Genomic DNA, 56,438 nt, shown 5'->3' with positions numbered 1-56,438 from the left:
GCTCACGTCCATGAGCTGGGCCGTGCCCTTGGGCTCCCACTGGTGTTCCTGCTCGCGCGTGAGCTGAACGCGCACGGGCGCACCCACGGCCATGGACAGCAGGGCGGCGTCGGCGCAGACATCGTCGGCACAGTTGCGGCCGTAGCAGCCGGCCGCCTCCAGGCGCACGATCTCGATGCGATCTTCGCCCAGCTGCAACAGGCGGTCCAGATCGGTGCGCAGCATGTGGGGGTTCTGCGTGCCGGCCCAGAGCTTGAGGCGGCCCTCGCTGAAATCGGCAACGGCGCAGGACGGGCCGATAGAGGCATGCATCTGGTAGGGCCAGACATAGCTGCGGCGCAGCATGGTGGCTGCACCCGTGCCGACGCCCGTGCCCGTGCCCGTGCCCGCGCCCGCGAAGGCGTCATCCACGGGGCCTTGATCGACCAGGGCGCGGTGTTGGGCGGGATTGGCGCGTATCGCCGCAGCCAGATCGGATAGGTCCGGCGCAGGCGGCACGGCCTGCCATTGCACGCGCAGCGCGCGCATGGCGGCAATGGCCTGTTCTTCGCGGTCGGCGACCACGCCGACGAAATCGCCTTCGGTGACCACCTGCACGTTGCCGGGCAGGTGGGCCACGGAGTCGCGCTCCACGGCCACCAGGCAGCGGCCGATGAAGCTGCCGCCGTCGCGGCCCGGATGCGGCGGGCGGATGACACGGCCATGGCGCATGCCGGGCACGCGCACATCGTGGACAAAGCTGAGTTCGCCCGTGGCCTTGGCGGGAATGTCCACGCGCGCCGCGCCACGGCCGACCAGCCGGTAGTCGCTGGCGGGCTTGAGCTTCACTTCCTGCTCGGGTGGGGCCAGGGTCAGCTGCAGTTGCTGGCCGCGCAGCAGCTCGCCATAGCCGAGTTGGCGGGCATCGCTGCCATCGGCAAAGCACACCACGCCTTCGCGTGCCTGTAGCCGGTCCGCCGCCACGCTCCATCGCTGCGCGGCCAGCGCCAGCAGCTGCTCGCGCGCCTGGGCGGCAGCTCGGCGCAGCGGCACGGCCGAGATCTGGATGCTGGCGCTGGCAATGGTCGGACCCTGGTTGGGGGCGGCGGCCGTGTGGCCCAGCACCATGTCCAGGCGCTCCAGTGGCACTTCCAGTTCTTCGGCCACGATCTGTGCCAGGGCCGTGCGTATGCCCGTGCCCAGGTCCACATGGCCGTTGAAGGCCAGGGCGCGCCAGCCCTGTGGTGCGGCTTCGTCGGCCAGCACGGCCACGAAGACCTCGGGCGTGGACTGCACATAGTCGGTGGCCGTGCCGGGCTGGCCGGGCGCAGGGCGCGGCGGCGCCACGGGCTGGCGCACCACGAGCAGGGTGTCGGCGCGCGTGAGCAGCTGTGCGTGCAGGGCTTGGGGCTGGGGCAGGTTCATGGGGCGGTGTTCTTCGCGGACACGCTTTCAGGCGTGCCCTGTGCATGTTATGCACTCCGGGGCCGGCTGCGCAGGGCCGGCCCCATAGGCGCGTTGGCGCGGTGGGATCAACCTGCGGCGAGGGCGTCGGTGTCGGCGATGGCCTGGCCCAGCGGCATCACCGCCGCGTACTTCTGGGCCATGTCGAACAGGTTGGCCTCGTGCGGGCCCAGGGCGCGGTCGCCGCAGCAGTCGGCCACCACCAGCGGGCGAAAGCCCGACTGCATGGCATCGACCACGCTGGCGCGCACGCAGCCGCTGGTCACGCAGCCGGCCACCAGCAGGGTCTGCACGCCGCGCTGGGCCAGCCAGGGTGCGAGCATGGTGCCGAAGAAGGCCGAGGGCGTGCTCTTGCGCACCACGTATTCGCCAGCGGCCGGGGCCAGCTGGGGCACGATGGCGCTGTTGGGGCTGTCTTCCTTCAGGGTCAGCATGCCGGGCACCTTCAGGCAGAAGATGTTGTGGTCGGCATCGTCGTCCGAGAACACGATGCGGCTGTGCGCCACGGGCCAGCCGCGCTCGCGCGCATGGGCCAGCAGGTGCTGCGTCTGCGCGATGGCTTCGGGGATGTTGCCGCCGCCGAAGACGGCCGGGTCGGCAAAGCCGTTGACGAAGTCGATGATGAGCAGGCCGAACGGGGCCTTGAGCGGCAGCGGCGTGCCGAAGCCCTGGCGTGCATAAACCGAGATGTCAGCAGAGATGTCGCCCTGCACGCCCTCGGTGGGAACGCTTTGCGTGCTGGTGGTGGCGGTGGCGGTTGTCATGCGATGTCCTTTCCTGGCTTGGACCTTTTGGCGGCGCGCGCCAGTCCTTCCTTGTCCTGCACCACGCCGTTGATGACCGTGGGCTTGCCATCCAGTGCCACCGAGCAGTGGCGCATGGGGATGTCGATGTGGCAGGCCGTGGTGCGGCTGCCGCCGGCCTCGTTGTTGGGTCCCATGGACCACAGGAAGTTGCCCTCGAAGGCACGCGCATCCATGCCGATGTGGGTTTCCTTGTCGTAGTGGGCCAGCATGGACCAGTGAGCGCGTGGCTGCAGCCCCCAGCCGATGTGGGAGACGGCGTAGGCTTCGGGGTCCTCGTAGGAGGCCATGTATTCCTTGAGGATGTCGGCCTGCAGGCCGCCGCTGATGCGCGTGACGTAGCCCTTTTCGATGACGAGTTCGATGGGCTCGGTCACGTAGTCCTTCATGGGCAGCAGGATGTCGCCCCGGTCCAGCACCACGCGGCCGTTGCTCTCGCCTTCGTCGGGCCAGGTCAGCACGAAGCCGCTGGGCCAGTGGTCCCAGCGGCCGGGCTGGTCCACGAAGCCGTATTCGCAGATGGCGGGGAAGCTGCCCAGGCGGCAGCGCAGGTCGGTGCCCGCGGCCGAGGTGATGTGCATCTGGCTGGCGGCTTCGATGAGCCGGGATGCCGCCTGCACGCGCGCACGGTCACCCTCGGTGGGCACCAGGCGGCACAGCACCTCGGGCGGCTCCACGGCCAGCAGGATCTTGGTGCCGGTCTGCAGGATCTCGTGCTGCTCGGGCGAGAACAGCAGGGTCATCAGATCCAGCACCAGATCGCTGGCTTTGAGCGCGGCGATGGCGGCGGGGTTGCCGGTCAGCGGCGTCGTGCCCAGGTAGGCCAGCGAGTCGCGGCTCAGTGATTTTTCGGCGTTGACGGGCGGCAGGTCCAGGCGATTGACGCGCGCCCCCATGTCGCTGGAGGCAGCAATGGCGCAGCGCAGTGTCTGTGGGTGCGTGTCGGCGCCCGTGAGCACGGTGACGGTCTGGCCGGCTTCGAGCCGGGACAGCGTGAGCACCTGCTTCCAGGCGTGGATCAGATCGATATCGCTGACGGACATGGTCGGCTCCTTGGTGTCGCGATGAAAGGAAAAAGGCGGCTGGCGGGCATTCAGTCCACCCGCTCTCCGAGGAAATCGCCCAGGGCGGCGTAGAAGCCGGCCTCGTTGTCCCAGGGAATCATGTGGCCGGCATTGGGTACGCGCACATGCGCGGTCTGTGGGGCCAGGCTTTGCCACTCGGCCACGTCCTCGCTGCGCACCACGTCGCCGCGCTCGGCCGTGACCAGCAGCAGCGGGTGCTGGATGCGGGGCAGGTCGGCATGGATGTCGTCACGGCCGAAGTCCTCGAAGCTTTGCACGATGGCCGGCTCGTGGCAGGTGTGCAGCCACTGGGCGCGCAACTGGCGCTGCTCTTCGGTCCAGGTGGGGCAGAAGGCGCGCATGGCTTCGGCGTCCATGCCCAGCGTGGCCTGGCGGATGGAGTCCACATACCAGGGCAGGGCGGCCGGGTAGGCGCGGCGGCCCGGGCCGGAGACCGGTGGATCGACGATGACCAGGCGGGTGAGTCCCGCCGGCTGGCTGCGCGCGGCGCGCACGGCAATGCGTGCGCCCATGGAGTGGCCGACCAGCGCCCAGCGCGAAAGGCCCAGTGCCTGGGCGAAGGCGGTCACGTCGGCCGCCTGGGCATCGAGTCCATAGTCCAGGCCCGGGCCCGAGGACGACAGGCCGCGCCCGCGCACGTCCAGCACATAGGTGTCGAACTGACGGCCCAGGTGTTCGGCCACAAAGCCCCAGGTCACGGCCGGGCTGGTGATGCCGGGGATCAGGATGACGGCGTCGCGCTGCGCGCGCTCGCCTTTGGTGCCGCCGTAGCGCAGATAGTGCTGGCGTATGCCGTTGGCGTGGACGTTGCCGCCGTAGAGAAAAGTGCTGGTCATGCGGTTTCTCCTCAGGCCTTGGCCGCCGTGTCGTAGGGATAGGCGCCCGACAGCAGCGCACCTGCGCCCGGCACCACGGGGTCCAGGCCCAGCTCCTTGAGGATGGCGTAGGTGGTGGCGATGGAGGCGGTCAGCACGGGCTTGCCGGTTTCGGCCTCGACCTGGGCCACGGCCGGCAGCGAGGGCATCTGCACGCAGGCCGACAGCACGATCACGTCGGCGTCGGCGTAGTTCATGCCGGCCACGATGCCGGGCAGCTTGGCAGGATCGTGGCGGCCCACATCCAGGTTGTCGGGGATCTCCAGCGCGCGCCAGTCCACGATCTCGAAGCCTTCGGCAGCCACGTAGTCCATGACCAGCTGGGTCAGCGGAATCATGTAGGGCGCCACCAGGGCAATCTTCTTGGCACCCATGACCTTGAGCGCTTCCACCAGCGCGCCGGCGCTGGTGATCACGGGGGCGGTGGCGCCATTGCTGGCCGTGCGCTCGGTCAGGCGCTGCTGCGAGACGCGGTGGTAGCCCTTGCCCATGGCCATGATGGCCACCAGGCAGGCATAGCCCAGCACATCCACCCGCGCGTCGCTCAGCTCCAGCGCGCAGCGGTCGCTTTCGGCGTCCATGGCGGCCAGCTCTTCCTTTTGCACCTTCTTCATGCGCATGCGGCTGGAGTGGAAGGTGAAGCGATCTTGCGGGCGCAGTGTGGAGTGGGCCTGCAGCATGGCCGGCACTTCGGTCTCCATGGTGGTGTTGGAGCTGGGGACGATCTGGCCGATGCGGAACGTTGGGGTCATGACTTGCCTTTGCAGAGTTTTGAGGGTTTCTGATCAGAATCAACTGAGTGTGTACGCTTTATTCTTGCAAAAGATATGCCGTCTTGCAAATGACGTTTTACTCGGTGTTTGTACTTATTTGGTGCGGAAATTGCACCAAAAATGGGGAATTTCAATTTATTCTGCCGCCACATGGTGCATGCGTAATTTTAAAAAATTAAGTGCATACACCTGAATTAGGCGTTTTGTTGCCTGGCACGCTTCCTGCTCTCAAGCATTCATGGACGCGCCGAAGCAACGGTTGCCCCGTCTGGCTTTCAACATTCCTGCAAGGAGAAAAACTGTGTCTCAATCCCCTCGAATCGCCGTTGTCGGTGCCGGTCTCGGCGGGGCCGCTGCTGCCAAGCTGCTGCTCCAGGAAGGCTTCAATGTCCGTGTCTATGAGCAGGCGCCCAGCTTCTCTCGCCTGGGGGCAGGCATCCACGTCGGTCCCAATGTGATGAAGATCCTGCGCCGCATCGGCATCGAGGACGCGCTCAATGAGCAGGGTTCGCATCCCGACTACTGGTACAGCCGCCACTGGCAGACGGGCGACGTGCTGGCCCAGATCCCGCTGGGCGACTACGCCGTCAAGGAATACGGTGCCAGCTATCTCACCGTGCACCGCGGCGACTTTCATGCGCTGCTGATCGAGGCCCTGCCCGACAGCGTGATGGCCTATGGCAAGTTCCTGACCAGGGTGGAGGATCGGGGCAACGTGGTGCTCATGCACTTCGCGGACGGCACGACCGAAGAGGCCGACATCGTCATCGGTGCCGATGGCGTGAACTCCCGCATTCGCGAAGAGTTGCTGGGCCCCGAGCTGCCCAAGTACGCCGGCTACCTGGCCCACCGCGCCGTATTCCCCACGCCCGAGGTCAAGGCCGGCATGCTGCCCTTCGATGCCTGCGTGAAGTGGTGGAGCGATGACCGCCACATGATGACCTACTTCGTCACCGGCAAGGCCGACGAGCTGTACTACGTGACCGGCGTGCCCGTCGAGAAGTGGGACCTCGACGACCGCTGGCTGCCCAGCAGCAAGGAAGAGATGCGCGAGGCCTTCTCGGGCTGGCACCCTACGGTGCAGGCGCTGATCGACGCCACCGTGGAAGTGACCAAGTGGTCGCTGCTGGAGCGCGATCCGCTGCCGCTGTGGAGCCGTGGCCGCCTGGTGCTGCTGGGGGATGCCTGCCATCCCATGAAGCCCCACATGGCCCAGGGCGCGGCCATGGCCATCGAGGACGGCGCCATGCTGGCGCGCTGCCTCAAGGAAGTTGGCGCGCACAACCATGAGCTGGCCTTCGCGCTGTACGAGGCCAACCGTGCCGAGCGCGCCAGCAAGGTGCAGCGCATCTCGCACGACAACACCTGGCTGCGCACCAACGAGGATCCGTCCTGGTGCTTCGGCTACGACGTGTTCAACGTGCCCCTGGTCGAGCCCAGGGTCAAGGCCGCTGCCTGATACTCGCTGCCCTGCCGGACAGGGGAGCAATACTCCTCTCCCGTCCGGCAGCAGAACGCCGACATCCTGAACCGCAGTTGCAAGAGCCTCGCCCCATGGGAATCCCAGTTCATTCAAGTAGCCACTCCCACCTCATAGTCCTGCAGGTCAATGCACACGCATGCGAGGTGCCGGCCGCGCCAGGGACGGCGCTGCTGCATGTGCTGCGCAATGACCTGGAGCTGAACGGGCCCAAATACGGCTGCGGCCTGGGTGAGTGCGGTGCCTGCACGGTGCTGATCGATGGCGTGGCCGCGCGTTCCTGCGTGATCCCCGTGAAGGCGGCTGTGGGCCGAGAAGTGACGACGCTGGAAGGCCTGGGATCGCGCCAGTGCCCGGGCCCCACACAGCAGGCCTTCATTGACTGCCAGGCGGCCCAGTGCGGCTACTGTCTCAACGGCATGATCATGACGGTGGAGGCCCTGCTGCGTCGCAACCCGAACCCCACGGAGCAGGAGCTGCGCAACGAGCTGCACCACAACCTGTGCCGCTGCGGCACGCATGTGGAAATCATGCAGGCGGCCCTGCGCGCCGTGCAGCTGCGTGCGCAACGCGCCACGCTGCAAGCACCCTCCGGCGTTCCATCTTCCAGCACGGGCGAGGTCCAGCCATGAGCACGGCCGACAACATCCCCGCTCTGCCTTCCGAGCTGCTGCACGGCCTGGCGCTGCGCCCACCCGTCGCGGCCTGGGACGGGCTGTGCTACCGGGGCAGCGTGCCCGCCCATGCGCGGCTGGACCAGGCGCAGGCTATGGCCGGCGTGGTGGCAGCCGTGCAGCGCGAACATTTTCTGGGCGTGGTGGCCGTGGCGCCCGTCCATGCGCGGCAGGCGCTTGCCAGTCTGGTGCCTGTCTGGCAGGACGGGCAGGCGGCCTTGCCGCATCGCCCAGTCTCTCACTCCCCCGGATCACAGGAATCCCACGAGTCGATCGATACCGGCCGCTATGTCTGGCGCATGGCCGGTGCGGGTGCCGGTTGCGGCACGGCACGCGTGGCCGCGTGGTGCCTGGACGGCCATGCAAGCCTCTGGCTGCCGCCTTGCGAAGTCGACGTACGCCAGATGATCGGCCGTGAACTGGCCGCGCTGCTGCAGTGCCAGGAATCCGCGCTGCGGCTGTTCAGTGTGCCGGCCATGGGCTCTGGCGGCGTGCATCCACTGGACCTCATGGATGCGGCCGCTGATGCGGCACTGCTGTCCCATGCCGTGGGCCGGCCCGTCAGCGTGGCCTGCGAGGCCGGGACTGCGGGCATCGGCGACAGCTGCGAGCTGGTGCTGCGCGTGGATGCGCAGCCTTCGCAGGCGCTTGAAGCGGGTACGACGGTGCAGGCCCATGCAGGCAAGGCATCGCTGCGGCCCGAGCTGCTGTCTGACACCCCCTGGGCCGTGCGTCCCAGCATGGCGCGCCTGCTGAGTCAGCCCGGCCTGACGCGCGCTGCGGCCCTGGCCACGGTGCTCGGTGCCGGCGAAGTGCGCGAGTGCAAAGTTGTGGCCAGCCTGCGGCATGCCGGTGTCGACGATCTGAATGCCGCCCAGGTCTTTGCCCGTGAAAGCCACTGGCATGAGCAGGCCCTGGGCCTGGGGCAAGACCCTCTCCAATGGCGCCTGCAGCACCTGCCCGAAGGCCCGGTGCGCGATCTCGCGCAGCAGGTGGCCGAGCGTGCGCAGACGTCGCCGCAAGACTCCATTCCGCAAGACGCCGATGGCCGCCTGCTGGGCCGGGGCTTTGCCACTGCCCAGTTGCAGACTCTGGATGCACAGGGCACCGACCTGCATGCCTGGAGCGCCTGGGTGGCCGAGGTGGCCGTGCATCCGCTCACCGGCGAGATCGAGGTCACCCGTGTTGTGGCTGGGCATGACAGTCGCAGTCTGCAAGCGGCCCGGGCTGCCAGTACGCGGCCCGAGATCTTGCAGCAGGATTCGCCGTTGCTGGCCGATGCGCGCCGGCTGCTGGGCACGGCCCCCGCTTTTGACGACTGGGCTGGCTCCGTCGCTTCCGCTGCCGGTTTCGATGTGATCGCCAGGCCTGGTTCCGATCTGGCGCAGCATGCACGCGGCGATGTAGGGCCCATCCGCCAGGGCGATCTGGCGCTGGACGGCGTGGCCACGCTGCCCGCCGCCGCCGCCATTGCCAACGCCATTCACCATGCAACGGGCGTGCGCCTGCGCGAAGTGCCCTTCCAGCCCGAACAACTGCGCCTGGCCTTGGCCGGCGAGGGCGCGGGCAAGCCATCCATTGCCAAGTCCGGCCGTGGCTGGGGCTGGCTGGCTGCAGGCGCCGCGGGCCTTGCCGGCATGGCCGCCATGGCCTGGCCGCTGAAGCCGGCCCTGCCGCTGACTGATGGGCCGGACGTCTCACTGTACTCGCCGCAGGCCCTGGAGCGCGGCCGCCTGGTGGCGGCTGCGGGTGACTGTGTGGTCTGCCACACGGCATCGGGCGGTGCCTCCAATGCGGGAGGCTTGGGGCTGGAGACGCCGTTCGGCACCATCTACTCCACCAACATCACGCCCGACAAGGAAACCGGCATCGGGCGCTGGTCTTATGCGGCCTTCGAGCGCGCCATGCGCCACGGCATCCACCAGGATGGCCGCCAGCTGTATCCGGCGTTCCCGTACACGGCCTTCGCCAGGCTCAGCGATGGCGATCTGCAGGCCCTCTATGGCTACCTGATGTCCCAGCCCGCCGTGAAGGCCAAGGCCCCCGAGACGCAATTGGCCTTTCCCTACAACCTGCGCCCGGCCATGGCCGGCTGGAACCTGCTGTTCCACGATGCCACGCCCTTCAAGGCCGACCCCGCGCGCAGTGCCGAATGGAACCGGGGCGCCTATCTGGTCGAGGGCGCGGGCCACTGCGCGGCCTGCCACTCGCCGCGCAACGCACTGGGGGCCGAAAAGAGCGGCATCCACTATCTGGGCGGTGGCGAGGCCGAAGGCTGGAGCGCCCCCGCGCTCAACCAACTGGCCGGCGGCAAGCTGCCCTGGAGCCGCGAGGAGCTTTACCAGTACCTGCGCACGGGCTTCTCGGCCCGCCATGGCGTGGCGGCGGGGCCCATGGCGCCCGTCATCCATGGCCTGGCCCAGTTGCCTGAAGCCGATGTGCGCGCCATGGCCAGGTATCTGACGGAACTGCCGGGCCAGGATGCGCTGGAAGCGCAGCCGGCGCTAGCCCAGGCCGCGCCCCTGGCTCCTCTGACTGCGACTGCGGCCGCATCGGTGGCCATGCAGGCGCCGGCGGTGGAGCGCCAGGTCAACGGCGAGCGCATCTACCAGAACGCCTGCGCGGTCTGCCATGAGGCGGGCAGCGGGCCCACGCTGTTCGGCGTCAAGCCTCTGCTGGCCCTGAACACCAACCTGCATGCCGCAAGCCCGGACAACCTGGTCCAGGTCATCCTGAACGGCATCCAGACACCCGCTGACGATGCGCTGGGCTATATGCCCGGCTTCAGGGACAGCCTGGACGACAAACAGATTGCGGACCTGCTCGGATATTTGCGTCAACGATTTGCACCGGAGGAAAAAGCTTGGCCAGACGATACGAAGACGATTAAGCGGCTGCGCGCTCAGGTGCAGGCGCATGCGCCCTAGGGGCGGCAATGGGCGGCGGCACGGGCGATGCCGCGGATATGGATCTCTTGCCCTGGAATCTCTCCAGGGTCCGGGTCCGGACATCTGATGCTGGGGACAGGGGATGGACAGCCACGGACGGAGCTATCGATATGCCGACCGTATGGAATGTGCCCATCGCCTGGATGCAGATACCGACATCTGGAATCTTTTTCATCGGTCCATGGAAATGGCGCCGAGGGAGTGGTTCGTTCTGGATGTGTGATGGGTGGAAAGCACTGTACGAATAGGCCGGGGCCGAATGGCGGTGCTTGCGAGAAAGACAGATTCAACAATTGCGATGGCTAAAAAAGGAGTCCCTGCATGTCATCTACATATATTTCAGTGGAAAAAGGCATCCAGACTGCGGGTGTGGGCAAGTTTCAGTACCGGCTGTTCGTGATCTTCGGCCTGGTCTGGCTGGCGGACGCCATGCAGGTGCTGTCCATTGGTTTCAGTGCGCCGTCCATTGCCAAGACTTTCGGCAAGACCGTGCCCGAGGCGCTGCAGACCGGCACCTTCTTCTTCATCGGCATGCTGATCGGCGCCTTCGTCTTCGGCAGACTGGCAGACCGCATAGGCCGCCGCCCGGTGCTGATGATGGCCGTGGTGATCGACGCCTTCGCCGGCGTGGCTTCGGCTTTTGCACCCGAGTTCGCCTGGCTGCTGGTGCTGCGCTTCATCACCGGCATCGGCGTGGGCGGCACGCTGCCCGTGGACTACACCATGATGGCCGAGTTCCTGCCCAGTGACCGCCGTGGCCGCTGGCTGGTGCTGCTGGAGTCGTTCTGGGCCGTGGGCACCATCTTCCTGGCCATCCTGGCGCTGGTAGCCGTATATTGGGGCGAGGATGCCTGGCGCGTGATCTTTTTCGTGACCGGACTGCCGGCGCTGATCGGCGTGGTGCTGCGCTTCTACATCCCCGAGTCGCCCATGTACCTGAACCGTAACGGCAAGTCCGAGGAGGCGCGCAAGGTGCTGCAGCGGGTGGCCAAGGTCAACGGAACCACCGTGGAAATCCCCCCCCTGCAGCCTGAAAAGCAGGAGCGCAAATCCATCCTCGCGCTGTTCAACGGCGACCTGCGCCGCCGCAGCCTCTCGCTGTTCCTGGCCTGGGCGCTGATCTCCATCGCCTACTACGGCGTCTTTGTCTACCTGCCCGTCAAGCTCAGCAGCGAGGGCTTCGCCTTCATGCGCGGCCAGGTCTTCCTGGTGGTGCTGGCGCTGGTGCAACTGCCCGGATTTGCGCTGTCGGCCTACGGCGTGGAGCGCTGGGGCCGCAAGCCCACGCTGATCGGCTTCCTGCTGCTCAGCGCCGTGGGCTGCATGCTCTACAGCCTGGGCTCCTCGCCCTTTGTGGTGATCGGATCGACGCTGCTGATGAGCTTCTCGCTGCTGGGTACCTGGGGCGCGTTGTATGCCTTCACGCCCGAGGTCTACCCGACCGACCTGCGCGCCAGCGGCATGGGCATGGCAGGCGCCGTGGCGCGCTTCGGCGGCCTGTTCGCCCCGGCCATCATCGCGCCCATCATGGCCACCCACTTCACCCTGGCCCTGGCCGTGCTGTCCGCCATGCTGGTCGGTGGTGCGCTGTCGATCTGGGCCGTGGATGTGGAATCGCGCAACCGGGCGCTGGATTGATGACGGCCTGAGCTGACGGAAGGGTCGGCTCAGCAAAAAGGCCAGAAGGATTGCTCCTTCTGGCCTTTGGTTTTTTGGAGGGCTGCAACGGCTCAGTCGCAGTCGCTGCCTTCCAGCATCTTTCTGAGCAGGAAATCCAGCGCCAGACGCTCCGCAGGATTGAGCTTGCCGTAGGTGCTTTCGGTGATCTGCTTGGCAAAGGGCTCCATGTCGCGCACCAGATCCTGACCGGCTTCGGTGAGGTTGATGACGACCTTGCGCCGGTCCATGCGGTCATGCTCCACCTGCACCAGTTCGCGTTGCTTGAGCCGGTCCACCACGCCGCGTATGGTGGCCTGATCGATCACCGTGGCCTTGACGATGTCGGCGAGCGAGCTGCCTTTGTTGTCACGCACGGAGCACAGCACCACGAATTGCGCCGCCGTGAGCTGAGAGTCGGGAATGTACTGCTGAAAAAGCGCGGCATGCCTTTGATAGACGCGTCGCAGCAGGTGGCCGATCTGGTCCGAAAAGTGATAGCCATCCTGTGGCGTCATGGCTGATGGCGGCTGCTGAATCATGGTTCGTGTGAGCTTACCAAAAATCACGCCAATTACCGTGATCTGCGACAAGTCAGGCACATGGACAGACGCTGCAAAACCGCGTCAAAGCAGCACATGCGGCAAAGGAGAGCATCAGGGCCTGCAGGCATATCGGTGCAGGCTGCCAGCTCATTCGCGCATTGAATGGTGCAATCAGGAATATGAATTTGACGGCGTACCGCTCAGGGCTTGAAATGGCAGGCGAGACAAAGCGTCTGCGCAACAGACCGCGCCGCTTCCACAATGAAAGCCAGTTGGGATACCCATGCCAGCCATTCAAGGGAAGATCATTCCCATCACCTTCGACGCAGCCGCCAGTGCCGCTTCCGCACTCGGTGGCCATGAACGCGAAGCCCTCGAGCACGCCATTGCCGACCATGCATCGCGCCCTGGCTCTCTGATCGTTCTGCTGCACTCTCTGCAAAATGCGCTGGGCTTTATCCCGCGTGCTGCCGTGCCCGTCATTGCCGAGGCCCTGAATCTTTCGCGTGCCGAGGTCCATGGTGTTGTCAGCTATTACCCGCATTTGCGCGAGCAGCCCCATGGCAGGACGCTGATCCAGGTCTGCCGGGCCGAAGCCTGCAAGTCGCGTGGCGGCGATGCACTGTTCGCCCATGCGCAAGCGGCACTGGGCTGCCAGTCCCATGGCACGAGCGCCGATGGCAGCGTGACGCTTGAGCCGGTTTACTGCCTGGGGCTGTGCGCCCAGTCGCCGGCCGTGATGGTCGACGAGAGCGAAGTCCATGCGCAGATGACTGCGGACCGGTTCGATGCCCTGATGGAGGAAATTCAGCAAAAACAGCTTGAAACCAAGGCAGATGAATCGAAACCAGCTATCGAAAATGAAGCTGTCGATGCCCCGCGCATCTATGTGCCGCGCGATGCCGCAGCCCTGGCCGTGGGCGCGGATGCGGTGGCCGACGCGCTGCAGCGCGAGTGCGCGGCGCGAGGCCTGGCGGTGGAGCTGGTACGCAACGGCTCGCGCGGCTTGCTGTGGCTGGAGACCCTGGTCGAAGTCGAGACTGCGCAGGGCCGTGTGGCCTACGGCCCGGTTCAGGCGGCTGACGTTGCAGGTCTGCTGGACGCCGGCATGCTGCAGGGCCAGCCCCATGCGCTATGCCATGGGCTGACCGAGCAGATGCCTTATCTGGCACGGCAGGAGCGTCTGACTTTTGCGCGCGTGGGCATCATCGATCCGCTGTGCCTGCGGGACTACGAGGCCCATGGCGGCTGGCAAGGCCTCAGGGCTGCTGCGGCCATGGCCCCCGAAGCCATCGTCCAGCAGGTGCTGGACTCCGGCCTGCGCGGTCGCGGCGGGGCGGCATTTCCGGCGGGGATCAAATGGAAGACCGTGGCGGCTGCTGAGAATGTGGGATCAGGGTCGCAGAAATACATTGCCTGCAATGCCGACGAGGGCGATTCGGGCACGTTCGCCGACCGTCTGCTGATGGAGGGCGACCCGTTCTGTCTGATCGAGGGCATGGCGATCGCTGGTCTGGCCGTCGGCGCAACGCAGGGCTATATCTATGTGCGCAGCGAATATCCGCATGCGATTGCGGTGCTGAACGAGGCGATTGCACGTGCCAGTGCCGCAGGCTGGCTGGGCGGCAATGTGGCCGGCAGCGGCAAGGCGTTCTATCTGCAGGTGCGCAAGGGTGCGGGCAGCTATGTCTGCGGTGAGGAGACCGCCATGCTCGAGAGCATCGAAGGCAAGCGCGGCATTGTGCGTGCCAAGCCACCGTTGCCTGCGATCGAAGGCCTGTTCGGCAAGCCCACGGTCATCAACAACGTGATCACGCTGGCGACCGTGCCCGTCATCCTGGCCAGGGGTGCGGCCTTCTACCAGGGCTACGGCATGGGCCGCTCGCGCGGCACACTGCCGTTCCAGCTGGCAGGCAATATTGCGCAAGGCGGCCTGGTGGAAAAAGCCTTCGGTCTTACGCTGCGCGAGCTGGTGCAGGACTTTGGCGGCGGCACGGCCACGGGCCGGCCCGTCAAGGCCATTCAGGTGGGTGGCCCGCTGGGCAGCTATGTGGCGCCCGGGGACTGGGATGATCCGCTGGACTACGAAGCCTATGCCGCAAAAGGCAATGTGGTTGGCCATGGCGGGCTGGTCGTGCATGACGATCAGGCCGATATGGCACAGCTGGCGCGCTATGCCATGGAGTTCTGCGCCATCGAGTCCTGCGGCAAATGCACGCCCTGTCGCATCGGCTCCACGCGAGGGGTGGAGGTGATCGATCGCATCACACGTCAAGGCGGCGCCGAGCATGCAGCCAATGTGGCGCTGCTCGAGAGCCTGTGCGACACCATGCAGCACGGCAGCCTGTGTGCCATGGGCGGTATGACCCCCTATCCGGTGCGCTCTGCGCTGCAGCACTATCCGCAGGACTTCGGTATCGAGCCCGTGCAGACCGTGAACCCCGCCTGAGGAGAGAGCCATGCTGGAACATCTGAAGAACACTGATTGCGGAACGCCTGCCAGCCTGTCCGAGGAACGGGTCACGCTGCATATCGACGGCCGCGAGGTCACCGTGCCCAAGGGCACATCGCTGATGCGCGCAGCCGTCGATGGCGGCATCAAGGTGCCCAAGCTCTGTGCCACGGATTCGCTGGAGCCCTTTGGTTCCTGCCGGCTGTGTCTGGTGCAGATCGAGGGGCGCAAGGGCTTTCCTGCGTCCTGCACCACGCCTGCCGAAGCGGGCATGAAGGTGCGCACCCAGAGCCCGCAGCTGCAGGAGCTGCGCAAGGGCGTGATGGAGCTCTATATCTCAGACCACCCGCTCGATTGCCTGACCTGCTCGTCCAACGGCGACTGCGAGCTGCAGGACATGGCCGGAGTGGTCGGTCTGCGCGAGGTGCGCTATGGCATGGATGGAGCCAACCACTTCAAGGGCGAAGCCAGGGCGGAGGTCGATACCTCCAATCCCTATTTCAACTACGACCCCAGCAAGTGCATTGTCTGCAATCGCTGCGTGCGCGCCTGCGAGGAAACGCAGGGCACGTTTGCGCTGACGATCAGCGGACGCGGTTTCGAGTCTCGCATCACGGCTGGCCAGGGCGACGGCTTCATGGCCAGCGACTGCGTGAGCTGCGGTGCCTGCGTGCAGGCCTGCCCCACGGCCACTTTGCAGGAAAAGACCGTGGTCGAGCTGGGCCAGAGCGAGCACAGCGAGATCACCACCTGCGCCTACTGCGGCGTGGGCTGCGGCTTCAAGGCCGAGATGAAGGGCGAGCAGGTGGTGCGCATGGTGCCCTGGAAGGACGGCAAGGCCAACGAAGGCCATGCCTGCGTCAAGGGGCGTTTTGCCTGGGGCTATGCCACGCACAAGGATCGCATCACAAAGCCCATGATTCGCGCCAAGATCAGCGATCCCTGGCGTGAAGTGAGCTGGGACGAGGCCATTGGCCATGCGGCCAGCGAGTTCCGCCGCATCCAGGCCAAGCACGGCAGGGACTCGATTGGCGGCATCACCTCATCGCGCTGCACCAACGAGGAAACCTATCTGGTGCAGAAGCTGATCCGCGCCGCCTTCGGCAACAACAATGTCGATACCTGTGCGCGTGTCTGTCACTCGCCCACGGGCTATGGTCTGGGCCAGACCTATGGCACGTCGGCAGGCACCCAGACCTTCAAGTCAGTGGAACAGTCCGATGTGATCATGGTCATAGGCGCCAATCCCACGGCGGCGCATCCGGTGTTTGGTTCACGCATGAAAAAGCGCCTGCGCGCGGGTGCCAAACTCATCGTGATCGACCCGCGCGAGATCGAGCTCGTCAACTCGCCCCATGTCAAGGCCGACTACCACCTGCAGCTGAGGCCCGGCACCAATGTGGCCATGATCACGGCGCTGGCTCATGTGATCGTCACCGAGGGCTGGCTGGCCGATGCCTATATTGACGAGCGCTGTGACGCCAAGTCCTTTGCGCAATGGAAGGAGTTCGTTGCCAGGCCGGAGAACTCGCCCGAGGCCACTGCCGACATCACCGGCGTGGCTCCCGAGCTGGTGCGCGGTGCGGCGCGGTTGTATGCCTTGGGCAGTGCAGATCATCCCCAAGGAAAGCAGGTCAACTCGGCCATCTACTACGGCCTGGGCGTGACCGAACATGCCCAGGGCTCGACCATGGTCATGGGCATTGCCAATCTGGCCATGGCCACGGGCAATGTGGGTCGCGAAGGTGTGGGCGTGAACCCGCTGCGCGGCCAGAACAATGTCCAGGGCTCCTGCGACATGGGCAGCTTTCCACACGAGCTGCCGGGCTATCGCCATATCTCGGACAGCATCACGCGCGCCGAGTTTGAAGGTGCCTGGGGCGTAAAGCTCAGTCCCGAGCCGGGCTTGCGCATTCCCAATATGTTCGAGGCCGCGCTGGAAGGCAGCTTCATGGGCCTGTACTGCGAGGGCGAGGACATCGTGCAGTCCGACCCCAACACCCAGCATGTGACGGCAGCGCTGTCGGCCATGGAATGCGTGGTGGTGCAGGACATCTTCCTCAACGAAACCGCCAAGTACGCCCATGTGTTCCTGCCCGGCTCGTCCTTCATGGAAAAGGACGGCACGTTCACCAATGCCGAGCGCCGCATCTCGCGTGTGACCCAGCTCATGCAGCCGCTGGCCGGCTATGCCGACTGGGAGGTGACGCAGCTGCTGTCCAAGGCGCTTGGCTATCCCATGAACTATGGCCATCCACGCGAGATCATGGCCGAGATTGCGCAGCTGACCCCCACTTTTGCAGGCGTGAGCTACGAGAAGATCGAGCGCCTGGGCAGCGTGCAGTGGCCCTGCAATGAAGGCACCGAAGAGGCGGGAACGGCCATCATGCACAAGGAAAAATTTGTGCGTGGCAAGGGCCGTTTCATCATCACCCAGTATGTGGCCACGGATGAAAAGGTCACGCAGCGCTTTCCGCTGCTGCTGACCACCGGGCGTATTCTCTCGCAGTACAACGTGGGCGCGCAGACGCGGCGAACGCCCAACAGCCAGTGGCATGGCGAGGACAGGCTGGAAATCCACCCCCATGATGCCGAGGATCGCGGTATACGCGATGGTGACTGGGTGGGCATTGAAAGCCGTGCCGGCCAGACGGTATTGCGCGCCACGGTGACCGAGCGCATACAGCCCGGCGTGGTCTACACGACCTTCCACTTTCCGGAATCGGGTGCCAATGTCATCACCACCGACAGCTCGGACTGGGCCACCAACTGCCCCGAGTACAAGGTGACGGCCGTGCAGGTACTGCCCGTGGCGCAGCCTTCAAGCTGGCAGCAAGGCTACAAGCGTTTCAACGACCAGCAGCTCGGTCATCTGGCCGCAGCTCAGCTGGAGATGGGAGGTCGGTGATGGACGTGAACAACCTGATCCGCATGGCCAATCGCATAGCCGAGTTCTTCGAGTCCATGCCCGAACATGACGAGGCGCTCGACGGTGTTGCCCAGCATATCCAGAAGTTCTGGGAGCCGCGCATGCGGCTTCGGATTCTGGCGGCCTTGAACGAGCCTTCCGAGGCCGCGCAGCTGCGGCCCCTGGTGCGCGACGCGCTGCGCAAGCATGTGGCAATGCTGGGGCATGTGCAGACATAGTGCTGCGCACTGAAAAAGAGCAGCCTCTGCGCCCGTTGCGGGTATATTGGGTCTTCAGATCCCTGATCTGAGCCGCTGCCCGCAATCGAATGGCTGCGGCTTTTTTTATTGACCATCTTCATGACTTCCGAATCCGTCAAGAGCTCTTTGATGAGCGCACATCTGCGCCTGCTGGGCATGGCCCTGATGTGGGGCACTTCCTGGCCGGCAGGCCGCATTCTGGCGCTCAATATGCCGCCGTTGGCCGCATCTGCGCTGCGCTTTTTGCTGGCCGCGACCCTGTTGCTGCCCTGGCTGTATTTCTCGGGCGGGCTGGGTGCTCTGAGGCACTGGTCTGTCAAGACCTGGCTGGGCATGTTTGCGGCAGGCGCGACCGGGGTGTTCGGCTACGCCAGCTTTTTCCTCACGGGTCTGCAGCATCTGCCCGCGGGCAAGGCGGCGCTGCTCATCACGCTCAATCCGGTGGTCACGCTGGCGTTCGCCGTGTGGCTTTTCAAGGAACGCATCAACGCCACCATTGCGCTGGGCATGTTGCTGGCGGCCTGCGGTGCCGTGGTGGTCATCTCGCATGGCGATCCCATGCAATTGCTCAACGGAACGGTAGGGGTGGGCGAGATGCTGATTCTGGGCTGCGTGGCCTGCTGGGTTTGCTACACACTGATTGGCCGCGCCATGCTGGCAGGCGTGAATGCGCTGGCTGCGACCACCGTGACTTCCATTTTCGGTGCCTTGCTGCTTGTGGCCGCCAGCCTGGTGCTGGAGGGCTCGCAGGGGCTGGTTTCGGCATTTCAGGCCAGTGGCACGGCCTGGACTGCCATGGTCTTCATGGCCTATGGCTCCACGGCCCTGGCCTATGCCTGGTACTTTGCGGGCGTCAAATCGCTGGGCGCGGGTGCCGCCTCGGGCTATATCACACTGGTGCCGGTGATCGGCGTTCTGCTTTCAGCCCTGCTGCTGGGCGAGAGCATTGAAGGCTCCATGGTGCTCGGCGGCGCCATGGCCGTGCTGGGTACAGCCGTGATGAACTGGGGGCGTCGGTCAACGGCCTGAGGCCGGCCTTCCTATTTGACAGCATGAAGCGCTTGCGCAGAAATCGTCTCAAGCCGCTTTGACTGAATATGGGCCTGGCTTGTTCAGGGTGCCCAAGCCGCTGCTGCCTGCGGATCAAGCCTGTTTGATCGTGCCTGCATTCACGATCATCTGGGAGACCACCTCCAACTGATGTTCGGCTGCTGCATCGTCAATCTCGAACAGGCGCATGACGGCCAGGCCTCGCAGCGCGGCAAACACCACAGATGCAAAGTGGCTGGGCTGAGGATGGCGCTCGGCGATTTCCGGGAAAACCTCCACGAAGTGTTCGAAGGAGGCGGGGTCATATTGGGATCGGTGCGCGTTGATGCGCTCGAATAGCGGCGTGCTCTTGCAGCCGAAAAACATGCTCCAGGTCGCCACATAGCTGGGTTGGGCATAAAGGCTTTGCCAGGCCCTGCGCACGAATTCGCGAGCGCGCGGCTCCAGCGGCAGCTGCGCGGCATCTTCGGGCCAACCTGCGCCCGCAGCCGCCAGCGGCGCCATGATTTCATCGACCACCTGCTCCATCAGCGCCTGGCGGCTGCCGAACTGGTGCTGCACCGCCCCCAGCGTGACTTTGGCGCCACGCGCAATTTCCTGCAGATTGGTTTGCTGAAACCCAACTTTCTGTAGCAGCCGTATGGCGGATTTGATGATCTTGCGCTGCGTGGTCTGACTGCGTTCTGCCTGGGTACGGCGGGGGGCGGTTTTGCTTCCTGTTTGATTCATGGGTTGCGTGTGTGATTCATAAGGCGTCGATGACGCACCACACCAGATGCTACACGCTCCGGCACTGATGGCTGGATGGGCCTGTCTGGGTAACTTCACCCTCGGGTAATCCATGATGAATAAAGATTAAACGTTTAATGTTTTATGTTTTAGACTCCGCCTCCATTGTTGTTCATCAGCGACCTTGGAGAGCTAGTCAGCTTCCGAGGGCTGTTATTGGAATCCGCCATGTCACGCTCTGTTTACCGCCTTCCCGCCGACGACCGCACCAATGGATGGAGCGCGCTGCTGGGAACTCGTCAGCCGAAGGCGCCGCTGCAGGGCGATGTGGCGGTGGACTGGGTCATCGTGGGCGCTGGCTATGCGGGGCTGGCGGCAGCACGCCAGCTGGCACAACAGCAACCTGATGCTTCCATCGCCGTGGTGGATGCGGGCGTGGTGGGGGAGAATGCCTCGGGCCGCAACTCCGGCTTCGCGATCGATCTGCCGCACAGCTCGGCGCCATCGGACGCCGCCGTGGAGGCGGGCCGCAGCGTGATCCGCGTCAACCGCTTTGCCGTGGATGCGCTGGAGCGGGCAGTGACTGAGCACAGCATCTCCTGCGGCTGGCAAAAGCGCGGCCGCTACCACGTGGCAGTGACGGAGGAGGTGGCGCAGAAGTCGCTCAAGCCCTATGCACGCAATCTGGATGCCTGGCAGGAGCCCCATGAATATCTGGACCGTGATGCGCTGCGCCAACGCATAGGCTCCAACTACTACGCGGCAGCCGTCTACACGCCGGGCACGCGCCTCATGAATCCCGCGGCGCTGGTGCGTGGTCTGGCCGACAGCCTGCCGTCCCAGGTGCAGCTGTTCGAGAACTCGCCGGTCATCGAGGCGAAGCTCGAAGGCGCGGCTCCCTTTGTCCGCACGGCCCAGGGCAGCATCCGTGCGCGCAAGGTCATTCTGGCCGTCAATGCGTTCTCGCAGTCATTTGGCGTCTACCAGGAGCGCCAGGTACCGATTTTGCTGTTCGCCAGCCTGACTCACCCGCTCAGCGATGCCCAGATCGCCCAGCTGGGAACGGATGCCGCCTGGGGCGTGACGCCCGCGCATGGCGTGGCGGGCTCCACGGTACGTCTGACGCACGACCGGCGGCTGATGATCCGCCAGGGGTTCGAGTATTCACCCAGCCTGCGCACCACTGACGGGCGCCGCGCCAAGGCCAGGGCCATGAACCAGGCGCTGCTGCGCCGCCGCTTTCCACAACTCGGGGCCATCGAGCTCGAGCATTTCTGGATGGGCTGGCTGGCGGTCTCGCACAACCATGCGCCCGCCTTTGGCCGGATTGGCGACAACGCCTGGGCAGCGTCCTGCTGCAACGGCTCGGGCATCGTGCGCCACACCGCCGCCGGCATGCTGATCGCCGACCTGGCGCTGGGTCGCAAGAACCCGCTGATCGACGACTTCCTCGTCGAGGGCACTGCCAACTACATCCCGCCGCGCCCGCTGCGCGATGTCGGCGTGGGACTCACGCTGGCATGGGATATGTGGCGTGGCCGGGCCGAGCAGTAAGCACCTTTCGGATCCGCATAGGTAGATATAGATAACAGGAGACAAACCATGCATACCCCTTCTTCCAACGGGCATCTGGAGCGCAAGCTCAAGAACCGCCATATCCAGTTGATTGCGCTGGGCGGCACCATAGGCACCGGGCTGTTTCTGGGCTCGGCCGGCATCATCGAGCTGGCCGGCCCTGGCGTGTTGCTGGGCTATACCATCGGCGGCCTGCTGATCTTCTTCATCATGCGTTTCTTGGGCGAGATGCTGGTCGAGGAGCCCTCTGCTGGTTCGTTCAGCTATTTCGCCAACCGCTACGTGGGGCGCTTTGCCGGTTTCCTGTCGGGCTGGAACTGCGTGGCCCTCTATGTGCTGGTGGGCATGCTGGAGCTGACCGCAGTGGGCAAGTTCATCCAGTTCTGGTGGCCCGATATCCCGGTCTGGGTGACGGCAGCCGTTTGCTTTGTGCTTATCAACGGCGTGAACTTCATCAACGTCAAGGCTTATGGCGAGTTTGAGTTCTGGTTCGCGCTGATCAAGATCGTGGCCGTGGTGGCGATGATCGCCACCGGCATCTACCTGCTGTCCACCACACACAACCCCACGCAGACGATCAGCAACCTGTGGACGCAAGGCGGTTTCCTGCCGAACGGCTTCAAGGGTCTGTTCATGGCCTTTGCCTTCATCATGTTCGCCTTCGGCGGCGTGGAAATGCTGGGCTTTGCCGCTGCAGAAACCGAAGAGCCTCGCAAGGTCATTCCCAAGGCGATCAACCAGCTCATGGTGCGCGTGCTGCTGTTTTATGTGGGCTCGATGGCCGTGCTGCTGTCGCTGACGCCCTGGACTGATCTGGTGGCCCAGCTCAAGGCCGGTGGCGGCACCTACAGCAGCAGTCCCTTTGTGTTGGTGTTCTCGGGCATGGGCGAGCATCTGGCCGCGCATATGCTGAATTTCGTGATCCTCACCGCTACGCTGTCGGTCTACAACAGCATGGTCTACAGCTCCAGCCGTCTGCTGTATGGCATGGCCCAGGAAGGCAACGCCCCCAAGTCGCTGGGTGAAGTCAACAAACGCGGTGTGCCCGTGAAGGCCATCGTCTACCCCGGCATCGTCACTGCCTTCTGCGTGGTGCTGAACTATGTGGCGCCTGCCGGAGTGATCGAGCTGCTGATCTCGTTGATCACGGCGGCGTTGGTGATTATCTGGACCATCATCATCATTTCGCACCTGAACTACCGCAAGCTGCATGACGCCAAGGGCACGCCGCGCAGCTTCAAGGCGCCGCTGTTCCCGCTGACCAACTACATCTGTCTGGCAGCCATGGTGCTGGTGGTGGTCGTGATGCTGCTCACGCCCGGAGTACGTGCCTCTGCCTATGCCATTCCGGTGTGGGTGCTGGCGGTCTATGCCATGTACCGCATGGTTTTTCGCCAGCCCGTTGGGCTGGTGCAGACTGCGGTTTGATTGAATGAGGGCTTACGCAAACAAGGATGCGGCAGGACTGTTTTTTGAGGAAAAGCTCTTGTCCGAACCTGATTTGCGCAAGTCGTGTGAATGAGGGCTTGCGCAGACCTTTGCGCCAGCCTGTTGTAACCCCTGAACCTTGAGAGCACTTCGATGAACTCCACTGCAACCTTCTATCCCGCGCCCGGCGGCATGCCCTTCTCTTCTGCAGTCCGTGCAGGCGGCTTTCTGATGCTGTCGGGGCAGATCCCCTTCGGCGAGGACAAGCGCCCGCTTACCGGCCCCATCGAAGAGCAGACACATGCCGTGCTCAAGGCCATCGCGGCGCGGCTGGAGGCAGTGGGCAGCTCGCTGGACGACGTGGTGAAGGCCAATATCTGGCTCAGCGACCTGGCTCATTTCGATGCCTTCAACAAGGTCTACGCCAGCTATTTCAAGGAAGGCAGTTACCCAGTGCGCAGCCTGGTGCAGGCACAGCTGGTTTTTGGCGTTGGCGTTGAGATCGAAGTCCAGGCACTGGATAAAGCAGTCTGATCGCGCCATCATCCATCAGGACTTACGCAAACAAGGGTGCATAAGAGGCATGCCCATGGGGTAAACGTCTTGCCTGAGCCTGATTTGCGTAAGTCGTATCCATTTCATTTTTTTGCAGGAAACCTCGTCATGACCGATTTGTTCGAAAACCCCATGGGCCTGTGCGGCTTTGAGTTCGTCGAGTTCGCCTCGCCTGCCGACGGCGTGCTGGAGCCGTTGTTCGAGAAGCTGGGCTTCACGCTGGTGGCCAAGCATCGTTCCAAGGACGTGGTGCTGTATCGCCAGGGTGGCATCAATTTCATCATCAACCGCGAGCCCAAGAGTCAGGCAGCCTATTTCACGGCCGAGCACGGCCCCAGTGCCTGCGGCCTGGCCTTCCGTGTCAAGGATGCGCACAAGGCCTACAAGCGCGCGCTGGAGCTGGGCGCGCAGCCCGTGCACATTCCCACCGGCCCCATGGAACTGCGCCTGCCCGCCATCAAGGGCATTGGTGGTGCGCCGCTGTACCTGATCGACCGCTACGAAGACGGCAAGTCCATCTACGACATCGATTTCGAGTTTCTGCCCGGTGTGGACCGCAATCCCAAGGGTCACGGCTTCCAGCTCGTCGATCACCTCACGCACAACGTCTACCGTGGCCGCATGGCCTACTGGGCCGACTTCTACAACAAGCTGTTCAACTTCCAGGAAATCCGCTACTTCGACATCCAGGGCGAGTACACGGGCCTGACCTCCAAGGCCATGACTGCGCCTGACGGCCTGATCCGCATTCCTCTGAACGAAGAAGCCAAGCAGGGCGGTGGCCAGATCGAGGAATTCCTGATGAAGTTCAACGGCGAGGGCATACAGCACATCGCGCTGTTGTGCGAAGACCTGCCCACGGCCATCGACAGCCTGCAGATGGCCGGCATTCCGCTGCTGACTGCGCCCAACGACATCTATTACGAGAACCTCGCCAAGCGCCTGCCCGGCCACGGCCAGCCGGTGGGCGAGCTGCAGTCGCGTGGCATCTTGCTGGATGGAACCACCGAAGGCGGCCAGCCACGCCTGCTGTTGCAGATCTTCTCCGAGCCGCTGTTGGGCCCCGTGTTCTTCGAATTCATCGAGCGCAAGGGCAACTACCGCGAAGGCTTCGGCGAGGGCAATTTCAAGGCGCTGTTCGAGTCCATGGAACGCGACCAGATCAACCGCGGCGTGCTCGATACCGCCAAGGAATGAGCACCATGAAGATCGACCGCATCCATCACGTGGCCTACCGCTGCAGGGACGCCAAGGAAACCGTGCTCTGGTACAGCCAGATGCTGAAGATGGACTTCGTGCTGGCTATTGCCGAGGATCAGGTGCCATCGACCAAGGCGCCCGACCCGTATATGCACATCTTCATGGACGCTGGCAACGGCAATGTGCTGGCCTTTTTCGAGCTGCCCACCCAGCCGCCCATGTGCCGCGACCCGAACACGCCGGCCTGGGTGCAGCACATCGCCTTCCGCGTGAAGGATCGGGCCGAGCTGCTGGAGTTCAAGGCTCACCTGGAGGCCAACGGCGTTGACGTGCTGGGCGTGACCGATCACGGTGCATTCCACTCCATCTACTTCTTCGACCCCAATGGCCACCGCATCGAACTGGCCTGCCCCGACCCGGACGAGGAAGCCATGATCAAGAGGCTTGATGCCGTGAAATGGGACATGCTCGAAGACTGGAGCAAGACCAAGCGTGCGCCCAAGCATGCGGCTTTCCTGCACGAGAGGGAGTTCCAGCAATGAGCGCGGTCCTGAATGAGACCTTGAACCCCCAGCTCCAGAGCTGGGTGGTCTCGGCCAACGCTGCGGGTTGCGACTTCCCCATCCAGAACCTGCCCTTCGGCCGCTTCCGCACGGTGGGCGACAGCGGCTGGCGTATCGGCGTCGCCATCGGCAACCAGGTGCTGGATCTGCGCACTGCCGGCCTGATCGACCATGCGGACATGCACCGCTTGATGCAAGCCACGCGGCAAGAGCGCCAGGCGCTGCGCCAGGCGCTTTCCGAAGGCTTGCGCGAGGGCAGTACCAAGCAGTCGGCATGGGAGCCAGCGCTGCTGCCCCAGTCTGCAGTCGAGCTGGGCCTGCCCTGCGAGGTGGGTGACTACACCGACTTCTACGTCGGCATCCACCACGCCTCCGAAATCGGCCGCCAGTTCCGCCCCGACAACCCGCTGCTGCCCAATTACAAATGGGTGCCCATCGGCTATCACGGCCGTGCCTCCACGCTGCAGGCCAGCGGCTCGTCCTTCCATCGACCCATGGGGCAGTCCAAGGCGCCCGATGCGGCCCAGCCCGTGCTGGCACCCTGTGCGCGGCTGGACATCGAGCTGGAGCTGGGCATTTTCATTGGCCAGCCCAACGCCCAGGGCGTGCCTGTGTCCATGAGGGAGGCCGAGCAACATGTTTTCGGCATCACGCTGTTCAACGACTGGAGCGCACGCGACATCCAGGCCTGGGAATACCAGCCGCTGGGTCCTTTCCTGTCCAAGAACTTCGCCAGCACGGTCTCGCCCTGGATGGTGACGATGGAGGCACTGGAGCCATTTCGCCAGCCGTTCAGCCGTCCTGAAGGCGACCCCGATCCGCTCCCATACCTGGACTCTGCCGACAACCGCACGCGCGGCGCCATCGCTATCCAGATGGAAGTGGTGCTGCAGACGGCGCGCATGGCCCGAGAGGGTCATGCGGGTGATGTGATCAGCCGCTCCAACTTCGCCGAGGCCGCGTACTGGACCGTGGCGCAGCTCGTGGCCCACCACACCGTCAACGGCTGCGCGCTGCGCGCGGGTGACCTGCTGGGGTCGGGCACGCTGTCGGGGCCGACCCTGGCGCAGAGCGGCTCTTTGCTGGAGTTGACCACGGGCGGCAAGAACCGCATCACGCTGTCGAACGGCGAAACGCGGGGCTTTCTGGAAGACGGCGATACCGTCGTGCTGCGCGCCTACTGCGAAGGTGCAGGCGCGCGCCGCATCGGCTTCGGCGAATGCCGGGGTACGGTACTGCCAGCCCGAACGCAAGGCTGAGCTTGCAAATCGCGACTTGCGCAAACGAGACTCAAGCAAGCGCTTTGCCTCAGGCAAACCCTCTTGGAGCATCCTGGTTTGTGCAAGTCCATAGGCATATAGGGGCCTGGAGCCTTGTACATGCAGCAGCTAGATCTGTCTGGAGTGTGGCTGCAGGTCGGTAGGGACCCGCTTTTTCCGGCAGGCCATGGGCACACGAAATGGTGAATGTGCGTCTTCATGGCCTGAGTGCTTCAGCGGCTTGCTCAAAGCGGATCGTATCGCGCATATTTTGGGTTGAACCAGCGCAGATCCCGCTTGCCCAGGCTTTGGAGATGCTCCCGCGTCTGTTGGACAAGAGGCCTTTTCAGATCCTCAGGCTGCAGCGGGCGTGACTTGCCAGCTTCTTCCAGTCGCAGCACGCTGGCCTGCGCGCTGGTGTCACTGTAGCTGCGCACCACCAGGCTCAGGCCGCCCAGCGTAAAGCAGTAGATGTCGTATTCGTAGTAGTACTCGTAAAAGCCCTCGGCATCGGGCTCACTGGCGTCGATATGGTGGCTGGATTCCACCTGCAGGCTATCTGTGCCCATGCTTTAGCTGCAATCGGTGTGCAGCCGGTGCGTGCCGCACTTCACGCAGCGAAACAGGTAGCCGCCCACCGGATCACCGGTCTTGCTGATGGCTTGCAGATAGCGCTCTGGCATGTTGGCAATATCGGCTTGCAACTCCTGCTCCAGCTGCTTGATTTCGGTATGGTCGGTGTAGCCCACAAAGGCGCAGGGCTCATCGCAATGCACCAGCCATTGCTCCTGCTGCCAGCTGTGATAGCTGGGCGTGCGTTCGCAGACTTCCTGCAGCAGCACGCGATCCATGACGATGCTGTCCGGTTCATCGGGATCGGCGCTCACGCCTTCAATGCCCAGGTAGTCGTTGAATTCGCCCTCATAGTGCCTGGCCGCGCTGCCGTCGGCAATGCACCAGGGGCAGAGATAGTCCGGCTCTTCGAGGCTGTAAAACGAGCTGTTGTACTTGAGCTCACGCGCTTGGCCGCAGCAGGAGCAGATACCGCTTTCGGCCACAAACAGATCCAGCGCATAGGCATTGGGGCTGAGACGAAATTTCGGCAAATCCATGGAGAGCTCCGTTCAGGTCTGGCGATTCTGGGCGATGGCTTGCAGCAGATTCCGGCAGGCATCTTCCACCAGATCGAGCACATGCTCGAAGCCGCTGTCGCCGCCATAGTAGGGGTCAGGCACTTCGGGCTCGTCAAAGCGCTGGCAGTAGTCGGTCAGCCGCTTCATGCGCTGCTGCTGGGCGGGCGTGGCGATGCGGCGCGCAGCGACTTCGTTGGCGCTGTCCATCACCAGCACCAGATCGAAAGCGTCAAAATCCTGCTTTGTCAGCTGCCGCGCACGCTGCTCGCTGAGGTCATAGCCCCGGCGTCGTGCATGTTGCTGGCTGCGGGCATCGGGGGCCTCGCCAACGTGATAGCCGTGCGTGCCGGCGGAGTCCACCTGCACCAGATGCTGCAGACCCGCATCCGCCACCATTTTTTCCAGCACACCGTGGGCAGTGGGACTGCGGCAGATATTGCCGGTGCAGACCATCAGAACGCGAACGGGTCTGGCAGCAGTCATGGCTGATCTTTCGCCGTGGCTGCTTGTACCTCGGCCATCCTGGTTTCCAGTGTGCGGATCTGGGTCTTGAGCTGGCGCATGCTGCTTTGCATGGTCACGCCCAGCAGGCGGCGCATGCCTTCAAAGAACAGCACCATGAAGAGCACCACGGGCAGCACGCCCCAGCGCAGCCAGGGCGAGGCCTGGTTGATCCAGGCCACGGCGCATACCACCACGGCCATGGCGACGGCAAGATAGTTCCATTTCCTTGAGCTTTGCATCTTGCTTTCGTACTTCTGCGCAGTGGCTTCGAGCTGCTGTTCGGTGACTCTGAGTTTGGCAATGGAGGCCTGAATCTCTTCAAGGCTGGCGGGCTTGTCTGACGGCATAGGGCAGATGGTCGGTAAGTGAGAAGGCGGGTGTTTTGCCTGCCTGAATTGATTTTGATAGCTGAGAGCGCTTGATGGACAAGTGATGCGGCGATGTTTGATCAGAAGTGCTGTGTGCTGCTCAATGCATCGAACTCGTCGCTCCACTGCTGGCGCAGGCTGCGCTTTTCGCTCTCGTCTATCCAGGCCGCATCGATGCCGTTGAGCATGAAGTCCTTGAGGTCGGCCATCGAAAAACCAAAGTCGCTGACCATCTTGGTCCAGGCCCCTGTAGGGTTCACATGGTGAAGCGTGGGGTCGTCGGTGTTGGGGTGGATGCGAATGCCCATGGATGGCATTTTGCGGATCGGGTGGTCCAGCGCCCAGCGCTCGGGTGCCAGCGTGCGCAGATAGTAGGAATTGGTCGGCACCACGGTGAACACAATGCCCAGATCGGCACAGCGCCGGGCCAGCTCCGGGTTGTCGATGACGGTGTAGCCATGGTCGACGCGGTCCACCTTGAGAGTCTCGATGGCCGTTTGCAGATTGTTCCAGGGCAGGCCGAATTCGCTGGCATGGGCCGTGGTCTTGAGGCCGTTGCGACGAGCCAGCGCATAGGCCTCGGCAAACAGCTCGGGCGGGCGCTCGTTTTCACGGTAGTCGATGCCGATGCCGGGCACATCGTCATGGCGGTTGTCCAGCATCCATTGCACCATCTGCACGGCGGCCTCGGCCGGGGCTTCGCGGTCGATGGACGGCACCAGGCGGCCGCGTATGCCGCAATCCTTTTGCGCCGCTGCGGCGCCGGCCAGGATGGCTTGCTGGGCGGCGGCATAGCTCATGCCCGAACACTGCACCGTGCCCGTGGGGTTCCAGAAGAATTCGGCATAGCGGACATGGTGGGCAGCGGCATCCTGCAGATATTCATAGGTAATGCGCTCCAGGTCGGCCGGCGTCTGCAGCAGCCACTCATCGAGTGCACGCAGCACGCGCAGCACGCCCACGGGCTTTTCGCCGCGCGTGTAGAAAGCCTCGATCTCTTCGGCAGTCAGCGGCGCCTTGGCGCGCTGCACCAGTTCGATGAAGGTGTTTTTTCTGACCGTGCCCAGCAGGTGACAGTGCAACTCCATCTTGGGGATGGCGTGGGCAAAGGCGGTCAGTTCAGGTGTGGGGGCGGTAGGCGCGGCATTCATGCCGCAGATGGTAGTGGCTTGCGATCAGCCTTGCCGTAGGCAGTTTTACGTTACGGTGCAAGGAACAGCCGCGGCACGGACGCCGCCAGCATGGCGATGCCCGAGCAAGTCAGCAGGCTCAGCACGATCTGGCGAAAGCGGGCATCGCTCACGCCTTTGTAGACGCGGGTGCCGAAGATCACGGGCACCAGCACTGCGGGCAGCACCACGGCAAACGACGGCCACATGGCGGGCTTGACCAGGCCAGTTGCCAGATAGCTGGCCATGGTGACGGCCAGCACCGAGAGGTTGAAGTTCTGGATTACCGTGCGCTGCACATGGCGCTCAAAGCCGCGCAGCGTGCACCACAGGGTGGGCACGGTGCCGCTGAAGCCGCCCAGCCCGCCCATGGCGCCGCCGATCAGGCCCGCGACCGCATCGCTCAGGCGGGCCAGCAGGCCACCGCCCAGCGTCAGCCGGGGCAGGTGAGCGCTGAGCAGCATGGTGGGGCACCACAGCACCAGCAGACAGCCCAGGCCGAACTTGAACCAGTCCATATTGAGATGCGGCATCACGGCCACGCCCATGGGAATGCCGGCCAGACCGCCGGCGATAAACGGCAGCAGCGACTTCCAGTGAAATTCGCGGCGCACGGTGAAGGCCGCAATGATCTGCCCCGTCAGAGAGCCGAACACCGAGAGCACGGCGGCCAGTTGCGGCTCCAGCACCCAGGCCCAGAACGACATGGCCACCATGCCGAAGGCAAAGCCCGACAGCCCCTGCACAAAGCCTGCCACTGCAGCCCCCAGGGCCACCACCAAGATCACTTCCACGTTCTGGTCTCCGTCTGAAGGCACCGATTATCGTCCCGCTCAAGCAGGGCATTGCCATGCAGTTTGGGCATGGCAGCAGGCTGCTGCGCTATCGTGCAGACCATGCAAGCATCATCTGTCTGGATTCTGGGTCTGCGCAATCTTTGGCGCGATCTGCGCGCTGGCGAGCTGCGCCTGATCATCGTGGCTGTGCTGCTGGCCGTGGCGGCACTGAGCTCGGTGGGCTTTTTTGCCGACCGCCTGCAGGCCGGCCTGCAGCGCGACGCCCGTCAGTTGCTGGGCGGCGATGTGGTGGTGGTCAGCGACAATCCCGCCCCCACGGCTTTTGTGCAGCAGGCACAGCAGCAGGGGCTGCAGACCGTGGCCACGGCCAGCTTTCCGACCATGGCACGGGCCGCCCAGGAGCAGGGCGGTGCCAGCCGTCTGGTGGCGCTCAAAAGTGTGGACCCCGGCTACCCGTTGCGCGGCGTGCTGCACCTGAATCAGGGGCCGGGCCAGCCAGACCTGGAAGTCCGGGCGATTCCCGAAAGCGGCCATGCCTGGGTGGATGCGCCGCTGCTGGAGGCACTGGGCCTGAAGCTCGGCGACCGATTGCTGCTGGGCGATGCCAGCTTTCATATCTCACACATCATTGCCATCGAGCCTGATCGTGGCGCGGGTTTCATGAGCTTTGCCCCGCGCGTGATGATCAACAGCGCCGACCTGCCCGCCACGCGCCTGGTGCAGCCGGCCAGCCGCATCACCTATCGATTGGCCGTGGCTGCGCAGGCAGACGCAGGGCGCGGTGCAGAACGGGCCGCGCAAGACTATCTGGGCTGGGCGCAGGAGCTGGCCAAGAGCCTGCATGGCGTGCGTGTGGAATCGCTGGAAAGCGGCCGCCCCGAAATGCGCCAGACCCTGGACAGGGCCGAGAAATTCCTGAGTCTGGTGGCGCTGCTCTCGGCACTGCTCTCGGCCGTGGCCGTGGCACTGGCCGCGCGCGCCTTTGCCAACAGCCATCTCGATGCCTCGGCCATGCTGCGCGTGCTTGGCCAGAGCCAGCGCCGTATTGCCCTGGCCTATGTCGTGGAGTTCGTGAGCATTGCCCTGGCCGCCAGCGCGGCCGGCGTGCTGCTGGGCTGGGCGGTGCACCATGTGTTTGTCTGGCTGCTGGCCGGACTGGTCGAGTCCGCCCTGCCTGCGGCCAGCCTGTGGCCCGCATTGTTCGGCATGGGCATGGGGCTGACCCTGTTGCTGGCTTTTGGCCTGCCGCCCGTGCTGCAACTGGCGCAGGTGCCGCCGCTGCGCGTGATGCGGCGCGATCTGGGAGCGCTCAAGCCAGCATCGTGGCTGGTGCTGGGTGTGGGTGTTACGGGTTTTGCGGCCTTGTTGATGGTCGCCAGCCGCGACATCAAGCTGGGCCTGATTGCCGTGGGCGGCTTTGCCGTCGCCGTGCTGTTGTTCGCGGGCCTGGCCTGGCTGGCCGTCAAGCTGCTGCGGCAGGTGGTCAATGAGAGCACGGCGCCGCGCTGGCTGGTCATGGCCACGCGCCAGGTCTCGGCCAAACCCGTGTATGCCGTGGTACAGGTCAGCTCGCTGGCCGTGGGGCTGCTGGCTTTGGTGTTGCTGGTGCTGCTGCGCACCGATCTGATTGCCAGCTGGCGCAAGGCCACGCCGGCCAATGCGCCCGATCGCTTTGTCATCAATGTCCAGCCCGATCAGGCGCAGGACTTTCAGGCCGCGCTGAAAAAGGCCGGCGTGCACAGCTATGACTGGTATCCCATGATTCGCGGCCGGCTGATCGCCGTCAACGGCAAGGCCGTCAGCCCCGATGACTATGAGGAAGATCGTGCCAAGCGCCTGGTGGACCGGGAGTTCAATATCTCCACTGCCGAAACCATGCCGGATCACAACCAGATCGTGGGCGGCCGCTGGCAGGCGGGCGAGCAGGGCGCGATCAGCATGGAAGAAGGCATTGCCAAGACCCTGGATCTGAAGCTGGGCGACACGCTGCGCTTCGATATCGGCGGCGAGGAGAGCGAGGCCCGCATCACCAGCCTGCGCAAGGTGGACTGGAGTTCCATGCGCGCCAACTTCTTTGTGATCTACCCCGTGCAGCATCTGGAGAACGTGGCCGTGACCTACCTGGCGGCCTATCGCGCGCCCGACGTCAAGGGCTTTGACAATGCGCTGGTCAATGAATTTCCCAACATCACCAATGTCGATCTGAGCAGCACGCTGGCCCAGGTGCAGCAGGTGATGGACCAGGTCATACGTGCCGTGGAGTTTCTGTTCGGCTTCACGCTGGTGGCAGGGCTGGTCGTGCTGTTTGCCTCCGTCACCGGCACGCGCGAGGAAAGAGCGCGCGAGTACGCCATCATGCGTGCCGTGGGTGCCAGATCGGGCCTGCTGCAGCAGGTGCAAAGCGCCGAGCTGGCCGGAGTGGGCCTGATGGCCGGCTTTCTGGCCAGTTGCGTGGCCCTGGCCGTGGGCTGGGCGCTGGCGCGCTGGGTGTTCGATTTTGAATGGAATGTGCTCTGGTGGGTACCGCTGGTGGGTGCGCTGGCGGGCGCATTGCTGGCCTGGCTGGCCGGCTGGTGGGCGTTGCGCGAGGTGGTCAGCCGCCCGGTGATGATCACGCTGCGCCAGGCGGCGGAATAAGGCTAGCCCTTGAACAGCCGCTCGCTTGCAAAGTCCACAAAAGCCCGGACCTTGGGCGAGAGCTGGCGGCTGGAGGGCCAGAGTGCCGAGAACTGCCCGCTATGGGTGAGTTGCTGCGCCAGGACCTGCTGGAGCTCGCCGCGCGCCAGTGCGTCGCGGGCCAGGAAGTCGGGCATATAGGCCAGACCCAGGCCTGAGACGGCCGCGCCCAGCATGGCTTCCATATTGTTGCAGACCAGGGCGATGGGCATGGCCGGCAGCCCGGGCAGCGTCCATTCCTCGAGCTTGCCGCTGTTAAGAAATCGATAGCGCAGGCTGGCGTGTCCGGCAAGGTCGGCCGGCGTCAGCGGCACGCCGCGCTCGCTCAGATAGGCCGGCGAGGCCGCCAGAATGAAGCGAAACGGCCCCAGTCGGCGTGCCACCAGCCGCGAGTCGGCCAGCTCGCCGCTGCGGATGACCACATCGAGGCCGGCCTCTACGACGTCGACCAGATGGTCGTTGAAGTCCAGATCCAGCTCGACCTCGGGATAGCGGGCCTGGAATTCGGGCAGCACGGGCAGCAGAAAACGGTAGCCGATGGTGGGCAGGCTCACGCGCAGCCGGCCACGCGGCGCTTGGGCGGCGGCCTGCATGGCAGCGCGTGCATCGTGCAGCTCGTCGAGGATGCGCCGGCAGCGCTCGTGAAACAGAGTGCCTTCCTGCGTCAGGCGCACCTGGCGTGTGGTGCGATGGAACAGGCGCAGGCCGAGTTGCTGCTCCAGACGCGCCACGTTCTTGCCAACGGCCGAGGCCGAGATGCCGAGTGCGCGGCCGGCCTCGGCAAAGCTCAGGAGATCGGCGGCACGCACAAAGGACTCAAGTCCGCTGAAGCTGTCCATGGTCATTGGCAACCTTTGGTTGGGATTGTGGGGAGTTTCAAAGCTATTTTCGTTTCATTGGAGCGCTTTTATCGTTCATGTCTGATTGATTCACGACGCCAGCCCTCCATGTCTTGCCCCACTTCCCCATCCCGCCCGCAGGCGGATCTTCCTGTTTTCGCCCGCCGCGCATCGCCTGCCTGGGTGCTGCTGTCGGTCTGCCTGGCCGCTGTGGCCATGCCGCTGAGCTTTACCGGGCCGGCCGTGGCACTGCCGGCGCTGCGCGAGGCGCTGGGCGGCAGCCCTCTGGCGCTGAACTGGGTCACCAATGCCTTCATGCTGAGTTTCGGTGCCACGCTGATGGCGGCAGGCGCACTGGCAGACATTTACGGGCGGCGGCGTGTGTTTCTGGCGGGACTTGCCGTAGTGGTTGGCAGCGTGCTGCTGCAGGTCTGCCTGCAAGGCAAGGAGGCCATCATCGGCTTCAATTTGCTGCGGGCGCTGCAGGGGCTGGGTGCGGCCGCGGCACTGGCGGCAGGCACAGCAGGCCTGGCCCAGGCCTACGATGGTGCCAGGCGTACCCGGGCCTTCAGTTTCGTAGGTGCCTCCTTTGGTGTTGGGCTGGCCTTCGGACCCTTGCTGTCGGGCTGGTTGCTGCAGAGCTGGGGCTGGCGCAGCGTGCTGCTCAGCGCAGCCGCTGCGGCATTCGCTGCGCTGCTGCTGGGCCTGCGCCATATGCCGGAGTCCCGTAATCCGCAGGCGCAGCGGCTGGACCTGCCAGGTGCACTGTCGTTCACGCTGGCGCTGGCGCTGTTGACCTGGGGCATGCTGCAAGTCCCGGAAACAGGCTGGTTGCATGGCCGCACATGGCTGCCCCTGGCGGCAGCCCTGCTGGCGGCAGCGGCCTTTGTGCAGATCGAGCGACGCAGCTCCCATCCCATGCTGGACCTGTCGCTGTTCCGCTATCCGCGCTTTGTCGGCGTGCAGCTGCTGGCTGCAGCGCCTGCCTATGCCTTCGTGGTGCTGCTGGTGCTGCTGCCGCTGCGCTTTATCGGCGTGGAAGGTCTGGCGCCGTTCGCGGCCGGGCAGCGCATGTTCGTGCTGTCGCTGCCCATGCTGTTCGTACCACTGCTGGCGGGCTGGCTCTCACGCTGGCTGTCGGCAGCCTTGCTCTGTGGGGCAGGGCTGCTGGTCTGTGCCATGGGCTTGCTGTGGCTGGGCCGCTGCGCGCCCGGCTCGGACCTGGGGCAGATGGCCACACCGCTGCTGCTGATCGGTCTGGGCATAGGACTGCCCTGGGGGCTAATGGACGGGCTGGCCGTGGCGGTGGTGCCGCGCGAGCGTGCCGGCATGGCCACGGGCATCTTCAGCACCGTGCGTGTGGCTGGCGAAGGCATTGCCCTGGCCGTGGTCGGGGCGGTGCTGGCAGCGCTGCTGGCGCGGGAGCTGACGGCCATCTGGCCGTCCATGCAGCATGGCTCGGCCGTGGCCCAGATGCTGGTCACCGGCAATATGCAGGCAGCACTGGCGCTGATGCAAGGCGCATCAGCCGCAGAGCTGCTCAAGGCCTATGGCCTGGCCTTTTCCAGCTTGCTCGATGTGTTGGCCGGCGTGACCGTGCTGACGGCCGTTGGCGTTTTCGCATTCCTGCGCTCGGGTACGGACATGCCGCATGTCCGACAATCGGGACTGACTCGCAAAGCCGCTACACATGCAGATTGAAGAAAAGCCCCCGTTTGACACCCCCTACGAATGGATAGGTGGCGAAGACAAAGTCCAGCAGTTGGTTGCCCGTTTCTATGACCTCATGGATCTGGAGCCTGGCTACAAGGAGCTGCGCGCCGCCCATGGCAGCACGCTCGACGACGCGCGCCAGAAGCTGTTCTGGTTTCTCTGCGGCTGGCTGGGCGGCCCCGACTATTACCAGGATCGTTTCGGTCATCCGCGTCTGCGCATGCGTCATATGCCGTTTTCCATCGGCATCCAGGAGCGCGACCAGTGGGTGGCCTGCATGGATCAGGCCATGGGCGAGACCGAAGTACCCGAGGCCTTGCGCACGCGCCTCAAGGCCAGCTTCATGAACACGGCGGACTGGATGCGCAATCGCGGCGCCTGAGTTCCTGAGTCCAACTTCAAAGCGTCAAATTTCCTTCATGACGCTGTAAAAAGCCCTGTAGAGACTGCCTGTTTTTCAACAAGCAGGGTCAACCATGCAGGATTTCGATTTGCCTGGCGCAAAGCTGCGCTCGGGCGGTTTCTTCTCGGCATTGCAGCCACGCCGCCATGTGCTGACGGCAGTGGGCTGTGCAGCATTGCTGGCTGCCTGCGGCGGCAGCGACGACAGCAGCACAACGCCTGTCAGCGCGCAGCCTGCCACGGCGACGCTGGCCGTTCTGGAGACCACGGATCTGCACTTCAATGTGCGCAGCTATGACTATTTCAAGCTGGCCGAAGACAAGACCTATGGCTTCGAGCGCACGGCCACGCTGATCCGTGCGGCTCGCAAGGAATTTGCCAACACGCTGCTGGTGGACAACGGCGACACCATCCAGGGCACGGCCCTGGCTGACTACGAGGCCGAGGTAAAGCCCATACCCTGCACGCAGCAGCTGTCCATGTACAAGGCCATGGGCGCGTTGAGCTTTGACGCGGGCACGCTGGGCAATCACGAATTCAACTACGGCCTGCCCTTTCTCAACCAGGTGCTGGGCGGAGGCATGGATGTGGATGGCGTGGATGCCAGCCAGAAATGCGCGGGCAGCGGCTATCCGGCCGTACTGGCCAACGTCTACAGCAGCAAGACCAAGAAGCCGCTGGTTCAGCCCTATGCCGTGCTGGAGCGCACCATGGTGGCCAAGGGCAGCGATGGCAAGGAAGTCAAGCTGCCCATCAAGATCGGCGTGATCGGCTTCACCACGCCGGGCATCATGAACTGGGACAAGCGCTATCTTGAAGGCAAGGTCTACACCGAGGGCGCGGTGGAGGCTGCCGGCAAATACGTGCCAGAGTTGCGCGCCAAGGGCGCCGATGTAGTGGTGGCGCTGCTGCATGGCGGTCTGGACGGCTCGGCCTATTCGGCCACGATGGAGAACCCCGGCCTGTATCTGTCCAAGGTGGCGGGTATCGATGCCATGGTCATGGGCCATCAGCACAGCGTTTTCCCCGATCTGTCGGCCAAGCCTGCCTACAGCCAAAGCGGTGTGGACAACCAGGCTGGCACCATCAACGGCGTGCCTGCGGTCATGGCCAGCTCCTGGGGCAAGGCGCTGGGCGTGATCCAGCTGCCGCTGCAATGGGATGGCAAGAAGTGGAGTGTGGCCAAGACCGGCAGCAAGAGCGAACTGCGCAACATCCAGAACAAGGATGCAGCAGGTGCCACGGTGTTTGTGGATGCCGACCCGGCCGTCGCGCCGCTGATCGAGGCACAGCATCAGGCAGCCATCAGCTACGTGAAGACGCCCATTGGCAGCACTGACTTCCGCATGAGCACGCTGTTTGCCGATGTGGGCGACCCCGGTGCCATCCAGATCGTCAACCAGGCCCAGCAGGCCTACGTGGCCAACTACATCAAAACCAATCTGCCGCAGTACGCCAGCCTGCCCGTGTTGTCGGTGAGCGCACCGTTCAAATCCGGTTTTCAGGGCGGCAAGGACTTCACCGACGTGGCAGCCGGCCCGCTGGCCATCTACAACGCGGCCGACCTGTACCTGTATCCGAACACCGTGTATGCGGTGAAGGTCAACGGCGCCGACATCAAGAGCTGGCTGGAAGCGGCAGCCAAGCGCTTCAACCAGATCGATGTGAACAAGACGACCGAGCAGCCCTTGATCAGCAGCTTCCCGGGCTACAACTTCGACATGTTCACCACCGCCGATGTGCAGTACGAGATCGATGTGACCCAGCCGCAGGGCAGCCGCATCAAGAACCTGAGCTATCTGGGCAAGCCCATGGATACGGCGCAGGAGTTTGTGATCGCCACCAATAACTACCGTGCCACCAGCGGTGCCAGCTTCATCCCCAAGCTCGACGGCTCGTCGGCCATCTGGGCTTCGCCCGATGCGAACCGCGATGTGGTGATCGAGTACGTGCGCAAGAACCCGCAGATCACCAGAGCGGCCAATGGCGCAGCCAAGAGCTGGCGCTTTACCAAGGTGACGACGGCCGGCCCGGTGGTGTTCAGCTCCGGCACCAATGCCTTGAGCGTGGCCCAGGACGCAGGCCTGTCGGGCGTGTCCGTGCTCGCGGCCGATGACGGCTCAGGCAAGGGCATGAGCAAATATCAGCTCGATCTGTCCAAGTAGGCGGCGTTGCCGCAATAGCTGCCGCCGTGGCTCCAGAGGCCACGGCGGCTTTTTTCTGGGACTAGCTATGATGCGAGAAAATTTTCAGGGAGAGGGTATGACGGCATATATCACGCTGGCAGTGGTTGTGGTGATCGTGATCTGGGCAATTGCCCTCTACAACCGCTTGCGCACGCACAAGAACCAGGTGGAGAACGCGTTTGCGCAGATCGATGTGCAGCTCAAGCGCCGTCATGACCTGATCCCCAATCTGGTGGAAGTCGCCCGAGGCTATTTGCAGCACGAGGCCCAGACGCTGGAGGCCGTGATTCGCGCACGAGGCGAGGCCGTCAGCGCTGCCGACAAGGCCCGTCAGTCGCCGGGCCAGGCGCAGGCCATGGGGGCTCTGATGGCTGCGGAGCAGGTGCTGGGAGGTCAGGTAGGCCGTCTGATGGCGCTGGCCGAGGCCTATCCCACGCTCAAGGCCGATGCCCGCATGCAGCAGCTCAGCGAAGAGATCACCAGCACTGAGAACCGCATCGGTTTTGCGCGTCAGTCCTATAACGACGAGGTGCTGGAATTCAACAACCAGGCCGGACAGTTCCCGGATCTGATCGTGGCGCGGCTGGTGGGTTTTGTGCATATGGACATGCTGGCTTCGACCCAGAGCGAGCAGGAGCGCGCCGTCCCTCAGGTCAGGTTCTGAGCGCATGCGTTTCTGGGAGCGACAGCGCGAAGCCAGGCGCAGCACGCGCTGGTTGCTGCTGGTGTTCGGCCTGTGTGTGCTGGCTGTGGTGGCGTCGGTGCATCTGGGCCTGATGCTGGCCTGGTGGCTGGGCACTCTGGCATTCGGCGGCTGGGACTACCCCACGGGCTTTGCGACGGTGAATATCAGCGTGACCTTGCTGCTGGTGCTGGGCGGCTGCTGGATAGAGCTGGACCAGCTGCGCCACGGCGGGCGCAAACTGGCCCAGCGCTTAGGAGCACGCGAGGCCAGACCCGGCAGCTCGCTGGCCGAGCAGCAACTGTGCAATATCGTTCATGAAATGTGCATTGCGGCACACTGGCCTGCACCCCAGGTCGCGGTGCTGGCGCGGACCGAGGCCATCAATGCCTTTGCGGCGGGCTGGGATGCGCAGGACGCCGTCATTGCCGTGACCCAGGGTGCGCTGGACCAGCTCAGCCGCGAGGAAATGCAGGGTCTGGTAGCGCATGAGCTGTCCCATCTGCGTGAGGGCGACACGCGGCTGAACATGCAGCTGGCCGGCATGGTCTACGGGCTGGAGCTGATTCACAACTTTGGCCAGAGCCTGCGCGAGCGCGACAGCATCCTTACGCAATGGTTCGGCCTCTTCATCCAGGCTGCGGGCTTTGTCGGCTGGCTCGGCGGCCAGTTGCTCAAGGCCGCCGTATCGCGCCAGCGCGAGTATCTGGCAGATGCCCGCGCCGTGCAGTGGACGCGCAGCAAGGACGGCCTGGGCGGTGTGCTGCGCAAGGTGCTCACGCAGCGTGAACTGGCCGAGCAGCAGTACGGCAGCTGGCAGCAGGATGAGCGCAGCCACCAGGGGCTGGACAAGCGCATCATGCAGCACATGCTGCTGGCCGAAACTCCCCATGCCAGCCGCCTCGAAGACTGGCTGGAATCCCACCCCACGGTGCCCGAGCGCATACGCCGCATTTATGGCCGCGACATGCGGCCGCTGCCCTTGCCGCTCAACACCGTGCCGCAGGGAAGATAAGTCTTTTGGGCTCAAGCCCAATGGAGATAAGCGCGAGCAGCCATCACTTCGAACGCATCCCGATGGCGCTCCAGCGCGGCTGCGTAGAGATCGTCAACACGTTCTCAGAACAGCTTGCGCTTGCCCGGTTGCAGCAGCACCACCAGCGCGCCCGCGCCACCTTCGGCCGGGCGGGCCTGGACAAAGGCCAGCACCTCTTTCTTCTGCACCAGCCAGCGCTGCACCTTGCCCTTGAGCACGGGGGTACGGCCTGGCGAGCCCAGGCCCTTGCCGTGCACGATGCGCACGCAGCGTACGCCCGTGCGGTGCGACAGCCGGATGAACTGGCCCAGCGCCTCGCGGGCTTCGTCCGAGCGCAGGCCGTGCAGGTCCAGCTGGCGCTGAATGCTCCAGTGGCCGCCACGCAGCTTGCGGGTCACGTCCAGACCAATGCCGGGTCGGCGAAAGCTCAGCTGATCGTCCACGTCCAGCAGGGTGCTGACATCGAACTCGTCGCTCATGGCTTCTCGCAGCACACGCTGCTCATCGAGCAGAAACTGCCGCGGCTCGGGTGCCGGCGGCTCGCTCGGTTGCCAGCGCCGGGTGCTGGCGCTGCGCAGCGGCGTGACCGTCCCCACCGTGTTTTCAAACAGGTTTTGCTCTTCCAGCGCACGCCGCACGGCCTCGGCCCGTTGTTGCTGGCGCAAGGCCTCGCGCGCAGCCGCTTCGGCCAGCGAGCGGCGAAGAGGGGCAAGGTCTTGGAAACGGGTGGCTTTCAGCGTCATGGTGACGCCGGTTGTACCGCATATTTGCCTGTCCTCGGAGCAAGTGATGGCAGCGCAGGGGCTTTGCAGGCCCCCGCTTGTGCGTTGGATCAGAAGTCGTAGCGCGCACTGACTTGTACGCCGCGTGGCGTGCCGTACATGCCCGAATACCACCAGCCCGACATGGCCGCAATGTACTTGCGGTCAAACAGGTTGTTCACGTTCAGGCTCAGCGCGAGCTGGTCATTGACCTGGTAGCGTGCCATCAGACCGACCACGGCATAAGCGCCCTGGCGAGCGGTGGCTTCTTTGCCGATTTGCCAGATTTCGCCGGTGTAGGAGATGCCGCTGTTCCAGTTCACACCGCCACCCACCGTGAGCCTGCGCCATTCGCCTGGCATGCGGTACGTGGTCCACAAGCGGGCCATGTGGCGGGGAAAGGTGGTGTTGATGCGAGCACCCTTGGCATCTTTTGAGGCGCTGAAGTTGTAGGACGCTGTGATGGCCCAGTCGGCTGTGATGGCACCATTGACCTCCAGGTCGATACCGTGGGTTTTGGCACCCTTGATGGGGCGAGAGGCGGTATCGGTGGTGCCTGGAATGAACTGCCCAGGGTCGTCGGCGGCCAGATTGTCCTGGCGGATCTGGTAGATGGCCGCGCTGCTGTTGAGGCGCCCGCCCAGCCAGTCGCTTTTGATGCCGGCCTCATAGGTATTGCCTTCCTGCGGGTCAAGAAAGGCGCCATTGCGATCCCGTGCGGTCTGGGGGTTGTAAATCGTGGAGTAGCTGGCGTACAGGGTGTGCTGCGGGTTCAGGGTGTAGACCAGACCGGCATAGGGGGTGAATATGCGGTTTTCCGACGCCGGCGAGTTGGAGTAGTAGCCGCTGGTGTTGGTGGTGACGTAGTCACTGCGATAGTTCATCAACTTGCCGCCGACGATCAGCTTGAGGCTGTCGGCGAGCGCAAAGCGGCCGGCCCCATAGACGCTGCTCTGGCTGCGGGTGCTGTCATAGACCACGGTGGGGTTGTTAAACACGGGCTTGCCGTTGTTGTCCCATTGGTAGATGTTGACGGGCTTGCCGCGCAGCCCGCTCACATCCAGGCTGCCGTCGGTGTAGCTTTGGAAGCTGGTGTGGTCCATGCCAAAAACCAGTTCATGCTCGCGGCCGGCCAGCGTGATGGGGCCGCGCACATGGATGTCAAAGGTCTTGTTGCGCAAGCTGTAGTCGCGTCGTTCGGCATTCAGTTTCAGACCATCGCCGGTGACAGGGTCAAATGGAGCGGCATTGACGGCCAGGTATACGGCGTCTTCCCGCTGAGAGGAGCGCAGATGGTTGACCGAGAACTTGAGCTTCCAGTGTTCCGTCAGCGACTGCTCCAGCGCCGCAAAGGCGGTGGTCGAGTTGGTGTTGAAGCGGTTATGGCGGCTGGCGCTGTTGAACGAGGTGGGGAACTGGTTTTGCAGGCCCTCGCTGTTGAATAGCGGAAAACCCAGATAGGACATGGAGCCCTGTGCGCGGTTGCGCTGGTGATCCAGTCCGGCGGTGAGCTTCAAGGTCGATGTCAGCTCGGCCTGTATCACGCCATACAGCACGTCTTTTTTCTTGCTGTAGAAGTCGATATGGCTGTCGGCATCCTGGTGCACGCCCACAAAGCGCCCGCGCACTGTGCCTGCTTCGTTCAGCGGGGAGGAGATGTCGACCATGGCCCGGCGGTTGCCAAAGGAGCCCACGCTGGCTTCGGCTGAGGCCTGAAACTGCTCGGTAGGCTTTTTGCGCACCAGGTTGACGATGCCCGAGGGGTCGCCAGCGCCCGTGGTCAGGCCGGATGCGCCGCGCAGCACTTCCACACGGTCATACAGGGCCATGTCGGCAATGCTCTGGGTGGGCAGCGCATCCAGGCCCAGAAACTCGGAATGGGTGCTGACCCCATCGATCTGGTAGTTGCTGATGGCATAGCCGCGTGCGTTGGCATTGGTACGTTCGGTGCCCAGCACCGAGGTGCTGATGCCGGGGGTGCGCATCAGCACCTCGTTGATGGTGGTGAGGTTCTCATCCTCCATGCGTTGCTTGGTGATCACGCTGACCGACTGGGGCGTGTCGCGCAGGCTCAAGGCAAGTCCTGTGGACAGGCTGCTAGGGCCTTGGGCGGTGTAGGAGCCCGTACCTTCGGTGGTGCCCGAGTGGTCGGCATGGGCGGTGACCCGCACTTCTGCCAAGGCATGCTCGGCCGAGCTCGCCCCTGCAGCGGCGGTGCCGGAGGCGGGCGTTGCCACGCTGTCTTGCAAAACGGTGAGGGTGCCGTTCGGGGTGCTGACCAGTCGCAAGCCGCTGCCTGCCAGCGCAATCTGTGCCGCATGTTCAACGCTGTAGCTGCCTTGAACGGCCGGCGCGCGCTTGCCTGCGAGCAAGGCGGGGCTGGCGCTGATGCTGCGCAGGCCCAGGCGGGCGATACGCGACAAGGTCTCGTCCAGCGCAGCGGCTGGCAGGTTCCAGCTGATGGCCTTGGTGGACTGAGCGGATGCCTGAGCGGTCTTGGCGCTGCCTGGTGCAGGCTCGGCAGATTGCGCATGGGCGCTGGAAAACGTGGCCAGCGAGCAGACCATGGCGATGGGCAAGAGCATGGAAGGAGGGCGTTGCAGGCTGTTTTCGCGGTGCGCCGGCGCAGGGGAATGGGTGAGATCGTCAAGGAGGGCCATGGTGTCAGGTGTCCGGTCGTTGCTGTGAAATGTCTGGTTTCACTAGCTATGTGCAACGAGCCCCTGAAAACCCCTCAGGCATTGAATTTTTTTCGGAATATGGACGCAGGCGGCTGTGCGGGATTTTTTACGAGCCACTTTCGCTCATTTCAATCACCGTAAGCCAAGAGCCCCATTGGCGAATCTGTATCGGGTGGGTGTTGACCAGGTCTTGCAGCATCTGCTGGGGTTGAGCCAGGGAGAAGACACCAAAGATGCGCACCCGAGCGGCTTGTGGGCTGATGCGGATGATTCCGGTCTGGTAGGGCCGCAGCGCCTCTATCACTTCGCCCAGAGATTGATCGCGAACACTGATGACCCCGTCGACCCATGCCGCGGGATCCATAGGTTCTGTTTCTATGGGAGTGATCTGATTGGCGTCCATCCAGGCGCTTTGACCTTCATGCAGTGTGTGCAGCTGGCCGTTTGGGAGGCTCAGGCGAACGCTGTGTTCGCTGACATGCACCAGCGTTCCGCCTTGTGCCTGGCGCACCATGAAGCGCGTACCAAGCGCCTGTGCATGCCCTTGCGCGCTTTGTACGACAAAGGGGCGAAGGGGCGCAGCAGCAGCCTTGGCCTGCACATGCACCATGAGGGCGCCTTCTCTCAGGTGCACCAGGCGCTGAGCGTCATTGAAGGCAATGTCTATGGCGGAGCGGGCATCCAGCACAATCTCGCTGCCATCGGGCAGGCAATGCTTGAGGCGCTGCGCCGTTCCCGTGCGCAGGTCGGCGGCCAGCGTGGTCAGCGGTGTCTGGCGATGCACCATCCAGCCCGCTGTGGCGCTGGCTACCAGGGCTGCAAGGCCGCCACCGAGTAATTTTCGTCTGCGAGCGGCCGTAGGGATCGGGGCCAGCAGTGCCTGAATACCCAGCGCGGTATGGCCGCTGCCATCGTGGCGCATCTGGGTTGATGCCGTGCCCATGCTGCTGGACAGGCGTTGCTGCAACAAGGCCCAGGCCTGTGCATGGAGCGGCGACTGGTGCAGCCACAGTTCGAAGGCCTGCCTCTCCGTCTCGTTGACGCGGCCAGAATCCAGCGTGATCAGCCAGTCAATGGCTTGCTCTGTGTTGCGGTCCATGGATCAATCAATGCGCAGGGGACTGCGGCATCTGCATGAGCTGCATCAATGCCTGTTTCATGTAGCGCTCCACGGTGGCGACAGACAGGCACATGAGCTCGGCAATTTCTGCATGTTTCAGATCTTCGAGGCGGCGCAGCAGAAACACTTGGCGAACCTTGGGCGACAGGCCCTCCATCCACTGATCCACCGCTTCTATGGCTTCGCGAACCTGCGCATAGTCTTCGGGCGAGGGCGCGACTTCCTCGGGCAGCGTGGCCAGTGCATCCAGCCAGGCTTGCTCGAGTTCCCGCCTGCGCCAGAAGTGGTAGAGCACCCGCTGGGCCAAGGTGGTCAGATAGGCCTTGGGTTCACGAATGGCATGCACCTGCTGCGCTGCGATCACTCTGACAAACGTGTCTTGGGTCAGATCTGCAGCCTGATGCGTATTACCCAGTCTGCGCAGCAGCCAGCTCTGCAGCCAGGCATGGTGATCGACATAGAGCGTGTGCACCGGGTCCGCTGCAGGCTGTGAAGACATGGGTTAATAGAGTTGCAAATGAGAACTCTTCGCATTCTATATTTTTGTGAGAATGCCTGCAAAACACTGTGTCACCCGTTCCGTCACTTACTTTTGGGGCGCCAAGCCGCCTGCGGCAACCAGGCTTGCAAGCCCATCCATCGTCAACAGTGGATTACATGAGGCCCTGCGTGGCCATGGAAAGCGCAGCGCCAGGCGCCACGATCACATGGTCCAGCACCCTGACATCAATCAGCGCCAGAGCCGATTGGAGGGTGGCGGTCAGCGATTTGTCTGCGCTGCTGGGCTGTACCTGCCCGCTGGGGTGGTTGTGCGCCAAAATAACGGCCGCCGCATGATGTTGCAGCGCGCGCAAAGCCACCTCTCTGGGGTACACCGAGGTTTGTGTGAGCGTTCCGCGAAACAGCTCTTCCATCGCGATCAACCGGTTCTGACTGTCCAGAAACAGCACTGCAAACACCTCATGGTGCTTGGCGGCCAGGTGTAGTTGCAGAAAATGAGTCACTTCCTCGGGCGAGCCGAACACGTCGCGCTCGCGCAGCTGCTGTGCGGTGGCACGGCGGGCCAGCTCCAGTACGGCCAGCAGCTCGGCGCGCTTGGCGGGGCCCAGTCCTTTGACGGCACGCAAATCCTGGTAGCTGGCGGCCAGCAGCCCGGCCAGTCCCCCGGTGCCCGGCAGATTGAGCAGCTCATCGGCCATCTGCAACACCGTCTTGCCGGCCATGCCGGTGCGCAAAACAATGGCCAGCAGCTCCGCATCCGACAGTGCGGCCGCACCCCGCTGCGCGAGCTTTTCGCGCGGCTGGGAATCCAGGGGCAGGTCTTTGATGGACATGGGCGTCAGTGCTCGCTTGCACAAGGCGGGGAAGGGGCGGGCCGGCCATCTCAACGCAGCCACGAAGAGGTTATAGGCTCGCTCTTACAATGCAGCCCAGTTTATCGGGACTTTCATGACCACAAGCGCAACCCCTTCGGATCTGCCCGTCGTGCAGGCAGGCTCTTTTCTCACGCTGCATTACCGCCTGGCCGGCCCGGCTGGCGATGTGATCAATACCTTCAACGAAAAGCCGGCGACGCTGTCGCTGGGTGCGGGCGAGCTGTCGCCGGCCATGGAAGACAAGCTGATCGGCCTGGCCGAGGGCACGCACACCACTTTCGAGCTGCCCGCAGGCGAGGCTTTTGGCGAGCGCAATGCCGACATGATGCAATGGGTGGCCCGCAAGCTGATGAACGAGCTCGGCGACCCGCATGAGCAATACACCGCTGGCGATGTGGTGCAGTTCCCCACACCCGACGGCCTGGGCAGCTATGCCGGTGCTGTGGTTCAGGTGCGCGAGGACGGCGCCGTGCTGTTCGACTTCAACCACCCGCTGGCCGGCCAGCCCGTGACGTTTGAAGTGAAGCTGATCGGGGTGCTCTGAAATGACACACCCCCTGAGCTGCTGCGCAGCTTCCCCCTTCAAGGGGGACGACGGCCTTTGCTGCGGGGCGGCCCTTGCCGCGGTCGGCCCGTGCCGCCGTCCCGCGCTTCAAGCGCGCCAGTGTCATGCCGTTCGAGTGGTGCGTAGCGCCAGGGGGGATTGAAATGGTGGGAGCCAAGGAAGTCCTGCTGGCCGAGCCGCGCGGCTTTTGCGCCGGGGTGGATCGCGCCATCGAAATCGTGGAGCGGGCGCTGGCCAAGTTCGGCGCGCCCATCTATGTGCGCCACGAGATCGTGCACAACACCTTTGTGGTCAACGACCTCAAGGCCAAGGGCGCGATCTTCATCGAGGAGCTGGACGAAGTGCCGCCCGGCGCCACGCTGATCTTCTCGGCCCATGGCGTCTCCAAGGCCGTGCAGCAGGAGGCCGAGCGCCGCGGCTTTGCCATCTTCGATGCGACCTGCCCGCTGGTCACCAAGGTGCATGTGGAAGTCGCCAAGCTGGCCAAGGAAGGCTACGAGTTCCTCATGATCGGCCACAAGGGCCATCCGGAAGTCGAAGGCACCATGGGCCAGCTCTCCGAAGGCATTCACCTGGTCGAGGACGAGGGCGATGTGGCCAGGGTGGCGCCGCGCCAGACCGAAAAGCTGGCCGTGGTGACGCAGACCACTCTGTCGGTCGACGACGCCGCAGGCATCAAGGCCGCCATCAAGGCACGCTTTCCGCTGGTGCGCGAACCCAAGCAGCAGGACATCTGCTATGCCACGCAGAATCGCCAGGACGCCGTGAAGGTGCTGGCACCCCAGGTGGATCTGGTCATCGTCGTCGGCAGCCCGACCAGCTCCAACAGCAATCGCCTGCGCGAGCTGGCCGATCGCCTGGGCACGCCCGCCTATATGGTGGACAACGCGCTCGAGCTCAAGCAGGAGTGGTTTGCCGATGCGGCCCGCGTGGGGCTGACGGCCGGGGCTTCGGCGCCCGAGGTGCTGGTCGACGAGGTCATCGCCCGCATCCGGCAACTGGGCGCAGTCGCCGTGCGCAAGATGAACGGTATCGAGGAAACCATCAAGTTCCCGCTGCCCAAGGGGCTGAAGATCGACGCGGCCACGGGCCTGGAGATCGAAGTGCGCAAGGCGCCCGAGACCGGACACTGAGTTCTGACAAGCTGACTGCTTGTAACTTCATAGCGCCTTGCGCATGGTATTCAAAGACTTTAGATGGTTTTTATCTGAAAATCTATGAGTAGCCTGCGCAAGGCGCTTTGCTTTTGATAGCTGACTGCTGCCATCCCCTGTGTATCGGCCGGGTGCGGCCAGTCGCTCTAAAATCTCCACCTATGCTCGACATTCAACTTCTCCGCAAAGACCTGGATTCAGTCGTCGCCCGACTGCAAACCCGCAAGAACCCCCAAGCCTTCCTGAACGTGGAAGCCTTCAAGGCGCTGGAATCCGAACGCAAGTCCATCCAGACGCGCACGGAGGAGCTGCAGTCCAAGCGCAATCAGCTGTCCAAGCAGATCGGCATGTTGATGGGCAAGGGCGAAAAGGACGCCGCCGAAGCCGCCAAGGGCGAAGTGGCTGCCATGAAGACCGAGCTGGAACAATCGGCCACGCGCCTGGACCAGATCCAGACGGAGCTGCAGGCCATGCTGGTGGCCGTGCCCAATCTGCCTCATGAGTCCGTGCCAGTGGGTGCCGACGAAGAAGGCAATGTGGAAGTGCGCCGCTTCGGCACGCCGAGGAATTTCGACTTCGAGATCAAGGATCACGTGGATCTGGGCGCGCCTATCGGCCTGGACTTCGAAGCCGGCGTCAAGCTCTCCGGTGCCCGCTTTACCGTGATGCAGGGCCAGATCGCGCGCCTGCACCGTGCACTGGCCCAGTTCATGCTGGACCTGCAGACCGAGCAGCATGGCTACACCGAATGCTATGTGCCTTACATCGTCAACAGCGATTCGCTCAAGGGCACGGGCCAGTTGCCCAAGTTCGAAGGCGATCTGTTTGCAGCCCAGAAGGGCGGCCAGGATGCCGAACCCCTGCCCGACACTGCGGCTCTGTACCTGATTCCCACGGCCGAAGTGCCGCTGACGAATCTGGTGCGCGACGAAGTGCTGGCCGAAGACCGCCTGCCCATCAAGCTCACCGCACACAGCCCCTGCTTCCGCTCGGAGGCCGGCTCCGGCGGCCGTGACACGCGCGGTCTGATCCGTCAGCACCAGTTCGACAAGGTCGAGATGGTGCAGATCGTGCATCCCGAAAAGAGCTATGAAGCGCTGGAAGAAATGACCGGCCATGCCGAAGCCGTGCTGCAGAAGCTGGGCCTGCCGTACCGCGTGATGAGCCTGTGCACGGGTGACATGGGCTTTGGCTCGGCCAAGACCTACGACCTGGAAGTCTGGGTGCCGGCACAGGGCACCTACCGCGAAATCAGCTCGGTCTCCAACTGCGAAGCCTTCCAGGCGCGTCGCATGCAGGCCCGCTTCAAGAATGCCCAGGGCAAGAACGAACTGGTGCACACGCTCAACGGCTCCGGCCTGGCTGTGGGTCGCACGCTGGTCGCCGTGCTGGAGAACTATCAGAACGCCGACGGCTCGATCACCGTGCCCGAAGCACTGGTTTCGTACATGGGCGGCAAAACTTTGCTGAAGGCCTGATTTTTTAGGCTACAATAGACGCTTCGACACAGGAGAGGTGGCAGAGTGGTCGAATGTACCTGACTCGAAATCAGGCGTACGTGCAAACGTACCGTGGGTTCGAATCCCACCCTCTCCGCCAATGCGGCTGTAGCTCAGCTGGATAGAGTACTTGGCTACGAACCAAGGGGTCGTGGGTTCGATTCCTGCCAGCCGCACCAAACGTTAAGCCTCAGAGTAGAAATACTCTGAGGCTTTTTCGTTTCTGGCGTCTGCGGGAGATATGCGTTTGGCACAAAGGCCCGGACGCCGTGGTGTCCGGCCAGGCCTTGGTGAGGTCTTGCTCTATGCCTGCATCCCTGCGCTGGCCAGCACGGCCAGGGCGCAGGAAGCGATGCGGCTGGCCACCGAGTCGGAGCGGCTGGTCAGCACGATGGGCACGCGCATGCCCAGCACCAGGCCCGCGCATTCGGCGTTGGCCATGTAGACCAGCTGCTTGTAGATCATGTTGCCCGCTTCCAGGTTGGGGGCCAGCAAGATATCGGGGCGACCGGCGACATCGGAGACTATGCCCTTGTTGTGCGCCGAGTGCAGGGAGATGGCGTTGTCATAAGCCAGCGGACCGTCAAAAATGCCGCCTGTGATCTGGCCCCGGTCGGCCATCTTGCACAGGGCTGCCGCATCGATGGTGCCGGGAATGGCTGGGTTGACGGTCTCCACCGCCGACAGCAGGGCCACGCGCGGCCGGGCTATGCCGATGGCGTGGGCCAGATCGACTGCGTTCTGGGCGATATCGCGCTTTTCCATCAGGCTGGGGAAGATGTTGACCACGCAGTCGGTCATCAGCAGCGGGCGGTCGTAGCCCGGGACGTCCATGATGAAGACATGGCTGGCCCGGCGGCTGCCGCGCAGGCCGGCTTCGCGCGCCACGGCCGCCCCCAGCAGATCGTCGCTGTGCAGGCTGCCTTTCATCAGGGCCCGTGCCCGGCCATCGCGGCACAGGGCTGCGGCCTGGGCCGCAGCGACTCGGGAGTCGTCCGCCGTGGAGTGGATCTCGGCGGCAGACAGCTCCAGACCGGCAGAGCGAGCCGCAGCCTCGATGCGCTGCTGCGGCCCTACCAGCAGAGGCTTGATCAGGCCGGCCTCCGCCGCCTGCATGGCTGCCTGCAAAGAGCCGGCATCGCAGGGATAGGCCACGGCCACGGGAATGGGGCCCCGGGCCTTGGCCTGGTCCAGCAGGTGCTGGAGATGGGGGCGAGGCGTGGCGGGCGCATCGTCGGCGGCCACGGCAAGGGAGAGTGGGGGAGTCATGAAAGCTCCTGCGGGGAAGTACATGGCCCGGCGCGAGCAACGCAGGGGGTCTGGGAGTCGGCTTTCGAGGGCCTTGCGCTTTACCCAGGCGCATGAAACCGGCGCGGCCCGACCAAGGGACACCGAGGAAGGGCCTGGGCTGGCCGCGCCGCCCCGCACCGAGGGTGTCGTCCCCCTCCTCCGCGCAGCGGGTAGAGAGGCGCCGTGCAACGAGGGGGAAGGCGCGCAGCGCCTCAGGGAGTGTCAGACGGCGTCAGACAAAGTCTTTGTACTTGTCCAGCATGCGCACGGGCTTGGACAAGGCGTCGCGGCGGAAGGGATCGCCGAGCTCGCGCGTGCACATGATCTCGATCACGCAGGTCTTGCCTTCCTTCATCTGCATGTCGATGGCCTTTTGCAGTGCCGGGCCCACGTCCTCGATGTGGTCCACCACGATGCCTTCGGCTCCCATGGCCTTGGCGATGTCGGAGAAGCTTTCGCTTTCCAGCTCGCCTGCCACGAAGCGGCGGTTGTAGAAGTCCACCTGGTTCTTCTTTTCCGCGCCCCACTGGCGGTTGTGGAACACCACGGCGGTCACGGGGATGTCGTGGCGCACGGCGGTCATGATTTCCATCATGCTCATGCCCCAGGCACCGTCACCTGCATAGGCGATGGCCGGGCGATCGGGGGCGGCGCACTTGGCACCGATGATGGTGGGCAGGGCGTAGCCGCAGTTGCCGAAGCTCATGGGGGCGAAGAAGCTGCGCGGCTCGTCGAAGCGCAGATAGCTGTTGGCCACCGAGTTGATATTGCCGATGTCGGTGGACACCATGGCGCGCGCCGGCATGGCTTTTTCGAGTTCTCGCAGCACCTGGCGGGGATGCAGATAGCTGCCGCCGGTTGGCGTGCGTTCGCCCTTGGCCTCTTCGATCATGTCCAGGCTGTAGGGGTCGCGCTCGTGGGTCCAGCCGTCGAGTTCCTTCTCCCAGGCGGCCTTTTCCGTGGCGATGGTGTCGGCGCGCGCTGCCTTGGTGGCGTCACAGCCCAGCGTCACATCGGCCAGGCGCCTGCTCAGTTCGGCCGCTACGGCCTTGGCATCGCCGTTGATGCCCACGGCGATCTTCTTGACCAGGCCCAGGTTGGTGTGATCGGCCTCGATCTGGATGATCTTGGCGGTCTTGGGCCAGTAGTCCATGCCATGCTGGGGCAGGGTGCCGAAGGGACCCATGCGCGAGCCCAGCGCAATGACCACGTCGGCCTGGGCGATCAGCTTCATGGCGGCCTTGGAGCCCTGGTAGCCCAGAGGGCCGGCCCACAGCGGGTGCTTGGCGGGGAAGGCGTCGTTGCGCAGATAGCCGGTGGCCACGGGCGCGCCCAGGCGCTCGGCCAGCTGCCTGGCTTCTTCCACGGCATCGCCCATGACCACGCCGCCGCCGGCCAGGATCACCGGGAACTTGGCGGTCTTGAGCAGGTCCACGGCGGCTTGCAGGCTGGCCTCGCCGCCGTGACCTCGGTCCACGCGCATGGGCTTGGGGATCTCGCACTCGATCTCGCCGTAGAAGTAGTCACGCGGAATATTGAGCTGGGTCGGGCCCATCTCGGACATGGCGCGGTCGAAGACGCGGCCCGTGAACTCGGCCATGCGCTTGGGGTTGCAGACATGACCCTGGTACTTGGTGAACTCCTGGAACATGGGCAACTGGTTGGCTTCCTGGAAGCCGCCCAGGCCCATGCCCATGGTGCCGGTCTCGGGGGTCACGATCACCACCGGGCTGTGCGCCCAGTAGGCTGCGGCAATCCCGGTCACGCAGTTGCTGATGCCGGGGCCGTTCTGGCCGATCACCACGCCGTGGCGGCCCGAGACGCGGGCATAGCCGTCGGCCATGTGGGCCGCACCTTGCTCATGCACCACCGGGATCAGGCGAATGCCTGCGGGGGCGAAGATGTCCATGGCATCCATGAAGGCGGAACCCATGATGCCGAACATCTCGCTGACGCCATTGGCGACGCAGGTTTCGACGAATGCTTCCGAAGGGGTCATCTTGTGAACGCCTTCAACCACTTTACGATTGTCCGTTGCAGCCATCTCTGTCTCCTTGAAAATTTGAAACCTATGGTTCCGAAAAAAGAAATAACGATGTCAGTCTATGGCATTTTTTTGTTTTCGTGCAAATAAATTTCTTTTTATGGAATAAATTGACTCGAAAAATGGAAATTAATATGATCGACAACGATATGAAGCACAGCGAAGACACCCCCTCGGCCCGCCTGGACGGAGACACGCCCAATCTGCGTTTGTTCGCGCTGCTGGAAGCCGTGGCGCAGAAGAGCCAGCCCTTCACCTTGCAAACCATGGTGGAAGAGACAGGGCTGCCCAAGCCGACCATGCACCGCATGCTTGCGCAGCTGGAAAGCGCCGGAATCCTGCAAAGAGATGGCAACGGTCGCCACTACGGCACGGGCCAGCGGCTGATGCGACTGGCGCAGAACGTGTTGCTCAACAACACCACGCATGGTGCGCGGCATGCGGTGCTGACCCAACTCGTGCGCGAGCTCGGCGAGAGCTGCAACATCACGGCTTTTTCGGGCAGCGAGGTCCTGTATCTGGACCGCGTGGAGACGCCAGCCCCGCTGCGCTTTTATCTGCATCCCGGCTCGCGCGTGCCCGCGCACTGTTCGGCCACGGGCAAGCTGTTCCTGAGCCAGATGTCGCCCGCTCAACGCCGCCGGCTGCTGGCCAATGTGCCGCTGGAGGCGTTCACCGGCAACACGCTGACGACCTTCGAGGCGCTGGAGCAGGAGCTCGATCAGGTGCGCGCCCAGGGCTATGCCTTTGACAACGAGGAGTTCCTGCCCGGTCTGCTGTGCCTTGGCGTGCTGGTGCCCGCGCCCCAGGGCCACTCCAATATGGGGCTGGCCGTGCAGGCGCCCATCATGCGTTTTTCCAAGGAGAAGGCCTTGTCCTTTCTTCCCAAGCTGCAGGCGGCCGTCGAGGCGATCGCCCGCATTAACGATGACGTTCCACCGGAAGCCGATGATGACTGACCTGAGCCAGCTGCAGCCCACCCGCACCGTCAGCGTGCGCGATGTATTTGGCATCGACACGGACATGAGCGTGCCGGCTTTTGCCGAGCCGGGCGAGCATGTTCCCGCCATTGACAAGGCCTACCGCCTCAATCCGCGGGTGACGCAAGCCATCCTGGCGGGCTTTGCGCACAACCGGCGCGTGGTCGTTCAGGGCCTGCACGGCACGGGCAAATCCACGCATATAGAGCAGGTGGCAGCCAGGTTGAACTGGCCCTGCGTGCGCGTGAATCTGGACGGTCATATCAGCCGCCTGGATCTGGTGGGCAAGGACAGCATCGTGCTGCAGGAAGGCAAGCAGGTGACCCAGTTTCAGGAGGGCATTCTGCCCTGGGCGCTGCAGCGGCCCGTGGCCATGGTGTTTGACGAGTACGACGCCGGACGCCCCGATGTGATGTTCGTCATCCAGCGGGTTCTGGAGCGTGAGGGCAGCTTCACCTTGCTCGACCAAAAGCGGGTGATCCAGCCGCATCCCTGCTTTCGGCTGTTTGCCACCATGAACACCCTGGGGCAGGGCAATCTCAACGGGCTCTATCACGGCACGCAGCTGCTCAACCATGCTCAGCTCGATCGCTGGAATCTGGTCACCAGCCTGAACTATCTGCCCCCAGAGGAGGAAGCGGCCATCGTGCTGGCGCGTGTGCCGGAGCTGGCCACAGCCGATGGGCGCCGCAAGGTGGACGCCATGGTGGCGCTGGCCGCGCTGACCCGCAAGGGCTTTGCCGTCGGGGATCTGTCCTTGCTGATGTCTCCGCGTACGGTGATCACCTGGGCTGAAAACATTTCCATCTTCCATGACCTGAAGCTGGCTTTCGAGCTGTCCTTCCTCAACAAATGCGAGCCTGCCGAGCGCGCCATCGTGAGCGAGTATTTCCAGCGCTGCTTTGCCGAGGAGCTGACGCAGCCCGAAGAACCAGCACTGGCGTCTCTTGCATGAGCACGCAGACGCCCACCTCCTTGTCTCTGTCCCGCATGGAGGCCTGGGGCGGGGCCATGCTGCGTGCCATCACGGGCGACGCCGGCCTGCAATGGAGCGGCCAGACGCTGTACCGCGGCACCACGCCCATACCGCTGGCGGCGGCCCACCATAGCCAGGTGCCGGCGCGGCAGACGGATCAGCGCGGCCTGCTTGACAGCATGGGGCTGCGTCTGCAGTGGAGCAACCGGGCCTTGTTCCAGGCGCATCTGCCCGAGGAGCCGGTCGAGCGCATGGTGTTCGAGCTGCTGGAGCAGTTGCGTGTGGAGAGTCTGGTGCCCGAGGCCTGGCCCGGAGCGCGTGAGAACATGCGCCAGCGCTTTGTGAACTGGTGCCAGGCATTCGTGGATTCAGGCCTCACGGAAAGCAGCCTGGGCATCTTGCTGTTTGCGGTGGCCATCACGGCCTGGAGCCGGTTGACTGGGCATGAAACGCCTGAGCGCATGGCCGATCTGGTGGAGTCCACGCGGATGTCCATGGCCTCCTCGCTGGGCCGGCACTGGGATGGGCTGCGGCGCTTCAGAGACCGGCAGCAGCAGTTTGTCGAGCCTGCACTGGCCGTCAGCCGCTGGGTCGGCATGGCGGTGCGTGCGGCGCAGGACGATGCGCCGCGCGGTGCCGGCGGCCCCAGGCGGCGCAGCAGTTTTGCCCTGCCTCTGCATGTTGAGTCCCAGAGTCTGGACGGCATGCCTGTGGCGCAAAGCGGCGACAGCCGGGCCTGGGCCGGCACCGCGCAAAGCTACCGGGTTTTCACGCGCGAGTTCGACAGGCAGGTGCAGGCCGCTGAGCTGATCCGCGCGCTGCAGCTGGCCCAGTTCCGGGAACAGATGGACGAGGAGCTGGCGCGCTCGGGATTGCAGCAGGCCGGGCGGCTGGCGCGCTATCTGCAACAGCGCCTGGCCAGCACGCAGCGCAATGGCTGGAACTTCGGGCTGGAGGAAGGCCATCTGGACGGCAGCCGCCTGTCCCAGCTGGTGACGGACCCGCAGCAGCGCGCGATCTTCAAGGACGAGATGCAACGTCCCGTCAACGAGACCGCAGTCACCATTCTCATGGACTGCTCGGGCTCCATGAAAACCTTTGCCAAGCCCCTGTCGCTGTTGCTCGACGTGCTGGGGCGGGCGCTGGAGATGGCCGGTGCGAGCGTGGAGATACTGGGTTTTTCCACGCAGGCCTGGAATGGCGGCAGAACGCGCCGCCGCTGGCAGCGCGCCGGCCAGCCCCAGTTTCCGGGGCGTCTCAACGAGCGCCTGCACATTGTCTTCAAGGACGGGGCCAAGCCCTGGCGTCACGCCCGGCATGGCATTGCGGCACTGCGCAAGCCCGACATCTTTCGAGAAGGCATCGACGGCGAGGCCGTGGAATGGGCGTGCCAGAGGCTGCGCGCCAAGACCGCGCAGCGTCGCATCCTGCTCGTGGTCTCCGATGGCTGTCCCATGGACACGGCAACCCATCAGGCCAATGACGAGCATTATCTGGATCAGCATCTGCGGCAGGTTCTTGCCGCCCAGGAGCGCATGGGCGGCGTGAAGGTCTGCGCCCTGGGCGTCGGGCTGGATCTGGGGGTCTTCTACCGTCAAAGGCTTGCCGTCGATCTGCAGCACGATATCGACGAGGCCTTGCTGTTTTCGGTGGCCGAGATGCTGTGCCGGCGATGACCGGGATGGAGCGTGCGACAGGCCTCGCACAAGGCCGAGCAAGCCCAGGCAACAAACCGAAAAGCCGAAAAAACGGAAAACGGAAAACAGAAAAGCGGGAAGGCGCAATGCCTGCCCGCTGTCTGCTTGCCGGAGCCATCCCCGCAGGGGAGGGGGCCGGACTTACATGCGTCCCTTCCATGGAACCAGGCGCTTTTCGACCCAGCGCATGAACAGATCGAACACATAGGCGATCACACCGATGACGATGATGCCCATGATCACGATGTCGGTGCGCAGGAAGTTCGAGGCGTTGAGCACCATCTGACCCAGACCCACGTTCGCAGCCACCATTTCGGCGGCAACCAGAGTCGTCCAGCCAAAGCCGATGGCAATGCGCATGCCCACCAGAATGTCGGGCAGGGCTGCCGGCAAGATCACATGGCGGATCACCTGGAAGTAGCTTGCTCCCATCGAGTAGGCGGCATTGATCTGCTCCTGCGCTGCGCTGCGCATGCCCGAGCGGGCCGCCAGGGCCAAGGGTGCAAAGCAGCTCAGGAAGATCAGCAGA

General features: G+C 64.1%; 48 protein-coding genes and 2 tRNA genes (2 of these 50 running past the window's edge). 28 read left to right on the top strand and 22 right to left on the bottom strand.

The window, feature by feature from the left end:
* The 5 genes from AC1RTQ_RS00495 to AC1RTQ_RS00475 form a co-directional block, all read right to left on the bottom strand.
* On the bottom strand, positions 1-1,404 hold the 5' portion of the coding sequence (locus AC1RTQ_RS00495) for a xanthine dehydrogenase family protein molybdopterin-binding subunit (RefSeq protein WP_492873605.1). Its footprint begins 963 nt before the window's first position; only the first 1,404 of its 2,367 coding nucleotides appear in the window; the start codon lies at positions 1,402-1,404; the stop codon falls past the left edge of the window.
* A gap of 107 nt (positions 1,405-1,511) precedes the next feature.
* Complete coding sequence (locus AC1RTQ_RS00490) at positions 1,512-2,207, bottom strand: isochorismatase family protein (RefSeq protein ID WP_207442777.1); 696 nt, start codon at positions 2,205-2,207, stop codon at positions 1,512-1,514.
* On the bottom strand, positions 2,204-3,289 hold the full coding sequence (locus AC1RTQ_RS00485; protein ID WP_492873603.1) for a 2,5-dihydroxypyridine 5,6-dioxygenase NicX family protein: 1,086 nt from the start codon (positions 3,287-3,289) through the stop codon (positions 2,204-2,206). The genes AC1RTQ_RS00490 and AC1RTQ_RS00485 overlap by 4 nt, the downstream gene beginning before the upstream one ends.
* Before the next feature lie 50 nt (positions 3,290-3,339).
* Positions 3,340-4,167 carry an alpha/beta fold hydrolase gene (locus tag AC1RTQ_RS00480; protein ID WP_492873601.1) on the bottom strand — a complete coding sequence of 276 codons (828 nt, stop codon included), beginning with the start codon at positions 4,165-4,167 and terminating at the stop codon, positions 3,340-3,342.
* An 11-nt stretch (positions 4,168-4,178) separates the two neighbouring features.
* Positions 4,179-4,958 carry a maleate cis-trans isomerase family protein gene (locus tag AC1RTQ_RS00475; protein ID WP_302089308.1) on the bottom strand — a complete coding sequence of 260 codons (780 nt, stop codon included), beginning with the start codon at positions 4,956-4,958 and terminating at the stop codon, positions 4,179-4,181.
* A gap of 322 nt (positions 4,959-5,280) precedes the next feature.
* On the opposite strand from AC1RTQ_RS00475, the gene AC1RTQ_RS00470 reads away from it, so the two are divergent.
* The 4 genes from AC1RTQ_RS00470 (at position 5,281) to AC1RTQ_RS00455 (ending at position 11,719) form a co-directional block, all read left to right on the top strand.
* Positions 5,281-6,438, top strand: a complete 1,158-nt coding sequence (locus AC1RTQ_RS00470) for an FAD-dependent monooxygenase (RefSeq protein ID WP_043006135.1) — start codon at positions 5,281-5,283, stop codon at positions 6,436-6,438.
* 95 nt (positions 6,439-6,533) lie between these two features.
* Positions 6,534-7,091, top strand: coding sequence for a (2Fe-2S)-binding protein (locus tag AC1RTQ_RS00465; RefSeq protein WP_302089310.1), 558 nt, complete (start codon positions 6,534-6,536; stop codon positions 7,089-7,091).
* A complete protein-coding gene (locus tag AC1RTQ_RS00460; protein ID WP_492873598.1) occupies positions 7,088-10,060 on the top strand; it encodes a c-type cytochrome in 2,973 nt (990 codons plus the stop codon). The genes AC1RTQ_RS00465 and AC1RTQ_RS00460 overlap by 4 nt, the downstream gene beginning before the upstream one ends.
* Positions 10,061-10,402: 342 nt before the next feature.
* Positions 10,403-11,719: an MFS transporter gene (locus AC1RTQ_RS00455; RefSeq protein ID WP_302089312.1), complete on the top strand. Its 1,317-nt coding sequence runs from the start codon at positions 10,403-10,405 to the stop codon at positions 11,717-11,719.
* A gap of 92 nt (positions 11,720-11,811) precedes the next feature.
* Here the strand turns inward: AC1RTQ_RS00455 and AC1RTQ_RS00450 are convergent, their stop codons facing one another.
* Positions 11,812-12,255, bottom strand: coding sequence for a MarR family winged helix-turn-helix transcriptional regulator (locus tag AC1RTQ_RS00450; protein WP_492873596.1), 444 nt, complete (start codon positions 12,253-12,255; stop codon positions 11,812-11,814).
* Between the two features lie 310 nt (positions 12,256-12,565).
* Here AC1RTQ_RS00450 and AC1RTQ_RS00445 point away from each other — a divergent pair, with 310 nt between their 5' ends.
* The 4 genes from AC1RTQ_RS00445 to AC1RTQ_RS00430 all read left to right on the top strand — a co-directional run bounded on the left by AC1RTQ_RS00445 (position 12,566) and on the right by AC1RTQ_RS00430 (position 18,931).
* Entirely contained in the window at positions 12,566-14,731 is a 2,166-nt protein-coding gene (locus AC1RTQ_RS00445) for a formate dehydrogenase subunit gamma (RefSeq protein ID WP_492873594.1), read from the top strand.
* A 10-nt stretch (positions 14,732-14,741) separates the two neighbouring features.
* Positions 14,742-17,642: a formate dehydrogenase subunit alpha gene (fdhF, locus tag AC1RTQ_RS00440; RefSeq protein WP_492873592.1), complete on the top strand. Its 2,901-nt coding sequence runs from the start codon at positions 14,742-14,744 to the stop codon at positions 17,640-17,642.
* Positions 17,642-17,881 carry a formate dehydrogenase subunit delta gene (locus tag AC1RTQ_RS00435; protein WP_409814641.1) on the top strand — a complete coding sequence of 80 codons (240 nt, stop codon included), beginning with the start codon at positions 17,642-17,644 and terminating at the stop codon, positions 17,879-17,881. The genes fdhF and AC1RTQ_RS00435 overlap by 1 nt, the downstream gene beginning before the upstream one ends.
* Before the next feature lie 120 nt (positions 17,882-18,001).
* Positions 18,002-18,931 carry a DMT family transporter gene (locus AC1RTQ_RS00430; protein WP_492873590.1) on the top strand — a complete coding sequence of 310 codons (930 nt, stop codon included), beginning with the start codon at positions 18,002-18,004 and terminating at the stop codon, positions 18,929-18,931.
* Positions 18,932-19,045: 114 nt separating this feature from the next.
* Here the strand turns inward: AC1RTQ_RS00430 and AC1RTQ_RS00425 are convergent, their stop codons facing one another.
* Positions 19,046-19,681 (bottom strand): TetR/AcrR family transcriptional regulator, encoded by a 636-nt coding sequence (locus AC1RTQ_RS00425; RefSeq protein WP_304350547.1) that lies wholly within the window; start codon positions 19,679-19,681, stop codon positions 19,046-19,048.
* Positions 19,682-19,909: 228 nt separating this feature from the next.
* On the opposite strand from AC1RTQ_RS00425, the gene AC1RTQ_RS00420 reads away from it, so the two are divergent.
* From AC1RTQ_RS00420 to fahA, 6 genes are all read left to right on the top strand, one after another.
* Positions 19,910-21,235 (top strand): NAD(P)/FAD-dependent oxidoreductase, encoded by a 1,326-nt coding sequence (locus AC1RTQ_RS00420; protein WP_304350546.1) that lies wholly within the window; start codon positions 19,910-19,912, stop codon positions 21,233-21,235.
* A 48-nt stretch (positions 21,236-21,283) separates the two neighbouring features.
* On the top strand, positions 21,284-22,684 hold the full coding sequence (locus AC1RTQ_RS00415) for an amino acid permease (protein WP_492873587.1): 1,401 nt from the start codon (positions 21,284-21,286) through the stop codon (positions 22,682-22,684).
* Positions 22,685-22,837: 153 nt separating this feature from the next.
* A complete protein-coding gene (locus AC1RTQ_RS00410; protein ID WP_003072751.1) occupies positions 22,838-23,218 on the top strand; it encodes a RidA family protein in 381 nt (126 codons plus the stop codon).
* 129 nt (positions 23,219-23,347) lie between these two features.
* Positions 23,348-24,436, top strand: coding sequence for a 4-hydroxyphenylpyruvate dioxygenase (hppD, locus tag AC1RTQ_RS00405; RefSeq protein WP_492873585.1), 1,089 nt, complete (start codon positions 23,348-23,350; stop codon positions 24,434-24,436).
* Positions 24,437-24,441: 5 nt separating this feature from the next.
* The gene (locus AC1RTQ_RS00400) at positions 24,442-24,981 is read left to right on the top strand and encodes a VOC family protein (protein WP_492873584.1); all 540 of its coding nucleotides are present in this window, start codon (positions 24,442-24,444) and stop codon (positions 24,979-24,981) included.
* Positions 24,978-26,261, top strand: coding sequence for a fumarylacetoacetase (fahA, locus tag AC1RTQ_RS00395; RefSeq protein ID WP_492873582.1), 1,284 nt, complete (start codon positions 24,978-24,980; stop codon positions 26,259-26,261). Before AC1RTQ_RS00400 ends, fahA begins: the two co-directional genes overlap by 4 nt.
* Positions 26,262-26,506: 245 nt before the next feature.
* On the opposite strand, the gene AC1RTQ_RS00390 is transcribed toward fahA, so the two are convergent.
* The 6 genes from AC1RTQ_RS00390 to AC1RTQ_RS00365 form a co-directional block, all read right to left on the bottom strand.
* On the bottom strand, positions 26,507-26,830 hold the full coding sequence (locus AC1RTQ_RS00390; RefSeq protein WP_492873581.1) for a hypothetical protein: 324 nt from the start codon (positions 26,828-26,830) through the stop codon (positions 26,507-26,509).
* Positions 26,831-26,833: 3 nt separating this feature from the next.
* Positions 26,834-27,373: a CbrC family protein gene (locus AC1RTQ_RS00385; RefSeq protein ID WP_492873579.1), complete on the bottom strand. Its 540-nt coding sequence runs from the start codon at positions 27,371-27,373 to the stop codon at positions 26,834-26,836.
* 12 nt (positions 27,374-27,385) lie between these two features.
* Positions 27,386-27,877 carry a low molecular weight protein-tyrosine-phosphatase gene (locus tag AC1RTQ_RS00380; protein ID WP_492873577.1) on the bottom strand — a complete coding sequence of 164 codons (492 nt, stop codon included), beginning with the start codon at positions 27,875-27,877 and terminating at the stop codon, positions 27,386-27,388.
* Complete coding sequence (locus AC1RTQ_RS00375; RefSeq protein WP_492873576.1) at positions 27,874-28,245, bottom strand: hypothetical protein; 372 nt, start codon at positions 28,243-28,245, stop codon at positions 27,874-27,876. The genes AC1RTQ_RS00380 and AC1RTQ_RS00375 overlap by 4 nt, the downstream gene beginning before the upstream one ends.
* Before the next feature lie 101 nt (positions 28,246-28,346).
* The gene (locus tag AC1RTQ_RS00370; RefSeq protein ID WP_492873574.1) at positions 28,347-29,417 is read right to left on the bottom strand and encodes an adenosine deaminase family protein; all 1,071 of its coding nucleotides are present in this window, start codon (positions 29,415-29,417) and stop codon (positions 28,347-28,349) included.
* Between the two features lie 50 nt (positions 29,418-29,467).
* Positions 29,468-30,253: a sulfite exporter TauE/SafE family protein gene (locus AC1RTQ_RS00365; RefSeq protein ID WP_492873573.1), complete on the bottom strand. Its 786-nt coding sequence runs from the start codon at positions 30,251-30,253 to the stop codon at positions 29,468-29,470.
* Positions 30,254-30,298: 45 nt separating this feature from the next.
* On the opposite strand from AC1RTQ_RS00365, the gene AC1RTQ_RS00360 reads away from it, so the two are divergent.
* Entirely contained in the window at positions 30,299-32,869 is a 2,571-nt protein-coding gene (locus AC1RTQ_RS00360; protein WP_492873571.1) for an ABC transporter permease, read from the top strand.
* A gap of 2 nt (positions 32,870-32,871) precedes the next feature.
* Here AC1RTQ_RS00360 and AC1RTQ_RS00355 read toward each other — a convergent pair whose 3' ends face one another.
* Complete coding sequence (locus AC1RTQ_RS00355; RefSeq protein WP_492873570.1) at positions 32,872-33,747, bottom strand: LysR family transcriptional regulator; 876 nt, start codon at positions 33,745-33,747, stop codon at positions 32,872-32,874.
* A gap of 216 nt (positions 33,748-33,963) precedes the next feature.
* On the opposite strand from AC1RTQ_RS00355, the gene AC1RTQ_RS00350 reads away from it, so the two are divergent.
* The 5 genes from AC1RTQ_RS00350 to AC1RTQ_RS00330 all read left to right on the top strand — a co-directional run bounded on the left by AC1RTQ_RS00350 (position 33,964) and on the right by AC1RTQ_RS00330 (position 39,745).
* Entirely contained in the window at positions 33,964-35,448 is a 1,485-nt protein-coding gene (locus AC1RTQ_RS00350) for an MFS transporter (protein ID WP_409815026.1), read from the top strand.
* Positions 35,438-35,842 (top strand): group II truncated hemoglobin, encoded by a 405-nt coding sequence (locus tag AC1RTQ_RS00345; protein WP_003052030.1) that lies wholly within the window; start codon positions 35,438-35,440, stop codon positions 35,840-35,842. Before AC1RTQ_RS00350 ends, AC1RTQ_RS00345 begins: the two co-directional genes overlap by 11 nt.
* A 94-nt stretch (positions 35,843-35,936) precedes the next feature.
* The gene (locus tag AC1RTQ_RS00340) at positions 35,937-38,027 is read left to right on the top strand and encodes a bifunctional 2',3'-cyclic-nucleotide 2'-phosphodiesterase/3'-nucleotidase (RefSeq protein ID WP_492873568.1); all 2,091 of its coding nucleotides are present in this window, start codon (positions 35,937-35,939) and stop codon (positions 38,025-38,027) included.
* 97 nt (positions 38,028-38,124) lie between these two features.
* Entirely contained in the window at positions 38,125-38,712 is a 588-nt protein-coding gene (locus AC1RTQ_RS00335; protein ID WP_492873566.1) for a LemA family protein, read from the top strand.
* A 4-nt stretch (positions 38,713-38,716) separates the two neighbouring features.
* The gene (locus AC1RTQ_RS00330) at positions 38,717-39,745 is read left to right on the top strand and encodes a M48 family metalloprotease (RefSeq protein WP_492873564.1); all 1,029 of its coding nucleotides are present in this window, start codon (positions 38,717-38,719) and stop codon (positions 39,743-39,745) included.
* A 104-nt stretch (positions 39,746-39,849) separates the two neighbouring features.
* Here the strand turns inward: AC1RTQ_RS00330 and AC1RTQ_RS00325 are convergent, their stop codons facing one another.
* The 5 genes from AC1RTQ_RS00325 to radC form a co-directional block, all read right to left on the bottom strand.
* Positions 39,850-40,509, bottom strand: a complete 660-nt coding sequence (locus AC1RTQ_RS00325; RefSeq protein ID WP_492873563.1) for a Smr/MutS family protein — start codon at positions 40,507-40,509, stop codon at positions 39,850-39,852.
* 89 nt (positions 40,510-40,598) lie between these two features.
* Entirely contained in the window at positions 40,599-43,187 is a 2,589-nt protein-coding gene (locus AC1RTQ_RS00320; protein WP_492873561.1) for a TonB-dependent siderophore receptor, read from the bottom strand.
* A 127-nt stretch (positions 43,188-43,314) separates the two neighbouring features.
* Positions 43,315-44,307 carry a FecR family protein gene (locus tag AC1RTQ_RS00315; protein WP_492873560.1) on the bottom strand — a complete coding sequence of 331 codons (993 nt, stop codon included), beginning with the start codon at positions 44,305-44,307 and terminating at the stop codon, positions 43,315-43,317.
* 7 nt (positions 44,308-44,314) lie between these two features.
* Positions 44,315-44,827 (bottom strand): sigma-70 family RNA polymerase sigma factor, encoded by a 513-nt coding sequence (locus AC1RTQ_RS00310; RefSeq protein ID WP_409814605.1) that lies wholly within the window; start codon positions 44,825-44,827, stop codon positions 44,315-44,317.
* A 154-nt stretch (positions 44,828-44,981) separates the two neighbouring features.
* Positions 44,982-45,662, bottom strand: coding sequence for a RadC family protein (gene radC / locus AC1RTQ_RS00305; protein WP_302089400.1), 681 nt, complete (start codon positions 45,660-45,662; stop codon positions 44,982-44,984).
* 115 nt (positions 45,663-45,777) lie between these two features.
* On the opposite strand from radC, the gene AC1RTQ_RS00300 reads away from it, so the two are divergent.
* The 5 genes from AC1RTQ_RS00300 (at position 45,778) to AC1RTQ_RS00280 (ending at position 49,101) form a co-directional block, all read left to right on the top strand.
* A complete protein-coding gene (locus tag AC1RTQ_RS00300) occupies positions 45,778-46,248 on the top strand; it encodes an FKBP-type peptidyl-prolyl cis-trans isomerase (protein WP_302089401.1) in 471 nt (156 codons plus the stop codon).
* A gap of 164 nt (positions 46,249-46,412) precedes the next feature.
* Complete coding sequence (gene ispH / locus AC1RTQ_RS00295; RefSeq protein ID WP_304350592.1) at positions 46,413-47,402, top strand: 4-hydroxy-3-methylbut-2-enyl diphosphate reductase; 990 nt, start codon at positions 46,413-46,415, stop codon at positions 47,400-47,402.
* Between the two features lie 182 nt (positions 47,403-47,584).
* Positions 47,585-48,901, top strand: coding sequence for a serine--tRNA ligase (gene serS, locus AC1RTQ_RS00290; protein WP_302089402.1), 1,317 nt, complete (start codon positions 47,585-47,587; stop codon positions 48,899-48,901).
* Positions 48,902-48,932: 31 nt separating this feature from the next.
* A tRNA-Ser gene (locus AC1RTQ_RS00285) sits at positions 48,933-49,022 on the top strand.
* A gap of 2 nt (positions 49,023-49,024) precedes the next feature.
* Positions 49,025-49,101: transfer RNA gene (locus AC1RTQ_RS00280), tRNA-Arg, on the top strand.
* A 124-nt stretch (positions 49,102-49,225) separates the two neighbouring features.
* Here AC1RTQ_RS00280 and AC1RTQ_RS00275 read toward each other — a convergent pair.
* Positions 49,226-50,191, bottom strand: a complete 966-nt coding sequence (locus AC1RTQ_RS00275) for a bifunctional enoyl-CoA hydratase/phosphate acetyltransferase (RefSeq protein ID WP_492873557.1) — start codon at positions 50,189-50,191, stop codon at positions 49,226-49,228.
* Between the two features lie 253 nt (positions 50,192-50,444).
* Positions 50,445-52,256, bottom strand: a complete 1,812-nt coding sequence (gene xsc, locus AC1RTQ_RS00270) for a sulfoacetaldehyde acetyltransferase (protein WP_302089414.1) — start codon at positions 52,254-52,256, stop codon at positions 50,445-50,447.
* A 134-nt stretch (positions 52,257-52,390) separates the two neighbouring features.
* On the opposite strand from xsc, the gene AC1RTQ_RS00265 reads away from it, so the two are divergent.
* The 3 genes from AC1RTQ_RS00265 to AC1RTQ_RS00255 are packed head-to-tail and all read left to right on the top strand — an operon-like array spanning position 52,391 to position 55,888.
* A complete protein-coding gene (locus tag AC1RTQ_RS00265; protein WP_492873555.1) occupies positions 52,391-53,215 on the top strand; it encodes an IclR family transcriptional regulator in 825 nt (274 codons plus the stop codon).
* Positions 53,208-54,191: an AAA family ATPase gene (locus AC1RTQ_RS00260; RefSeq protein ID WP_492873554.1), complete on the top strand. Its 984-nt coding sequence runs from the start codon at positions 53,208-53,210 to the stop codon at positions 54,189-54,191. Before AC1RTQ_RS00265 ends, AC1RTQ_RS00260 begins: the two co-directional genes overlap by 8 nt.
* Positions 54,188-55,888 (top strand): cobaltochelatase CobT-related protein, encoded by a 1,701-nt coding sequence (locus AC1RTQ_RS00255; protein ID WP_492873553.1) that lies wholly within the window; start codon positions 54,188-54,190, stop codon positions 55,886-55,888. Before AC1RTQ_RS00260 ends, AC1RTQ_RS00255 begins: the two co-directional genes overlap by 4 nt.
* A gap of 162 nt (positions 55,889-56,050) precedes the next feature.
* On the opposite strand, the gene AC1RTQ_RS00250 is transcribed toward AC1RTQ_RS00255, so the two are convergent.
* On the bottom strand, positions 56,051-56,438 hold the 3' portion of the coding sequence (locus tag AC1RTQ_RS00250; RefSeq protein ID WP_492873551.1) for an ABC transporter permease subunit. It continues 494 nt past the right edge of the window; the window shows 388 of its 882 coding nt (coding positions 495-882); its start codon lies off the right edge, out of view — the gene reads right to left on this strand; its stop codon occupies positions 56,051-56,053.

The organism is Comamonas sp. GW821-FHT11H03, assembly GCF_058807955.1.
The sequence above is the reverse complement of the archived record's forward strand: the minus strand, read 5'-3'. Positions and strand labels throughout refer to the sequence as shown.

Bases quoted from the DNA above. Each gene is read 5' to 3' on its own strand.
- AC1RTQ_RS00490 (WP_207442777.1), bottom strand. From the start codon at position 2,207: ATGACAACCGCCACCGCCACCACCAGCACGCAAAGCGTTCCCACCGAG.
- AC1RTQ_RS00485 (WP_492873603.1), bottom strand. From the start codon at position 3,289: ATGTCCGTCAGCGATATCGATCTGATCCACGCCTGGAAGCAGGTGCTC.
- AC1RTQ_RS00480 (WP_492873601.1), bottom strand. From the start codon at position 4,167: ATGACCAGCACTTTTCTCTACGGCGGCAACGTCCACGCCAACGGCATA.
- AC1RTQ_RS00475 (WP_302089308.1), bottom strand. From the start codon at position 4,958: ATGACCCCAACGTTCCGCATCGGCCAGATCGTCCCCAGCTCCAACACC.
- AC1RTQ_RS00465 (WP_302089310.1), top strand. From the start codon at position 6,534: ATGGGAATCCCAGTTCATTCAAGTAGCCACTCCCACCTCATAGTCCTG.
- AC1RTQ_RS00460 (WP_492873598.1), top strand. From the start codon at position 7,088: ATGAGCACGGCCGACAACATCCCCGCTCTGCCTTCCGAGCTGCTGCAC.
- AC1RTQ_RS00455 (WP_302089312.1), top strand. From the start codon at position 10,403: ATGTCATCTACATATATTTCAGTGGAAAAAGGCATCCAGACTGCGGGT.
- AC1RTQ_RS00450 (WP_492873596.1), bottom strand. From the start codon at position 12,255: ATGACGCCACAGGATGGCTATCACTTTTCGGACCAGATCGGCCACCTG.
- AC1RTQ_RS00445 (WP_492873594.1), top strand. From the start codon at position 12,566: ATGCCAGCCATTCAAGGGAAGATCATTCCCATCACCTTCGACGCAGCC.
- fdhF (WP_492873592.1), top strand. From the start codon at position 14,742: ATGCTGGAACATCTGAAGAACACTGATTGCGGAACGCCTGCCAGCCTG.
- AC1RTQ_RS00435 (WP_409814641.1), top strand. From the start codon at position 17,642: ATGGACGTGAACAACCTGATCCGCATGGCCAATCGCATAGCCGAGTTC.
- AC1RTQ_RS00430 (WP_492873590.1), top strand. From the start codon at position 18,002: ATGACTTCCGAATCCGTCAAGAGCTCTTTGATGAGCGCACATCTGCGC.
- AC1RTQ_RS00425 (WP_304350547.1), bottom strand. From the start codon at position 19,681: ATGAATCAAACAGGAAGCAAAACCGCCCCCCGCCGTACCCAGGCAGAA.
- AC1RTQ_RS00420 (WP_304350546.1), top strand. From the start codon at position 19,910: ATGTCACGCTCTGTTTACCGCCTTCCCGCCGACGACCGCACCAATGGA.
- AC1RTQ_RS00415 (WP_492873587.1), top strand. From the start codon at position 21,284: ATGCATACCCCTTCTTCCAACGGGCATCTGGAGCGCAAGCTCAAGAAC.
- AC1RTQ_RS00410 (WP_003072751.1), top strand. From the start codon at position 22,838: ATGAACTCCACTGCAACCTTCTATCCCGCGCCCGGCGGCATGCCCTTC.
- hppD (WP_492873585.1), top strand. From the start codon at position 23,348: ATGACCGATTTGTTCGAAAACCCCATGGGCCTGTGCGGCTTTGAGTTC.
- AC1RTQ_RS00400 (WP_492873584.1), top strand. From the start codon at position 24,442: ATGAAGATCGACCGCATCCATCACGTGGCCTACCGCTGCAGGGACGCC.
- fahA (WP_492873582.1), top strand. From the start codon at position 24,978: ATGAGCGCGGTCCTGAATGAGACCTTGAACCCCCAGCTCCAGAGCTGG.
- AC1RTQ_RS00390 (WP_492873581.1), bottom strand. From the start codon at position 26,830: ATGGGCACAGATAGCCTGCAGGTGGAATCCAGCCACCATATCGACGCC.
- AC1RTQ_RS00385 (WP_492873579.1), bottom strand. From the start codon at position 27,373: ATGGATTTGCCGAAATTTCGTCTCAGCCCCAATGCCTATGCGCTGGAT.
- AC1RTQ_RS00380 (WP_492873577.1), bottom strand. From the start codon at position 27,877: ATGACTGCTGCCAGACCCGTTCGCGTTCTGATGGTCTGCACCGGCAAT.
- AC1RTQ_RS00375 (WP_492873576.1), bottom strand. From the start codon at position 28,245: ATGCCGTCAGACAAGCCCGCCAGCCTTGAAGAGATTCAGGCCTCCATT.
- AC1RTQ_RS00370 (WP_492873574.1), bottom strand. From the start codon at position 29,417: ATGAATGCCGCGCCTACCGCCCCCACACCTGAACTGACCGCCTTTGCC.
- AC1RTQ_RS00360 (WP_492873571.1), top strand. From the start codon at position 30,299: ATGGCAGCAGGCTGCTGCGCTATCGTGCAGACCATGCAAGCATCATCT.
- AC1RTQ_RS00355 (WP_492873570.1), bottom strand. From the start codon at position 33,747: ATGGACAGCTTCAGCGGACTTGAGTCCTTTGTGCGTGCCGCCGATCTC.
- AC1RTQ_RS00350 (WP_409815026.1), top strand. From the start codon at position 33,964: ATGCCGCTGAGCTTTACCGGGCCGGCCGTGGCACTGCCGGCGCTGCGC.
- AC1RTQ_RS00345 (WP_003052030.1), top strand. From the start codon at position 35,438: ATGCAGATTGAAGAAAAGCCCCCGTTTGACACCCCCTACGAATGGATA.
- AC1RTQ_RS00340 (WP_492873568.1), top strand. From the start codon at position 35,937: ATGCAGGATTTCGATTTGCCTGGCGCAAAGCTGCGCTCGGGCGGTTTC.
- AC1RTQ_RS00335 (WP_492873566.1), top strand. From the start codon at position 38,125: ATGACGGCATATATCACGCTGGCAGTGGTTGTGGTGATCGTGATCTGG.
- AC1RTQ_RS00330 (WP_492873564.1), top strand. From the start codon at position 38,717: ATGCGTTTCTGGGAGCGACAGCGCGAAGCCAGGCGCAGCACGCGCTGG.
- AC1RTQ_RS00325 (WP_492873563.1), bottom strand. From the start codon at position 40,509: ATGACGCTGAAAGCCACCCGTTTCCAAGACCTTGCCCCTCTTCGCCGC.
- AC1RTQ_RS00320 (WP_492873561.1), bottom strand. From the start codon at position 43,187: ATGGCCCTCCTTGACGATCTCACCCATTCCCCTGCGCCGGCGCACCGC.
- AC1RTQ_RS00315 (WP_492873560.1), bottom strand. From the start codon at position 44,307: ATGGACCGCAACACAGAGCAAGCCATTGACTGGCTGATCACGCTGGAT.
- AC1RTQ_RS00310 (WP_409814605.1), bottom strand. From the start codon at position 44,827: ATGTCTTCACAGCCTGCAGCGGACCCGGTGCACACGCTCTATGTCGAT.
- radC (WP_302089400.1), bottom strand. From the start codon at position 45,662: ATGTCCATCAAAGACCTGCCCCTGGATTCCCAGCCGCGCGAAAAGCTC.
- AC1RTQ_RS00300 (WP_302089401.1), top strand. From the start codon at position 45,778: ATGACCACAAGCGCAACCCCTTCGGATCTGCCCGTCGTGCAGGCAGGC.
- ispH (WP_304350592.1), top strand. From the start codon at position 46,413: ATGGTGGGAGCCAAGGAAGTCCTGCTGGCCGAGCCGCGCGGCTTTTGC.
- serS (WP_302089402.1), top strand. From the start codon at position 47,585: ATGCTCGACATTCAACTTCTCCGCAAAGACCTGGATTCAGTCGTCGCC.
- AC1RTQ_RS00275 (WP_492873557.1), bottom strand. From the start codon at position 50,191: ATGACTCCCCCACTCTCCCTTGCCGTGGCCGCCGACGATGCGCCCGCC.
- xsc (WP_302089414.1), bottom strand. From the start codon at position 52,256: ATGGCTGCAACGGACAATCGTAAAGTGGTTGAAGGCGTTCACAAGATG.
- AC1RTQ_RS00265 (WP_492873555.1), top strand. From the start codon at position 52,391: ATGATCGACAACGATATGAAGCACAGCGAAGACACCCCCTCGGCCCGC.
- AC1RTQ_RS00260 (WP_492873554.1), top strand. From the start codon at position 53,208: ATGACTGACCTGAGCCAGCTGCAGCCCACCCGCACCGTCAGCGTGCGC.
- AC1RTQ_RS00255 (WP_492873553.1), top strand. From the start codon at position 54,188: ATGAGCACGCAGACGCCCACCTCCTTGTCTCTGTCCCGCATGGAGGCC.